This window comes from Nonomuraea bangladeshensis, assembly GCF_039529455.1.
Taxonomy (GTDB): domain Bacteria; phylum Actinomycetota; class Actinomycetes; order Streptosporangiales; family Streptosporangiaceae; genus Nonomuraea; species Nonomuraea bangladeshensis.
In genome coordinates this window covers 57,672-113,419 of sequence record NZ_BAAAMV010000015.1, presented here as the reverse complement: position 1 = coordinate 113,419, position 55,748 = coordinate 57,672, and the positions used below count along the sequence as shown (strand labels likewise).

The window sequence follows — 55,748 nt, the reverse complement described above, 5'->3', positions numbered from 1 at the left end:
CGTGGACGCCGCCGAGTACGTCACCGGCCAGCAGGTCGTCGGCGTCTCGGGCCTGACCGAGACCTTCGTCAAGCACCGGCCGCTCGCGGGCGAGTCGGCCGGGCTCGGCGCGTCGCGGGCCGAGTCCACCGGCGAGGTCACGGTCGACGACGCCGCGCTGTTCATCGGCCGGCTGTCGGGCGGCGCGCTCGCCTCCTTCGAGGCCACCAGGTTCGCCACCGGGCGCAAGAACGCCATGCGCCTGGAGATCAACGGCGGGCTCGGCAGCCTCGCCTTCGACTTCGAGTCGATGAACGAGCTGTGGGTCTCCGAGGGCGGCGGCGGGTTCGAGCGCATCCTGGTCACCGAGCCCGACCACCCGTACGCGGGAGCCTGGTGGCCGCCCGGCCACGGCCTCGGCTACGAGCACACCTTCACCCACGAGATCAAGGACTTCCTGGAGGCCGTCGCCACCGGCGCCGACCCGTCGCCCTCCTTCGCCGACGGGCTGCGGGTGCAGCGGGTGCTGGAGGCGGTCGAGCGCAGCGCGGCCGACGGCGGCCGTTACACGAACGTGGAGGATTGACGATGACCCGACCAATCACCCTGTTCACCGGACAGTGGGCGGACCTGCCGTTCGAGGAGGTGTGCCGGCTGGCGGCCGAGTGGGGCTACGACGGGCTGGAGATCGCCTGCTCGGGCGACCACTTCGAGGTGGACAAGGCGATCGCCGACCCGTCGTACGTCGAGCAGAAGCGGGCCCAGCTCGACAAGCACGGCCTGAAGGTGTGGACGATCTCCAACCACCTGGTGGGCCAGGCCGTCTGCGACCACCCGATCGACGAGCGGCACAAGGGCATCCTGCCGGCCCGCATCTGGGGCGAGGGCGACCCCGAGTCCGTCCGTCAGGCCGCGGCCGAGGAGATGAAGGACACGGCGCGGGCCGCCGCGCTGCTCGGCGTGGACACGGTCGTGGGCTTCACCGGCTCGTCCATCTGGCACACGGTCGCGATGTTCCCGCCCGTGCCCGCCTCGGTGATCGACGCCGGCTACCAGGACTTCGCCGACCGCTGGAACCCCATCCTCGACGTCTTCGACGAGGTCGGCGTGCGTTTCGCCCACGAGGTGCACCCGAGCGAGATCGCCTACGACTACTACACGACGGTCCGGGCGCTGGAGGCGGTCGGCAACCGGCCGGCGTTCGGGCTCAACTGGGACCCGTCGCACATGGTGTGGCAGGACATCGACCCGGTGAACTTCATCCTCGACTTCAAGGACCGCATCTACCACGTCGACTGCAAGGACACCCGGATGCGCGTCGGCGACGGCCGCCGCGGCCGGCTGTCGTCGCACCTGGCCTGGGCCGACATGCGGCGCGGCTGGGACTTCGTCTCGACCGGGCGCGGCGACGTGCCCTGGGAGGACTGCTTCCGGGCGCTCAACGCGATCGGCTACGACGGGCCGATCTCCATCGAGTGGGAGGACGCCGGCATGGACCGGCTGGACGGCGCGCGTGAGGCGGTGGGCTACATCCGTACGCTCAACGCCATCACGCCGCCGGCCACCGCCTTCGACGCGGCCTTCGCGACCGAGTGACACGCGCTGGTCCCGCCGGAGCGATCCGGCGGGACCAGGCGCTTGGTCCGTCAGTCGATCACGACGATCTGGCGCAGCACCTCGCCGCCGCGCAGGGCCGCCACGGCGTCGTTGAGGTCGGTGAGGCGGATCCTGGCGCTGATCATCGAGTCGAGGTCCAGCTTGCCGGCCTGGTGGAGCTTGGCGAAGTACGGGAAGTCGTGCCGCACGTCGGACTCGCCGTACAGGCTGGAGTGCAGGTGCTTGCCCTCGAAGAGCAGGCTGAAGGCCGAGACCGACCACATGTCGTCCATCGCGCCCGCGCCGACCACGATGACGTCGCCGCCGCGCCGGGTGATCTGCCAGGCGGTCTGGACGGTGGCGGCCTTGCCGACGACCTCGAAGCCGTAGTCGAAGCCGGCGCCGCCGGTCAGCTCGTTGATCGCGTCGGGGATCTGGTCGGGGGTCACGGCGTGGGTGGCGCCGACCTTCTTGGCCAGCTCGTGCTTGGACTCCAGCGGGTCCACGGCGAGGATCGTCCTCGCGCCGGAGACGCGGGCGCCCTGGATGACCGACAGGCCGACGCCGCCGCAGCCGATCACCGCGACCGTGGAGCCGGGGCGCACCTTGGCGGTGTTGATCGCCGCGCCCACGCCGGTCGTGATGCCGCAGCCGATGAGCGCCGCCGCCTCCCACGACACCTCCGGGTCGATCTTGATCGCGCCCTGCCAGGGCACGATGATCTCCTCGGCCCAGGTGCCGCAGCCCGCCATCCCGAACGCCGTCGTGTCGCCGCCCAGCCGGAACCGGCCGTTGCTGAACGACTCGATCATGAACTTGGTGCACAGGTAGGGCTGCCCGCCCAGGCACAGGTCGCAGGCGTGGCAGGCGGGCGACCAGTTGATGACGACGTGGTCGCCGGGCTGGAGGTTGTCGACGTGCTCGCCCACTTCGACCACCTCGCCCGCCCCTTCGTGGCCGGGGACGAGCGGCACGGGCTGCGGCAGCACCCCGGACATGGCGGACAGGTCCGAATGGCAGACGCCGGTGGCCCTGATCCGTACGCGCACGTCCGCCGGGCCCATGGGCGCCAGCGTCACGTCGTCGCGGATCTCCAGCTTGTCGTTGCCTACGGCGGTCAGGATTGCGGCACGCATGGGGCGTTCCTCCTCGGCGGTGGACCTATTCCTCGATGGAGAGGGCGGCTTTGGGGCAGGAGCGGACCGCGTGCCGGACGCGGTCGTGCAGCTCGGGGGGTGGCTCGGGCAGCAGGATGTGGAGCTGGTCGTCGTCGTCGACGTCGAAGACCTCCGGCGCGAGGCCCATGCACACGGCGTTGGCCTCGCAGACCAGCTCGTCCACCTTCACCTTCATGACAGCCTCCTGTGGTCCCATGAGACCACTTTGGTGCGTTCGACGACGTACGCGATCCGCTTGCGGCCGGTCTGCTCGACGTACGGGCGGAGCAGGTCGTCGGCCACCCCGGGGGTCATGCGGCGGGCGACGAGCATGCCGATGTCCATGATCCGGTCGGGGTCGTCGATCCGCTCGGCCTTGCCGTACAGCAGGACGCCGCGGAGCTCGGCGTAGTCGTCGCCGGCCTCGATGAGGCAGCTCACGCGGGGGTCGCGGGCCAGGTTGCGGGCCTTCTGGGCCTTGCCGTACGTCCAGAAGGCGATGCGGCCGTCGTCGAGGCCGTAGAACATCGTCACCAGGTGGGGCGTGCCGTCGGGGTTGATCGTCGCGAGCTGCAGCTTGCGCGAGCCCTCCAGGAGGGCGGCCACTTCCTCGTCCGACATCGCGATGCGAGCGCGCTGATTCACGTGGCCAGTAGAACAGGTTCCAGAAGTGGGCTGCAAGAGGCTCCTGGAATGTTGTTCGGTTCGGCTAGGGTGGCCTTCCATGTCGATGCCGCCGGAGCTGCTCCACGCAGCCAAGCACGCCAAGGGGTTCATGCCGCTCGCCGAAGGGCTGGCACTCTACGAAGCGGCCCGTCACTACGGCGCGCTCGGCCCGATCTGCGAGATCGGCACCTACTGCGGCAAGTCCGCCGTCTACCTCGGCGCCGCCGCCCGCGAGGCCGGCTCCGTCGTCGTCACGGTCGACCACCACCGAGGCTCGGAGGAGATCCAGCCCGGCTGGGCCCACCACGACCCCACCCTCGTGGACCCCCGCTTCGGCAAGATGGACTCCCTGCCGACCTTCCGCGCCACGATCGCCTCGGCGGGCCTGGAGGAGGAGGTCATCGCGGTCGTCGGACGCTCCGAGCGCGTGGCCGCCCTGTGGAACACGCCGCTCGGCTTGCTCTTCATCGACGGCGGCCACTCCGAGGAGCCGGTCACCCGCGACTACGAGGGCTGGGCGCCGCACGTCCGGGAGGGCGGGGCGCTGGTCTTCCACGACATCTATCCCGATCCGGCCGACGGCGGCCAGGCGCCCTACCGGGTCTATCTGCGGGCGCTGGAGTCCGGAGCGTTCCAGGAGAAGTCCGTGGAGGGCTCGCTGCGCGTGCTGGAGCGCGTCGCGCCGGGCATCTGACTCTCGGCACGGCGCCGGCTCGTCCGGGCCCGCTCAGGCGCTCTGGCGGCGCCGGGTGCGGGTCCACGACTGGCGGATCCGCGCCTGCCAGCCGCGGAAGTCGTCGTGCGTGCGGGCCTCGTGGCCGAGCTCGATGAGCGCCTGGTCGGTCCAGGACGCCGCCTCCTCGGCGTCGGCGCCCACCAGGACGGCCGCCGCCTGTCCCGTGTGCTCGGGCAGCGTCCCCGAGCACAGCCGGGCGGCCACCGCGAGGGCGCACCCCTGCGCCAGATGGGCGCGGAAGCCGTCGGCCGAGGCGTGCTCGGCCAGCCACCGCAGCTCCTCGGGCTCGGCACCGCCCGTGTACGCCGCCGCGAACCCCGCCCCGCTCCACAGGTCCGCCCGCCGCACGGCGGGGAAGCCGGCGATCCTGGCCGCCACGTCGTCGGGCGCGGCGCAGTCGTGATACCACAGCAGCCGCCCCAACCCCTGGTCGAAGGCCGCGCAGTGGGCCCGGGTCAGCAGGTCGGGCATGACCCGCTCGCCCACCAGCCGGTCGGTCCTGGAGAGTGAGCGCTGGAAGCCGAAGCCGTCCACCGCCAGCCAGCGCAGCAGCGGGTGGGCCAGGCGCGCGCCGCGTACCGGCCGCAGCCGCAGCAGCGCGTAGCCGCGCCCGGCCCCCAGGTAGGCGGCGTGGCGGTGGTGCCGGGCGGGGCCGGCGAGCAGCTCGTGAAGGCGCCGGCCCCGTGAGAGCGTGAGCAGGTCGAGTACGGTGCAGGCGGCCGCCGCCCCCTCGTAGCCGAAGGGCCGCCGGTCCGCGGGAACCTCCTCGACCTTCTCCACTTCTTTCGACATCACCGCATTGAAGCCGAAAATGTATGACTTCTCGGCTTCCGAGAAGACCGTTCGAGCCGGTCCGGGCCTGAGCCGGAATCTCCGCCGGCTCAGATCGGACTCCAGTGGATCCTTGGTCAAGAACCTTCGCAGTCTCTTCGCCGGCGTCAGTGTCGGCTCGATCCCGGCCTGGTCCAAGAACGAAGTTGTGCCCGTGTCGCCCACGCTTCCCCCGAAGACGCCTCGTACGGCCACTCACGAAGCTAGTGACCCCAATGCGGCCCTCACCGGCGGCACACCGGACGTCCGGGGCAAAGAAGCGGCAAAAGCGCTTGCCTAGGGGGTCTCCCGCTCGGCCGCCTGCGGGGGGACGCGGATGCCGGCCGCGCAGCCGCACACGTCGGGATCGAACGTCGCCGTACGCTCCACGTCGCGGAACAGCCCGGAGCCGGGGGAGAGCTCCATGAGCGCGTCGGCCGCGAGGACCACCGCCGCCGCCGTGTAGCCGGAGCGCTCGTGCGGGAAGTGCTTACGGTTCACGAACTGCCAGCCCGTCCAGTACGAGCCGTCCTCGTGCCGCAGGTGCTGCATGTCGGAGAAGAGCCGCGCGGCCCGCTCGCGGTCGCCGAGCGCGTCCAGCGCCAGCACCAGCTCGCACGTCTCGGCCCCGGTCACCCACGGCTGGTCGGAGACGCACCGGATGCCGAGCCCCGGCACCACGAACGTCGTCCACTCGCGGTCCAGCAGCTCGAACGCCTCCTGCCCGCGCACCGCGCCGCCGAGCACCGGGTAGTACCAGTCCATCGAGAAGCGGCTCTTGTCGGCGAACGCCTCCGGATGCGCGCCCAGCACGTGCGCGAGCCGGTCGGCGGCCAGCTCCCAGTGCGGCTGCGGATCGCCCAGCAGGTCGCCGAGCAGCACGCCGCAGCGCAGCCCCTGGTGGATGGAGGAGCAGCCGGTGAGCAGCGCGTACGACGAGGGCCTGCCCCGCGCGTCACGCTCCCAGACGATCTCGCCGCGCTCGGTCTGCAGCCCGGCCACGTAGTCGAGCGCGGCCTTGACCATGGGCCAGGACTCCTCGGTGCAGGCCCGGTCGCCGGTGACGAGGTGGTGGTGCCAGACGCCGACGGCGACGTAGGCCGCGTGGTTGGTCTCGCCGCCCAGCTCCACGCCGGCGCCGTCCACCAGCTTCATCGGCCAGGAGCCGTCGGCGCGCTGGTGGCGGGCCAGGTAGGCGTAGCCGCGCCGGACCGGCTCGGCGAGGCCCGCGACCGTCATGGCCATCAGGCACTCGACGTGGTTCCAGGCGTCCACGTGCCCTTCCGGCCACGGGACGCCGCCGTCCTCCTGCTGCAGCGCGGCGATGCTCTCGGCCGTGCGCACGACCTCCGCTCGGGAGATCATGGCTTCTTTACGTAGAGGACCACGCTCTTGCCGATGATCGGGTTGAGCACGGCCTCGGCGATCTGGGTGACGGCCGGGCGCTTCATGATGTCCCAGACCAGCAGCTCGTGGTACGCCTTCGCGAGCGGGTGGTCGTCGTTGTTGACGCCGACCGCGCACTTGATCCACCAGTAGGGGGAGTGCAGCCCGTGCGCGTGGTGGTGCGGGCCGATCTCGAAGCCGGTGGACTTGAGCTTGGCCGACAGCTCGGCGAGCGTGTAGATGCGCACGTGGCCACCCGGCGCCGTGTGGTACGCCTCGTCCAGCGCCCAGCAGATGCGCTCGGGCAGGAAGCTCGGCACGGTGATCGCGGCGGTGCCGCCCGGCCTCAGCACGCGGAAGATCTCGGCCATGGCCGCCATGTCGTCGGGGATGTGCTCCAGCACCTCGGCCGCGATCACCCGGTCGAAGCTGCCGTCCTCGAACGGCATGTCCAGCGCCGTGCCCTGGACGGTGCGGCCGCTCGCGTCCGGCGGCACCTCGCCCGCCTTGTCCATCGCCGCGAACATGTTCGCCACGTTGTCCAGCTCCGCCTGGTCCATGTCGAAGGCGATCACGTCCGCCCCGCGACGTAGCACCTCGAAGGCGTGCCGGCCGCCGCCGCAGCCCAGGTCGAGCACGCGCACGCCGGGGCCGACGGGCAGCCGGGCGAAGTCCACGGTCAGCACTGGTGGTCTCTCCTCGCGATCGGTGTCGGGGGTGGGGGTCAGGGGCGGTGTGCGGCGATGGCCTCGTGGTAGGCCTCGACCGTGCGCTTGGCCACGACGTGCCAGGTGTAGCGCTCCATGACGCGGTCGTAGCCCGCCCTGCCCACCCGCTCGCGCTCCTCGGGGGAGTCGTGCAGGCGGCGCAGCGCGGCGGCCAGCTCCTCGGCGTCGCCGGGCGGCACCTGTACGGCCGCGTCGCCGACGACCTCGGGCAGCGCACCGGTGCGGCTGGCGATCAGCGGCGTGCCGCAGGCCATGTGCTCGACGGCGGGCAGCGAGAAGCCCTCGTACAGCGACGGCACGACCGAGATCTCCGAGGTGGCGATCAGCTCGCCCAGCTCGTCGTCGGAGATGCCGTGCACGAAGCGGACCCGGTCCTGCAGCGACAGCTCCTGGACGAGCTGCTCGGTGGGGCCGCCGGGCGTGGGCTTGCTGACCACGGTGAGGTTGACGTCGCGCTCGGTGGACAGCTTGGCGACCGCCCGCAGCAGCGTGGCCACGCCCTTCATGGGGGAGTCGGCGCTCGCCACGGCCACGATCGAGCCCTTGCGCTTCGGCTTGTCCGGGCGGGGGTGGAAGTAGCGGGTGTCCACGCCGAGCGGGATCAGCCGCAGGTTGGCCTGGGGGACGTTGAAGTCGCGGTGGATGTCGGCGAGAGAGGACTCGCTGACGGTGAGGATCGGGCTGAGCCGGGGCGCGACGCGCGACTGCATCTTCACGAACCCGTACCAGCGGCGCATCGTGAGCTTCTTCACACCCTGGGCGGCCTCCAGCTCGATGCGGCGGTCCACGCTGATGGGGTGGTGGATGGTGCCGACCACCGGGAACAGCTTCTGGATGCCGAGCAGGCCGTAGCCGAGGGTCTGGTTGTCCTGGACCACGTCGAAGTCGCCGACCCGCTTCTTCAGCTCGCGCAGGGCGCGCAGCGTGAACGTCAGCGGCTCGGGGAACCCGGCGGTCCACATCGTGCCGACTTCCAGCAGGTCGATCCAGTCGCGGTACTCGTGCAGCTTGGGGGTGCGGAACGGGTCCTCGTCGCGGTAGAGGTCGAGGCTGGGCACCTCGCGCAGGATGACGCCCTCGTCCAGCTCGGGGTAGGGCGGGCCGGAGAACACCTCGACGTGGTGTCCGAGTGCGACCAGCTCGCGGCTCAGATGGCGGAGGTAGACACCCTGGCCGCCACAGGTGGGCTTGCTGCGGTAGGACAGCAGCGCGATCCGCAGCGTTCGCTCCCGCACGGACACCCCTTTCTCCGCCGGTAGGCGCCTGAGATCAGTTGAATGTGACCTTAGCCCGAGAAGGCTACCATTCGGTAGGTCACCGAGAATTGCTCACATTCGGCCCCGCAGGCCGTGCGACATGCGACGTTGCGGTAACCGAACGTGGTTCTGTGGAACACGTTCTAGGCCGGGCTGCTGCTCTTTCCTGGTGCATAGCGGTACATTCCGTCCCAACGGGATTGCGTGACGCGAAGTTGGAGGACCCTTGGCCAGGCGCGCTCTGATCACCGGAATCACCGGCCAGGACGGTTCCTATCTGGCGGAGCACCTGCTGGAGCAGGGGTACGAGGTCTGGGGCCTCGCCCGGGGCCAGGCCAACCCGCGCGTCTCCCGCGTGCGCAGGCTGCTGTCGGACGTCCAGGTCGTCCGCGGCGACCTCCTCGACCAGGGGTCGCTCATCTCCGCCGTCGAGCGGGTCCAGCCCGACGAGGTCTACAACCTGGGGGCGATCTCGTTCGTGCCCATGTCCTGGGAGCAGGCCGAGCTCACCGCCGAGGTCACCGGGATGGGCGTGCTGCGCATGCTGGAGGCGATCCGGGTGTGCTCGGGCGTCTCGCGCGGCGGCGCCTCGGCGGCCTCCGGGCAGATCCGCTTCTACCAGGCGTCGTCCTCGGAGATGTTCGGCCAGGTCAGCGAGACCCCGCAGAACGAGCGCACCTCCTTCCATCCGCGCTCGCCGTACGGCGTGGCCAAGGCGTACGGGCACTTCCTCACCCAGAACTACCGCGAGTCGTACGGGATGTTCGCCGTGTCCGGCATCCTGTTCAACCACGAGTCGCCGCGGCGCGGGGCGGAGTTCGTCACCAGGAAGGTCTCGCTCGGCGTGGCCAGGATCAAGCTCGGGCTCGCCGCCGAGCTGCGGCTCGGCAACCTGGAGGCCAGGCGCGACTGGGGGTACGCCGGCGACTACGTCCGGGCCATGCACCTCATGCTGCAGGCCGACAGGCCCGAGGACTACGTGATCGGCACCGGGCGGATGAAGTCGGTGCGCGAGCTGGCCGAGGCCGCCTTCACCGCCGCCGGGCTCGACTGGGAGCGGTACGTCGTCACCGACCAGACGCTGCACCGGCCCGCCGAGGTGGACCTGCTGTGCGCCGACCCGAAGAAGGCGCGCAACCAGCTCGGCTGGGAGCCGACGGTGTCGTTCGACGAGCTGGTGGCCATGATGGTCGAGGCCGACATGAAGCTGCTCACCGACGGTGGCGACCCCGACCAGGAAGGCTCCTGGCCCTAAGACTGCCCGGCCTTTCTGTAGGCGCCGGGGGTCAGCCCGAAACTGCGGACGAACCAGCGGGTCAGGTGGCTCTGGTCGGTGAAGCCCGTGGCCGCCGCCGCCTCGCCGATCGGCACGCCGTCCGCGATCAGCGTGCGGGCGCGGCGCAGCCGGAGCAGGCGCTGGTAGTCGCTGGGCGGCATGCCGTAGCGCGCCACGAACGCCCGGTACACCGCGAACCTGCTGCCGCCCGTCGCCCGCGCCAGCTCCTCGGCGGTCGGGTCGTCGAGCAGGTGGTCCTCCAGGAACCGGCGCGCCTGCGCGGCCATCGCCGCTGACGTCCCGGTTTTTGGCGGGTCCGGCGGGGCCTGCGTCGCCGCCGCCCTGACCAGGTGGGCGACCGTGGAGGCGAGCAGCTCGTCCCTGCGCAGCGCGGTCGCGGCCGGGTCCAGGAGCGCCCGGTGGAAGGCGCGCAGCGCGCCCGCCGCCGCCGCGTCCGCCACCAGCGGGGCGGCGAACAGGGGGAGTGGCGCCCTGCGGCCCGTCGCGTCCGCCAGCGCGTCGGCCACCAGTTCAGGCCCGATGTGCACGATCCGGTAGGTGAAGCCGAGCGTGTCGGCGGCGTGGCCGTCGTGCGGGTCGTCCGGGTTGAAGGCCATCACCATGCCGGCCGCGCTCGTGTGCGCCGCGCCTCGGCAGGTGAACGACTGGGCGCCGGTCTCCGTCACGCCGAAGGAGTAGGTGTCGTGGCTGTGGCGGTGGTAGACGTGCCGTTCGAAGTGGGCGTGCATGGCCTCCAGCGGTCGCCGCCCGGCCCGCCAGTACCGCGCCCAGTCCCTTCCCACGCCTCCAATCCTCCTCGCGTCCCCCATTGACAAAGAGAGTTTTTACGTAAAGGATGATTTTTGCGATGAGAGACATCCTGTACCTGGAAGCCATCGAGCAGGCCGAGGCGCTGCTCAAGCCGCAACGCGTCGAGGTGCTGCGGCAACTCGCCGAGCCTCGTACCTGCTCGGAGGTGGCCGCCGTCCTGGGCCAGACGCCGCAGCGCGTCTACTACCACGTGAAACGCCTGGTCGAGGCGGGCCTCGTGGATCAGGTCGCCGAGCGCAAGGTCCGGGGGATCTCCGAGGGGATCTACCAGGCCGGCGCGCGGTCGTACTGGCTGTCGCCCCGGCTGGTCGGCCGCATCGGCGGCCTGCGCCGGGCCCGCGACGAGCTCAGCCTCGGCTACCTCCTGGATCTCATGGAGGAGGTGCAGGAGGACATCGCGGCGCTCGACCGCACCGCGCCCGAGCTGCCCTCCGTCGGCCTGTCCGGCGAGATCCACCTACGGACCGAGCAGCGCCAGCAGTTCCTCACCGACCTGCAGACGATGCTCCAGGACCTGTTCACCCGCTACGGCGGCGCCGAGGGCGACGCCTTCAAACTCGCCGTGGCCTGCTACCCCAAGACCGACGACCGTCGAGGAGACGATGACGATGACCGACGACCTGCGGACGCCTGAGCCCGCCGCCCCCATGATGCTGCGCGCCCGCGTCCCGGCCCCGATCGCACGGGTCCGCGAGGCGCTGACCGACCCCGCCGAGCTGCGCGTCTGGCTCGCCGAGCAGGCCGAGGTGGACCTGCCCGCCGGACGCTACGCCTTCTGGGGGCCCACCACGCCCGAGGGCGACGCGCCGCACCAGCGGTTACTGCACGCCGACGACCGCACCGTGCGCTTCGCGTGGGTCCTCGACGGCGAGGAGACCACCGCCGAGTTCGCCCTTGAGCCCGACGGCCCGGTCGCCACGTTCGTCACGGTGTCCCAGAGCCACTTCGACTTCCAGGACGCCATGACGGGCAAGAGCATCCGGGGCGTGCTGCAGACGTACTGGTGCCTGGCCATCGCCAACCTGGCCGAGCACCTGGAGGGGCGGGAGCTGACGCCGCGGGTCGACTTCACCTCGTCCGAGCTGCGCGCCGAGGCCGTCGTGGACGCCTCGCCGGCGGACGTGTTCGCCTCGCTGATCGAGAGCGAGGCCGTGACGAAGTGGTTCGGGTACCCGATCGAGATCGAGCCGTACGTGGGCGGGCGCTTCGCGATGGGCGGCCTGGACAACGACCCGAGCCCGGCCAAGGTGCTGGAGCTGGTGCCCGAGCGTACGTTCTCGGTCGACTGGGGCGGCGGCAGGATCGGGACGTGGGAGCTGGAGGGCAGCGGCGGGCGTACCCGGCTGACGCTGGTGCAGAGCGGCTTCGACGCCGGGCAGCCGCCGTACTCGGCGTGGGGCGGCATCCTGGCGGGGCTGGCGGAGCTGCGGCGCTACCACGAGGTGCCGGACTGGCGCCCGATCCTGGAGCCGGCGTAGGCGCACGAGCGTACAAGACGGGTGGCCTGTGGACGGGGATGCTCATGGGCCATGCGTTTCGATACGAAGATCGCCATCGTGGTACGCGACGACCTGGCCGTCTGGCAGCGCCTCAACGTGACCGCCTTCCTGGCGAGCGCGGTCGCGGGCGGGGTGCCCGAGACCATGGGGGAGCCGTACGCGGACGGGTCGGGCGTCGCGTACCTGCCGATGTTCCGCCAGCCGGTGCTCGTGTACGAGGGCGGGCTGGCGCAACTGCGCGGGATCCGGGAGAAGGCGATCGGGCGGGGGATGGACGTGGCCGTCTACATCGAGGAGATGTTCAAGACGGGCCACGACGCGGACAACCGGGCGACGGTGCGGGCCGTGGCGAGCGACGAGCTGATGCTGGTCGGCCTGGCCGTCCACGGCCCCCGCAACGCCCTCGACAAGACCCTGAAGGGCCTGTCCCTGCACCCCTGACCCCGCCGGTTATCCACAGAACCCCGCTCGGCCGCTCGCCCGCACGCGCCGGCCACCATCCTGACCCCGTGAACCACCCAGCCGAGGCTCCACTCACCCCCTCACCCGCCGAAGCCCCTCTGATCGACCGGACCCGCCAGATCACCCGGGCCATCCCACAAGCCACCGCCTGCCGCCGGACCGCCGCCCACATCTGGGGCCTCGACGTCCTCCCGACCCGCACGGGCGACGACTGGCCGGTCGAGCTCATCGCCCGAGGCCATGTCACCCTCCCAGGCTGCGTGACCTACCTGGCGCCGCTGCCGGACGACGACATCACCCTGCACAAGGGCGTCCGCCTCACCACCATGGAACGTACGGCCCTCGACTGCGCCCGCCACTTCCCCCGCATGGAGGCGGTGGCGGTCCTCGACCAGTTCGCCCGCAAGGGGCTCGACCTGGAGGCGTTGTGGCACCGCCCGCTCAACTCCTGGCAGCTGCGCGACACGCTCAGCCTCGCCGACGGGGGAGCCGCCTCCCCGAGGGAGAGCTGGCTCCGCGTGATCCTCGTCGAGGGCGGCCTCCCCAGACCCTCCACCCAGATCAGGGTCGACCTGGGCGACGACCACTACGCCTACCTCGACCTGGGCTGGGAGGCGTTCAAGGTCGCCGTCGAGTACGACGGCCAGGAACACCACACCTCACCCGCCGACCGCCGACACGACACGGACCGCCGCGAGGAGCTCCGCCGCCGCGGCTGGCGCGTGATCGCCGTACGCCGTGACGTCATCCCCGGCCAGATCGCCGACCTCCTCCACCACGTGGCGGACGCCCTGATCGAGCGCGGCTGGCGCCCCGCTCCGGAAACCACGACCCGCATCCTCCGCAACATCCGCGCCGCCCGCCACCGCTCCTACCAAGGCGGCAGACGCCGCCGCCGAAACCCCGGCAACGACTGGACGTCTTGGTGACCGCACACCTAGGCGAAGATCATCCCAGCTCAGAAACGGTCCGCGTGCTCGTCAACCCACTGCGTGAACGTACGTGCCGGACGGCCGATCACCCGCGAGACCGTGTCGTCCACGGTCGTAGAGGAAGCGCTGGGCTCGGCATACCAGCCGATGACATACTCGGCGTCCGCCCGGGACACGCCCGTGCCCATCAGCCTCTCGACCGCCTGCTCGTGCGTGATCCGCTCGAAGGCGATGGGGTGGCCGAGCCTCCGGGCCAGGATCGCGATCCGCTCACTCGTCGTCAGCGACTCAGGCCCGGTCAGGTTGTAGGCGTGCCCGGAGTGGCCGTCGTCGAGCAGCGCGACGGCTGCCACAGCCGCGATGTCGGCCTCGTGCACCAGCGCGCTGGGAAAGTCGTACGGCTCCCGGACCATTCCCTCGGCCCGGATCGATTCGGCCCAGGTCAAGGTGTTGGACATGAACTCCTGTGCCTCCAGGCGCGTCCATTCCACGCCGGAGTCCGCCACCGCCTGCTCGACCGGGCCCACCCAGCCGCCCCACAACACGGTGATGCGCCGAACGCCCGCGGCGACCGCCCGCTTGACCAGCTCGGGCCCGACCTCGGCCAGTCCGGCCGTCACCGTGATGTGCAGCCGGCTGACGCCGTGGAGCGCGGCGTCCAGCTTCTCCGGCGCGGTGTGCGTTCCGGCCACCAGCTCCACCTCGGCCGGAAATCTTCCCGCGTTCGCCGCCGGGTCCCGGGTCAGGGCCCGGACCCGCTCTCCTCGGCGGACCAGCTCCGCCACAACGTGCCGGCCCGTGTTCCCGGTGGCGCCCGTCACCAAAGTCGTCACAGTGGAGTTCCTTCGTCATCTCGTCCTGGGGAGTCGCTGACGAGCCTAGAAACTCAACCGCGCTTGAGGTCAACGAGCCCGCCAGGCCACCGGCGTGCCCGTCGGTCGTCCCGCGAGGCGTTCGACGGAGGGCGTCCCGGCGGCACGCCGGGACGCCGCGCCCGCTACTCGTTGACGCGGTCGAAGTGGAACGGGCAGTGGGTGCCGCCCAGGCCGATCGTGGTGCGGCGCTCGAACCGGAAGCCGTGCCTGCGCGGCTCGATGGCCTCGATCCAGTTGGCGTCGAACGCGCACATGGCCGGGGTCAGTTCCGGCGCCCCGTTGGCGACCAGGACGTCGTGGTAGAAGCACTGGCGCACGTCGAGGTGATAGCGCTCGTCGTCGTCCACGGGCCGCTCGAAGACGAACCCCTTGCCGAACGCGTGCTCCTCCCGCGACTTGCTCGTCTCCACCATGGCGCGGAAGGCGTCCGGCGCATGGTCCAGCATGGCCCGGGTGCCCTCCTTCATGGCGTCCCCGAAGGGCTCGACGAACGCCGCCCGGACGGCGTCGATGGCCTGTTGCCTGCCGAGCCTGGGCCGGAGGGCTTCATAGGCGGCGACCAGCGCCAGGGTCAGGCGCAGGTTGTGCCGGGCGGGCTCGTCGACGATCCGCGACCGGTCGGCCGTTTCGAGCTCGTCCTGACGGGCCCGCATGGCGGCCGTGAGGTCGGCGTCCGTCGTGGCCAGGCGCTCGTAGAACGCGTCCAGCAGCAGCGTGGTGTCGCGGTCGGGATCGGGGACGTAGTCGCCGCCGGCGAGCCCGAACTGGTCGGTGGACATGATGGTCGGTCCTTTCGGTGTACGGCTCGGCGCGTACACGTCCAGGACCCCGCGCGGAGGCGTGACCGGACGTGCCCGCGACCGAGCGAGCACGCCAGCGCACTCCACCGACCGACCGGCGCTGACTAGCTACGTGTGTTGATATTTCGTACGAAGTCTGGCACGGCCGCGACGATCACGTCCACCTGCCCGCCTAGCTGATGGTGACGGGGAGTTCCTTGATGCCGTTGATGAAGTTGGAGCGGAGGCGGCTGGCCGGGCCGGACTGGGTGAGGCGGGGGCGGCGGCGGGCGAGTTGTTCGAACAGGACCCGGAGTTCGAGCTTGGCCAGGTGGTTGCCCAGGCAGAAGTGGGCGCCGCCGCCGCCGAAGCCGATGTGCGGGTTGGGGCTGCGGCCGATGTCGAAGACCTCGGCGTCAGGGAAGACGGAGGCGTCGCGGTTGGCGGAGCCGTAGAAGACGACGACCTTGTCGTCGGCCTTGATGGGCTGGCCGCCGAGCACCTGGTCGCGGGTCGAGGTGCGGCGGAAGAGGTTGACGGGGGAGACCCAGCGGACGATCTCGTCGGCGGCGGTCTTGGCCATCGTGGGGTCGGCGACGAGGCGGTCCCACTGGTCCGGGTGGTCGAAGAAGGCGAGCATGCCGCCCGAGGCCGCGTTACGGGTGGTCTCGTTGCCGGCGACGATCAGCAGGAGGACGAACAGGTCGAACTCGCTCTCGTCGAGCGTCTCGCCGTGCTCGTCGGGCTGCAGGAGCTTGGTGACGATGTCGTTCCTGGGGTTGGCCTTGCGCTGCGCCGCGAGCTGGTTGGCGTAGGCGTAGACCTCCATGGCGGCGTCGGGGCCCTCGCCCGGCACGTCGGCGTAGTCGGGGTCCTGGGCGCCGATCATGCGGTTGGACCAGGCGAAGAGCTTGTCGCGGTCGGAGACGGGCGCGCCGAGCAGCTCGCAGATGACGTAGAGGGGCAGCGGCGCGGCGACCTCGGTGACGAAGTCGATCTCGCCCGAGCACTTGTCGAGGAGGTCGTCGCAGATGTCGCGGATGTGCTCTTCGAGGGCGTTGATGGTGCGCGGGGTGAAGCCCCGGTTGACCAGCGAACGGCGCCGGGTGTGCTCCGGCGGGTCCTGGTTGAGCATCATGAGCCGCTGAAGGGCGATCTGCTCCTCCTCCAGCTCGTCGAAGAGCGCGAGCCTGCGGTGGGAGGAGAAGAGTTCGGAGTGGCGCGAGATGTGGACCACGTCGTCGTAGCGCGTGACGGCCCAGAATCCGGGCTCGCCGTCGTGCCAGTGGACGGGGGAGTTGGCGCGCAGCCAGGCGAACTGCTCGTGCGGTGGTCCAGCGGTCGCGTAACGGTCCCTGTCGACGAGGTCGATGTGCACCCGGCTCACCCTCTTGATCAAGCGCTTGGTTAAATGGTACTGGAACGTGTTCTATTACGTGACTGTACGACCGTCAAGGAGCCACGGCGAGCCGGTAGGAGCGACGTCCGATGTCTGTGTGACGGCCACGTATCCTGTGCGTGAACCGGGTCATCGGGGCGGTATAGCCAGGTCATGTCACCGGTGATGATGTTTGACCAATATGTCCAGGTCACAGATCGGATGTTTCCGGAGCCTCACCCTTGACACATCCTGGGTAGGCGCTTCAGCATCGGGAGACGAGACATCCGATGTATAGATGAAGGATGCGGTGTGAAGCTGCTGCGAGTAGGACCTGTCGGACAGGAACGGCCGGTGGTATTGGACGAGGCCGGTAACCTGCGCGACATCGGAGAGCCCGACATCGACGGTGCTTTCCTCGCCTCCGGAGGAGTGGCGCGGGTCCGTGCCGCGCTCGACCGCGGTGACCTGCCGATCGTGGCCGAGGAGGGCCTGCGGGTGGGCGCCCCCGTCGCGCGGCCCGGCAAGATCGTCTGCATCGGCCTGAACTACCGCGACCACGCCGCCGAGTCGGGCGCGGAGCCGCCGGCCGAGCCCGTGGTCTTCATGAAGGCCGCCGACACCATGGTCGGCCCGTACGACGAGGTGCTCGTCCCCCGCAACAGCGTCAAGACCGACTACGAGGTCGAGCTGGCCATCGTCATCGGGAAGCGGGCCCGCTACCTGGAGAGCAGGGAGGAGGCGCTGGAGGCCGTCGCGGGTTACGCCGTGGCGAACGACGTCTCCGAGCGCGAGTTCCAGCTCGAACGCGGCGGCCAGTGGGACAAGGGCAAGTCGTGCGAGACGTTCAACCCGCTCGGGCCCTGGCTGGTCACCGCGGACGAGGTGGGCGACCCGCAGAGCCTGTCGCTGCGCCTCTGGGTCAACGGCGAGCTGCGCCAGGACGGCGACACCAAGAACATGATCTTCGACGTCGCCGAGATCGTGCGCTACCTCAGCCAGTTCATGGTGCTGGAGCCGGGTGACGTCATCAACACCGGCACCCCCGCCGGTGTGGCGATGGGCATGCCGGGGCAGCCGTACCTCAGGGCCGGGGACGTCGTGGAGCTGGAGATCGAGGGTCTCGGGCGGCAGCGGCAGACGGTGGGCCAGGCATGAGGAACAACTATCGAATCGTCGGGATGGAGACGCACGACGTGCGTTTCCCGACCTCGCGCGAGCTCGACGGCTCCGACGCGATGAACCCCGACCCCGACTACTCCGCCGCCTACGTGGTGCTGCGGACCGACGACGGCCACGAGGGCCACGGGTTCGCGTTCACGATCGGGCGCGGCAACGACGTGCAGACCGCCGCGATCAGCGCGCTGGAGCAGTACGTGCTCGGCAAGGACGTCGAGGACCTCGGCGCCCTCTACAAGGAGATGGTCAACGACTCGCAGCTGCGCTGGCTGGGGCCGGAGAAGGGCGTCATGCACATGGCGATCTCCGCCGTGGTCAACGCCCTGTGGGACCTGAAGGCCAGGCGGGCCGGCAAGCCGGTGTGGCGGCTGCTGTCCGAGATGTCCCCCGAGGAGATCGTCGGCCTGGTCGACTTCCGCTACCTCAGCGACGCGCTGACCCCCGAGGAGGCCCTGCAGATCCTGCGCAAGGCCGAGGGCGGCAAGGAGGAGCGGATCGCCGAGCTGGTCGAGACCGGCTACCCGGCCTACACGACCTCCCCCGGCTGGCTCGGCTACGACGACGAGAAGCTGCGGCGGCTCTGCGAGGAGGCCATCGCGCAGGGGTTCGGGCAGATCAAGCTCAAGGTCGGCGCCGACCTGGAGGACGACAAACGGCGCTTCAGGGTCGCCCGCGAGGTCTGCGGCCCCGACTTCCCGATCGCCATCGACGCCAACCAGCGCTGGGACGTCGGCTCGGGCATCGAGTGGGTCAACGCGCTGAGCGAGTTCGGCCCGCACTGGGTGGAGGAGCCGACCAGCCCGGACGACGTGCTCGGCCACGCCGCCATCGCCCGCGGCATTGCGCCGATCCCCGTCGCGACCGGCGAGCACGTGCAGAACCGCATCGTCTTCAAGCAGCTCCTGCAGGCCGGGGCCATCTCCTACCTGCAGATCGACGCCGCCCGCGTCGGCGGGGTCAACGAGAACATCGCGATCCTGCTGCTCGCGGCCAAGTTCGGCGTCCCGGTCTGCCCGCACGCCGGCGGCGTCGGCCTGTGCGAGCTGGTGCAGCACCTGTCGATGTTCGACTACGTGGCCGTCACCGGCACCACGGACGGCCGGGTCATCGAGTACGTCGACCACCTGCACGAGCACTTCGTCGACCCGGTGGTGATCCGCGACGGCCGCTACCTCGCGCCGTCGCGCCCCGGCTTCAGCGCGCAGATGCACGCGGAGTCGATCGCCGCCCACACCTTCCCCAACGGTTCGGTCTGGAGGGACGCGTGAGCCGGACTAACGCAGCAGGTCTGAAGGCCGTCGTGACCGGCGGCGGCTCCGGCATCGGCCTGGCGGCCGCCACCCTGCTCGCCGAGCGCGGCATGACGGTGGCCTGCCTCGACCTCAACCCGCCGGGCGAGCCCTTCGTGGGCATCAAGGCGGACGTGACGGACGACGCGAGCGTACGCGCCGCGGTGGCCGAGGCCGCCGAGCGGCTGGGCGGCATCGACGTGCTGGTCAACAACGCCGGCATCGGCGCCCAGGGGACGGTCGAGGACAACCCCGACTCCGAATGGCAGCGGGTCTTCGACGTCAACGTGTTCGGCATGGTCCGGGCCGCCCGCGCCGCGCTGCCTTACCTGCGCAGGTCGGAGCACGCCTCGATCGTCAACACCTGCTCGATCGCGGCCACCGCCGGGCTGCCCCAGCGCGCGCTCTACAGCGCGACGAAGGGCGCGGTCCTGTCGCTGACGCTGGCGATGGCCGCGGACCACATCCGCGAGGGCATCCGCGTCAACTGCGTCAACCCGGGCACCGCCGACACCCCGTGGGTCGGCCGGCTGCTCGACTCCGCCCCGGATCCGGAGGCGGAGCGGGCGGCGCTCAACGCCAGACAGCCCATGGGCCGCCTGGTCACGGCGGAGGAGGTCGCCGCGGCGATCGCCTACCTCGCCGGCCCCGAGTCGGGCGCGACCACCGGCACGTCGATCGCGGTCGACGGCGGCATGCAGGGCCTGCGGCTGCGGCCCACCAACTGAAGCGACCAGTCAAACGAAGGAAGGTACCCCCCTATGAAGTTCGGACGGGTGATCACGGGCGCCGCCCTCTTGGCGGTCGTCACGGCGTGCGGCTCAGGCACCACGACGGAAGGCGCGAGCGGCGGCGGCGGGAAGGTCGGCATCGACCACCCCCGGGCCGACTCCGACTTCTGGAACTCCTACATCAAGTACGTGCCGCAGATGGCGAGCGAGCTCAAGGTGGACCTCATGCCCGCCACGAACTCGCAGAACGACGTGTCCAAGCTGGTCAACAACGTGCAGGCGCTGGTCGGCCAGGGCGCCAAGGCCATCGTCATGGCGCCCCAGGACACCGGCGCGGTGGCCAACACGCTGCAGCAGCTGGAGAACAAGAAGATCCCCGTCGTCTCCGTCGACACCCGGCCGGACAAGGGCAAGGTCTACATGGTCGTCCGCGCCGACAACCGCGCGTACGGCACCAAGGCGTGCGAGTTCCTCGGCGAGAAGCTCGGCGGCAAGGGCAAGGTCGTCCAGCTCCAGGGCGCGCTCAGCTCGATCAACGGCCGTGACCGGTCGGAGGCCTTCCTGGAGTGCATGAAGACGAAGTTCCCCGACATCACCGTCTTCAGCGAGCCGACCGAGTGGGAGGGCAGCAAGGCGGCGTCCATGCTGCAGACCCGCCTGGAGCAGAACCCTGACATCAAGGGCATCTACATGCACGCGGGCGGCGTCCACCTGGCGCCGACGCTGCAGGTGCTCAAGCAGAAGGGCCTGCTCGTGCAGCCGGACGACCCCAAGCACATCTTCGTGGTCTCCAACGACGGCATCCCGCAGGAGTACGACGCCATCCGCAAGGGCGAGATCGACGCCACGATGTCGCAGCCGGCCGACCTCTACGCGAAGTACGCGCTCTTCTACGCGAAGGCCGCGCTGGAGGGCAAGACGTTCCAGCCGGGCCCGACCGACCACGACAGCACCATCATCCAGCTCCCCAACGGCCTTGAGGACCAGCTTCCCGCGCCTCTGGTCACCAAGGAGAACGTGGACGACAAGAACCTCTGGGGCAACCAGGTCGGCTGATGAGCATTCACGTCGAAGCCCGCAACGTCGTCAAGCGGTTCGGTCCGACCGTCGCGCTGAACGGCGCGAAGATCGCGATCGCCGAAGGCGAGACGCACGCGCTCCTCGGCAGGAACGGCGCGGGGAAGTCCACCCTCGTGTCGATCCTCACCGGGCTGCAGCGGCCGGACGAGGGCGAGGTGCTGTTCTCGGGAGAGGCGGCGCCCGCCCCCGGCGACCGGGACGCCTGGCGGCAGCGCGTCGCCTGCGTCTACCAGAAGTCCACGATCATCCCGGCGCTCACCGTCGCCGAGAACCTCTTCCTCAACCGGCAGAGCGACGGGCACGGACCCATCAACTGGCGGACGGTGCGAGGCCGCGCGCGCGAGCTGCTCGACACCTACGAGGTGGACGTCGACGTGCAGGCGCTGGCCGGCGATCTCAGCGTCGAGCAGCGCCAGCTCGTGGAGATCGCGCGGGCGCTGTCGTTCGGCGCGCGCTTCATCATCCTCGACGAGCCCACGGCGCGGCTCGACGGGCCGGCCATCGAGCGCTTGTTCGCCCGCATGCGCTCGCTGCGCGAGCAGGGCGTCACGATGATGTACATCTCGCACCACCTGGACGAGGTGTACGAGATCTGCCAGAGCGTCACGGTCTTCCGCGACGCCCGGCACATCATGACCCGGCCGGTGGCCGGGCTGCCGCAGGACGAGCTGGTGCACGCCATGACCGGTGAGGCGACGTCCGCGTACCACGCCAGGGAGCGCACGCCCGGCGAGCGGGTCGTGCTCGCCGGCGAAGGACTGTCGCTGGCCGGCCGCTACCGGAACGTGGACATCAGCGTCCGCGCCGGCGAGGTGGTCGGCCTCGCCGGGTCGGCGAGCAGCGGCAAGGTCGGCCTGGCCGAGACCCTGGTCGGGCTGCGCGGCGCGGACACCGGCACGGTCGTGGTCAACGGCACCACGGTGAAGCCCGGCGACGTGCCGGCCGCGATGAAGGCGGGGCTCGGGTTCGTGCCCGAGGACCGCCATCACGAGGGCTTCGTCCCGTTGCTGTCGGTGGGGGAGAACGCCACGTTCCCCATCGCCCGCAAGCTGGGCCGCTTCGGCGTCGTGTCCCCGGCCCGCCGCCGGGAGAAGGCCAAGGAGATGATCACCGCCCTGGACATCAAGACCGAGGGCCCCGACCAGCCCGTCGCCGACCTGTCCGGGGGCAACGCGCAGAAGGTCGTGTTCGCGCGGGCGCTCGTGGACGATCCCACGGTGCTGGTCGTCATCAACCCCACCGCCGGCGTCGACGTCAAGGCCAAGCAGGCCCTGCTCGGCGCCGTCGAGGACGCCGCCGAGCGCGGCGCGGGGGCCGTCGTGGTCTCCGACGAGCTCGACGACCTGCGCATCTGCGACCGGGTGCTGGTGATGTTCCACGGGGAGATCGTCAAGGACGTACCGCGTGGCTGGACGGACCACGAGCTCGTGGCCGTGATGGAAGGCGTACAAGAGTGACCACTTTGACCGCACCGGCTCCACGGCTACGGCTGGCCAGGTTCCGCGACCTGACGCTCGTGCCGGTGATCGTGCTCCTGCTCGTCGTGGGCGCGTTCCTGGACCCGACCTTCCTGACGGCGGGCAACCTCACGAACGTCCTCCAGCAGCAGGCGGCGATCTCGCTCCTCGTGCTGGCCGAGGCCATGATCCTGATCGCCGGGAAGTTCGACCTGTCGCTGGAGTCGACGGTGGGCACCGCGCCCGCCATCGCCGTGATGCTGGTGGTCCCGGCCGCGGCCGGCGGGTTCGGGCTCGGGCTGCCCGGGGCGCTGGTGATCCCGCTCGCGCTGCTCGTCGGGGCCGCCATCGGCGCCTTCAACGGATTCCTGATCATCAGGTTCCAGCTGTCCGCGTTCATCGTGACGCTGGCCATGCTGATCATCGTGCACGGCTTCCTCCAGGGGCCGACCGAGGGCAAGACGCTGTTCCAGCTCCCCGAGTCGATCCTCTACCTCGGCAGCGCCCTGTGGCTCGGGCTGCCCGCGGCCATCTGGATCGCCGGGCTGCTGTTCGCGGTCGGCATCTTCGGCCTCGGCTACCTGCGGATCGGCCGCTCGCTCTACGCGATCGGCGGCAACATCGACGCCGCCCGCGCCGCCGGCATCCGGGTGGACCGGGTGCTCTACGGCGTGTTCGTCCTCGGCGGCGTCCTCGCGGCGCTGGCCGGCATCCTGGAGACCGGCCGCCTCGGCGCGATCGGCAACGGCATGGGCGTCGGCTGGATCTTCATGGTGTTCGCCGCGGCCGTCATCGGCGGCGTCAGCATGGACGGCGGCAAGGGCACCATCCTCGGCGCGCTCACCGGCGTGCTGGTGATCGGCCTGGTGCAGAACATCCTCACGCTGATCGGCGTCTCCGGCTTCTGGCAGCCCGTCATCTACGGCAGCATCATCCTCATCGCCCTGATGATCAGCCGGATCGCGGGCGGGAAGGCACAGGATTGATGATGGGAGTCACCGCGTTGACGGGAGAGACCGCGTGATCGAGCTGCCGCGTCACGGCTTCGGCGGCGCGCCCATCGGCAACCTCTTCCAGGCGGTCACCGACGCCGAGGCCCGGGCCACGGTGGACGCCGCCTGGGAGAGCGGGGTCCGGCTGTACGACACCGCGCCGCACTACGGCCTCGGCCTGTCCGAGCGCCGGCTCGGCGCGGCGCTCGCCGGGCGTACGGACTATGTCCTGTCGACCAAGGTCGGGCGGCTGCTGGTGCCCGCGCCGGCGCCGTCGGGGCGCGACGACGACGTCTTCGACGTCCCTGGCGAGCTGACGCGGAAGTGGGACTTCTCGCGCGACGGCGTACGCCGCTCGCTGGAGGACTCACTCGAACGGCTGGGGCTGCCGGCCGTGCACGTCGCCCTCATCCACGACCCCGATGAGCACGTGGAGCAGGCGCTCGGCGAGGCGTACCCGGCGCTGGCCGAGCTGCGGGCCGAGGGCGTGGTGCGGGCGATCGGGCTCGGCATGAACCAGTGGCAGGTGCCGCTGCGCTTCGTCCAGGAGACCGACATCGACGTGGTCATGCTGGCCGGGCGCTACACGCTGCTCGACCAGTCCGGCCTGCCCCTGCTGGAGGCGTGCGCCGAGCGGGGGGTGCGGGTGCTGGCGGCCGGCGTCTTCAACAGCGGCATCCTGGCCACGTCACGGCCGGGCGGCACCTTCGACTACCAGCCGGCGCCCGCGCCGCTGGTGGAGCGGGCCTCCCGGATCGCCGAGGCGTGCGAGCGGCACGGCGTGAGCCTGCCGCAGGCGGCGATGGCGTTCCCGCTGCGGCATCCGGCGGTCGCCGGCGTCGTCCTGGGGGCGCGGACCCCGGAGGAGGTCACGGCCAACGCGGCCCTGTGGTCGCGGCCGGTGCCGGACGCGCTGTGGGAGGACCTGGAGTCCGCAGGACTCATCTGACGAGGGCGTAGCCGGCGATCCACAGCTTGGGGATGACCTCGGTCTCGTCGAGCAGGGTGAAGCCGAGCCCTTCGTAGAGCCGGCGGGCCGGCACGTTGTCGCGGCCGGTGGAGACGACGACGCGGCGTCCGCCGGCTCGGGCCAGCACCGCCTCGACCAGCGCCCGGCCGATGCCGCGCCGGGCCATGGCCGGGGCCACGACGAGCCGGTCGATGTCGAGCTCGTCCGCGCTCTCGGCCCAGGCCACGGCTCCCGACAGCGCGCCGCCGTCGAAGGCCGCCAGCCACAGCAGGTCACGCGCCCGCAGCTCGGCCAGGCTCTCGTGCAGCGGCGGGATCCGATCGTCGCCGATGAGCTCCGCCTCGACCGCGTACGCCGCCTTCTGCATCGCCAGCAACTCGCTCCCGAGCGGGTCGTCGTGCGGCGAAACCGTCTTGATGATCACCACCCGAGTATCCCGCACCCCCCGCTCAGGACGGAATGAACAGCCAGGACGTCGAAGGACCCGGCTCGTACGGCGAGTCCAGCCGCTTGGCGACCACCCCCGGCAGCCCCTGCTCCCTGGCCGCCTGCCGCACCGGCCCCGCCTCGCCGGGCCACGAGGGCGCGACCTGCCAGCGGGTCCCCGACACCTCCAGCGCCTCCAGCGCGGCCCTGCGCTCGGTGTACGGGCGGTCGAGCAGGGCGTGGCCGTCGTCGTACAGCAGGTCGTAGAGGACCAGGAGCTCGGCCCCGCCGAGCGTGGCGACCTCGCCGTCCAGCACGGCGCTCCGGCTGCCGAACGACTCGGCGAGGGGCCGCAGCCAGGGATGCTCGCGGGCGGCGTCCGTCCGGCCGCCGTCGACGGGCACCAGGAGACGTCGGCCGCCCCAGGCGAACTCGAAGGCGTAGGAGTCGGCGTCCCTGGGCGGGCGGGCGCGTTCGGCGGGGAGCATCGGGTCGAGCGCGGGGAACGGGTCGCGCACCGCCTCGTCCATGCGGTGGATCATCCAGTTCTTGCCCCGCGTACGGAACAGCACGAACCGCCCGGAGGCGCGTGCCCCGCGCAGCACCACCTTGACCTCGCGGTCGGACCACTTCTCGGTCTCGTACGTGCCGGTGTCCCAGACGGTCATGGTGCCGCCGCCGTACTCGCCCTGGGGGATCTCGCCGTGGAAGGTGAGGTACTCCATGGGGTGGTCCTCGGTGTGGACGGCCAGGTGGTTCGTCTGAGGGTCGGCGGGCAGGCCCTTGGGGACGGCCCAGGAGACGAGGACGCCGTCGCGTTCCAGGCGCAGGTCCCAGTGCAGCGACCGGGCGTGGTGCTCCTGGATGACGAACGCGTGCCCGTCCCCGGCGGCCGGGGGCTCGGCCGGGACGGGCTCGGGGGTGCGGGCGGCGTCGCGCTTGCTGCGATATCGCTCAAGTTTGTCCGGCACGCCCCGGCTTCTACCCGCCGCTCCCTTCGTTCATCATCATCAATCCTCCGATGTGTCGGCGATCAGTCGAGTTCGAGCGCCCGGCGCAGCCACGACTCCACGCCGGCCACGTGCACCGTGGCCCAGGACCGGGCGATGTCGGCCTGGCGGGCGGCGATCGCCTCGTAGATCGCCATGTGCTGCTCGCGGGTCTTCTGCAGCGCGCCCTCCTGGGTGAGCCCGCGCCACACCCGCGCCCGGTTCGTCGGGCCCGACAGGCTCTCGATGAACGAGCACAGCACGCTGTTGCCCGACCCCTGGGCGATGCGCTGGTGGAAGCGCAGGTCGTTGGCCACCAGCTCCTCGATCGTGGGCCGCTCGGGCAGCGACTCCAGGATGACCCGCAGCTCCTCGATCTCGTCGTCCTTCATCAGCTCGGCCGCCATCGCGGTGGCGGCCGGCTCCAGGATGCGGCGGACCTCGAAGAACTGCAGCACCGTGTCGTCCTGGTGCAGGTCGAGCACGAACGACAGGGTGTCGAGGAGCAGGCCGGGCTCCAGGCTGGTGACGTAGGTGCCGTCACCCTGGCGTACGTCGAGGACGTTGATGAGGGACAGCGCGCGCACGGCCTCCCGCAGCGAGTTGCGCGAGAGGCCGAGCCGTTCGGCCAGGTCGGCCTCCTTCGGCAGCCGGTCGCCCGGGGCGAGCTCCCCCGAGACGATCATTTGCTTGATCTTGTCGATGGCCGCGTCGGTGACCGCCACGCTTCTCCCCCTAGACATCGGATGTCTAGGAGTCTAGGGCCTGGAAGCGGACGAGTTCGACTCCGGGCAGGCGGCGGATCCGGCCGCGGGCCTCAAGGGTGCGCAGATGGGCGGCCGCCTCCCCGGCGGCCATGCCCCGCAGCATGGGGGGCAGCGTGTCCCACGGTTTGTTCCACGTCATCATCGCGGCGACCTCCCAGATGGTCTGCGGCTCGGGCTGTCCGGCCAGGAGGGCGAGCAGCGAGTCGAGCTTCTCCTCGTGATGGTGACGGATCTCGGCGGCCCGTGCCGCCACATCCGGAAATATCCACTCATGGGCGGGGAGGGCGTCGAGCGTCCCCAACTCGCCCACCCGCTCCAGCGACTCCAGGAAGTCGCCCAGCGGATCGACGTCCTCCCGATCGTACGGATAAATCCCGATGTGTGGGGTGATGTCGGGCAGGACGTGGTCGCCGGTGAACAGCCGGTCGGCGTCCTCCAAGTGCAGGCAGATGTGCCCGGGGGTGTGGCCGGGCGTGTGGACGGCCCGCAGCTTGCGTCCCGGCAGGTCCACGAGGTCCCCGTCGCGCAGCTCGCGGTCGGGCACCGCGGGCGGGGCCGGCCGCTCGCCCGAGGCCGCCCTGGCCTCGCTGGGATCGGCCCCGGCCCGGAGCAGCATGTCGGACTGGAAGGCCGTGTGCTCGTCGCCGGCGAAGTCGTGCATGAGCCTGACCATCGCCGCGTCGTTCTCGTGCATCGCGATCCAGGCCCCGGAAGCCTCCCTGACCTGCCCGGCGAGCCCGGCGTGGTCGGGGTGGAAGTGGGTGACGACCACCCCGCGCACCGTGCTCACGTCGATCCCGAGCGTCGCGAGACCGCCGCTCAGCGCCTGCCACGCCTCCGGATGGTTCCAGCCGGCGTCGATCAGGACCGGGCCCTTCGGCGACTCGACGGCGTAGACGAGGGTGTAGCCGAGCGGGTTGCCGGGGATCGGCACAGGCACGCTCCACACCCCGCCGCCGAGATCCTGCGGGCGCTGCTCCGCGTACGGCCTGCGTCTGGTCTTCATCCGTCCCCGATTCCTTACTTACCTAGTGCTATGGGTGGTACGTGATACAGCTCAACTGATCCGTTCGAGGATCGTCGCGGTGGCGAGCGCGCCGCCCGCGCACATGGTGACGAGGGCGGTCGTCGCGTCGGCGCGTTCCAGCTCGTGCAGCGCCGTGGTGATGAGCCGCGCGCCGGTCGCGCCGACCGGATGGCCGAGGGCGATCGCGCCGCCGTTGACGTTGACCCGGTCCATGTCGGGCTCGTGCACGCTCGCCCACGACAGCACGACGGAGGCGAACGCCTCGTTCACCTCGAACCGGTCGATGTCGCCGATCGTCATCCCGGCATCGGCCAGCGCCTTGGCGGTCGCGTCCACGGGCCCGTCGAGGTGGTAGTAGGGCTCCGCGCCGACCAGCGCCTGCGCGCGGATGCGGGCCCGGGGGCGCAGGCCGTGCCGCCGCGCCGCCTCCTCGCTCATGACCAGCACGGCGGCCGCGCCGTCGGAGATCTGGGACGAGGTGCCCGCCGTGTGCAGCGCGCCCTCCATCACCGGCTTGAGCTTGGCCAGCCCGTCCACGGTGGTCTCGCGCAGGCCCTGGTCCCTGCGGACGTCGCCGACCGGCACGATCTCGCGCTCGAAGCGGCCGTCGGCCCACGCCTTGGCGGCCAGGTGCTGCGAGCGCGCCCCGAACCAGTCGAGCCGCTCGCGGGTGAGCCCGCGCCGCGCGGCGATGCGCTCGGCGGCGGTGAACTGGTCGGGCAGGTCGAGGTCCCAGTCGTCGGGACGCGGGTTGGCGGGCAGCACGTTGCTGCCGAGCGGCGCGCGGCTCATCACCTCGACGCCGCAGCCGATGCCCACCTCGATCACGCCCGCGCCGATCAGGGCGGCGGCGAGGTGGACGGCCTGCTGCGACGAGCCGCACTGCGCGTCGACGGTGGTGACGCCGGCCTGGTGCGGCAGCCCGGCGTAGAGCCAGGAGCCCCGGCCGACGTGCCCGCCCTGCTCGCCCGCCTGCGTCACGCAGCCGGCGAACACCTGCTCGACGGCCGAGGGGTCGAGGCCTGACCGCTCGATCAGCCCGTTGAGCGCGCTGGCGAGAACCTGTTGCGGTTTGAGCGCGGCGAGCCAGCCGGCCCGCTTGCCGATGGGGGTGCGGACGGCTTCGACGATCACAGGTGTGCTCACAGTCGCCTCCAGAACGATGCTCTGGAGAGACAGTAACGCGTTCTACTTAGCCGCGGAAGCCTGGGGGGTCAGAGCGGTGGGCAGCCCGAAGGTCTCGAAGAGCCCCTCCTCGAAGAACATGCCCACGTGCCGGACCGCGCCGCCGGACAGCGTCAGCACCATGATCGCGAACTGCCGGTAGCCGCCGTCCTCGCGGAAGTAGACCGCGAACGCCGGCTGCCCGTTGGCCGCGACCGGCACCAGCTTGAGATCGCCGGCGCGCTCCGCGGGGCACTGCGTCCTGGTGAGCTCGGCGATGGTCCGCGGGCCTTGGTACCAGCCCGTGAAGGGCGGCATCTCCCAGATCGCGTCCTCGGTGAACAGGTGCACGAGGTCGTCCACGTCGTAGTTCTCGAACGCGGCGACGTAGCGGTCGAGCAGGGCCCGCTGCTCGTCGGTGAGCGGCTCCACCGGGTCGTCGAGGCTCGGCGAGCGCTCGCTGAGCTGGGCCCGCGCCCGCTGCAGGATGCTGTTGACGGCGGCGGTGGACAGGCCGACGGCCTCGGCCACCTCCGCGGCCTTCCACCTGAGCACGTCGCGCAGGATGAGCACCGCGCGCTGCCGGGGCGGCAGGTGCTGCAACGCGGCGACCAGCGCGAGCCGGATGCTCTCGCGCGCCGTCACGATCGTGGCCGGGTCGTCGCCCGCCACGCCCGCGAGCGCGTCGGGCACCGGCTCCAGCCACGGAACCTCGTTGTCCTGGGCCAGGGGAGCGGTCGCCTCGGAACTGGGCGCGCCGAGGCCGCTCGGCAGCGGACGCCGGCCGCGGCTCTCCAGCGCCGTCAGGCAGGTGGTGGTCGCGATGCGATACATCCACGTGCGCAGCGAGGAGCGGCCCTCGAAGCCGTCGTAGGCCCGCCACGCCTTCAGATAGGTCTCCTGCACGAGGTCCTCGGCGTCGTGCACCGACCCCGTCATGCGGTAGCAGTGCGCCAGCAGCTCGCGTCGCATGGGATCCGCCTGCTGGAGGAAGTCCTCATTCGTCGGCTTGTCGCTCATGCCCTATGTATAGTCGCCGCCACCGACAATTCGCGGCCTCAGCATCAGATGTCGGCGAGCAGGCGCGAGGCGGCGGTCTCGATGCGGCGCTGGATCTGGTCGTAGGTGCGCCGGCCGCGCAGCATCTCCAGCAGCTCGTGCACCCAGATGCCGGCCAGCGACCCGGCGAGGTCGCGCTGCTCCTCGCTCGCCTGCTCGAAGCTCAGCCCCTCGGCGGAGACCCGCAGCAGCAGCCCGGCCATCCGGTCGCCGAACGGCGTCTGCACCTCGGCCATGATCAGGGAGCGGATGAGCGCGTCGGCCAGCTCGGGCTCGCGCATGAGCCCGCGGGTGGCGCGCATCAGCACGTCGACGGCCCGGCCCTCGGGCGTGGCCGCGCCCGGCGGGCGGCGCTCGATGCTGCTCTCCAGCAGGTCGATCTCCTCGCCGACCACCGCCACCACGAGGTCCATCTTGGACGGGAAGTAGCGGTAGAGGGTGCCGAGGGCGACGCCGGCCCGCTCGGCCACCGTGCGCATCTGCATGGCCTCGACCCCGCCGCGCGAGGCGAGGGCGGCGGCGGCCTGGACGATGCGCTTACGGCGCTGGGTCTGGCTGCGGGTGCGGACGCTCCCCTCGCCGTCGGAGGAGGTGGCGACCGTCGCGGACGGGGTGCGCATAAGAACACGTTATCTGATGCACCGGTGCCGCGGCTTGTTACTCGGCGGTCACAAAGAACCCCTATCAGCGCATGTCCCTCGCGTTACGGGGATATAACGCGACTTTTCGGGATGATTGGCCACTGGACATTAACTAGAATCTGTTCTAGTTTGCGGTTTGCTGACCGAGCGCTTGGTGTGGAGGCGGCATGACCGCGAACACCCTCGCGGCCCTGCTGACCGCACGGGCCGAGGACGGACGACCTGGCCTGCTGTTCGAGGACACGGCCTGGACCTGGCGCGAGCACGTCGCGGCCTGCCGCGCGGCGGGCTCCTGGCTGGCCGGCCGCGACATCGGATCGCATGTCGGGGTGCTCAGCGACAACGTGCCCGGCCTGCTCTTCCTGGTCGGCGGCGCGGCGCTGACCGGGCGTCCGGTCGTCGCGCTGAACCCCACCCGGTCGGCGGCCGAGCTGGGCCGCGACGCCCGCGCGACCGACGTCGGCCTCGTCCTGTTCGACGCGCCGTACGAGGAACTGGCGGGTTCCCTGGGCCTGCCCGCCCGGCCGCTCTGCGAAGCCACCGCCAAGGACCCGCTCCCCGAGCGGACGCCCGACCCCGGCGAGCTGGTGCTGCTGATCTTCACCTCGGGCACCTCGGGCCGCCCCCGCGCCGTCCGGATCACCCAGCGCAAGCTGGCCGTCCCCGGCACCAGCCTCGGCGCGCTGCTCACCCCTGACGACGTCGTCTACTGCTCGATGCCGCTGTTCCACTCCGGGGCCCTCATGGCCGCCTACGCGCCCGCCGTCGCCTCCGGGGCCGCCCTGGTGCTGCGCCGCCGCTTCTCCGCCTCGGGCCTGCTGCCCGACCTCCGCCGGTACGGCTGCACGTACCTCCACTACGTCGGCAAGGCGCTCTCCTACGCCCTGGCCACCCCGGAACGCCCGGACGACGCCGACAACCCGCTCAGACTGGCCTTCGGCAACGAGGGCAGCGCGGTCGCGATCAGGCGCTTCGGCGAGCGGTACGGCTGCCACGTCATCGACGCCTTCGGCTCCACCGAGACCGCCGTCTCGATCAGCCCCGACCCGGCGGGCCCGCCCGGCAGCCTCGGCCGCCTGCCCGAGGGCGTGGCGATACTGAACCCGTACACCGGCGAGCCCTGCCCGCCGGGACGGGTCGAGGACGGCCGGCTGCTCAACCCGGACGAGGCCGTCGGCGAGCTGGTCAACACCGCCGGGCCCGGCCTGTTCGAGGGCTACTACAACGATCCCGAGGCCGACGCCGAGCGGCTGCGCGACGGCGCGTTCTGGTCCGGCGACCTCGCCTGGCGGGACGCGGACGGCCACGTGTTCTTCGCCGGGCGCGGCACCGAGCGGCTGCGCGTGGACGGCGAGAACCTGTCGGCCGCCCCCGTCGAGGCCGCGCTGCGCGAGTTCCCCGGCGTGGTGGAGGCGGCGGTCTACCCGGTGCCCGACGCGGCCGCGGGCGACCAGGTGATGGCGGCGCTGGTGCTGGCGGGCGGGTTCGACCCGGAGGCGTTCACGGCCTTCCTGGCCGCCCGGCCCGACCTCGGCGCCAAGTCCCTGCCCCGGTACGTGCGCGTGGCCGACCGGCTGCCCCAGACGCCCTCGCACAAGGTCGTCAAACGGGTCCTCGCCCGCGAGGGCTGGCGTACCGGTGACCCGGTGTGGTGGCGCACCCCGTCCGGGCTGCGCCCGCTCACCGGCGCGGACGTGAAGGCCATCGAGGAGGAGTTCGTACGGCACGGCAGGCAGCACCTCTTGGAGACGTAGGGGAACACACGTGGACTTCAACCTGGACGAGACCCAGCAGGACGTGCGGAGACTGGCCGCCGACGTGCTGGCCAAGGAGGCGGACGAGGAGCGGCTGCGGCAGGCCGGGCTGCTCGGCCTGTGCGTGCCCGAGGAGGCGGGCGGCGCCGGGCTCGGGCCGGTGGAGATGGCCGTGGTGCTGCGGGAGGTGGGCGTGAAGGCGGCGGCGCTCCCCGGGCTGCCCGCGCTCGCGGGGACCCTGGCCCTGGCCCGCCACGGCACGCCCGAGCAGCAGCGGCGGCACGCGGACGGCATCGCGCTCGCGGTGCGGGAGCCCGGCCGCGCCCTGGCCGCCCCGCCGGAGACCATCGCCCACGACGACGGCGGCTGGACGCTCACCGGGCGCAAGGTCACCGTCATGTACCCAGGCGCGGCGGCGCTGGTGACCGCCGGCGAGGGCCTGTTCCTGGCCGAGCTCCCCGGCACGACCCCGGAGCGCACCTCGACCGGCGAGCCCGCCGCCACCGTCGTGCTCGACGGCGCCCCCGCCGAGCGGGTGGCGGGGCCGGAGGCCGCGGCCGACGTCCGCCGCCTCTACACCGCCGCGATCGTCGCGCAGGCGAGCGGCGTGCTCGCCGGGGCGCTGGAGCTGACCACCGCCCACATCAGGACGCGGCGGCAGTTCGGCCGCGCGCTGGCCGAGTTCCAGGCCGTGACCATGCAGATCGCCGACGTCTACATCGCGGGCCGGGCGCTCGACGTGGCCATGTGGTCGGCGCTCTGGCGGCTCGGCGAGGGCCTGCCGGCCGAGGAGGACCTGGCGCTGGCCGCCTATCACGCGGCCGAGGCGGTCAAGGCCCTGCACACCTGCCAGCACCTGCACGGCGGCCTCGGACTCGACGTCACCTATCCGCTGCACCGCTACTTCGCCCAGGCCAAGCACCTGTCGTACCTGCTCGGCGGCGCCGACGCCCAGCTCGACCTGATCGGAGCGCTCGTCTGATGCTCATCGACCTCACCCCGGAGCAGCGCAGGCTCCGCGACGAGCTGCGCGCGTACTTCCAGGGCTGCCTGACCGAGGAGGACCGGCGCGCGATCGCCGAGGACCCGTTCGGCGAGACGTACATGGAGCACTGCCGCCGTCTCGGCCGCGACGGCAAGCTCGGCCTCGGCTGGCCCAAGGAGTACGGCGGCGCCGGCTACGGCCCCCTGGAGCAGCAGATCTTCGCCAACGAGATCGCCCGCGCGGGCGTGCCGTACCCGATCATCACGGTGCAGACGGTGGGCCCGACGCTCATGCAGTACGGCACCCCCGAGCAGAAGGACTTCTTCCTGCCGCGCATCCTCGCCGGGGAGTGCCACTTCGCGATCGGCTACAGCGAGCCCGAGGCCGGCACCGACCTGGCGTCCCTGCGGACGACGGCGGTGCTCGACGGCGACCACTACGTCGTCAACGGCCAGAAGATCTTCACCAGCGGCGCGCACTACGCGCAGTACATCTGGCTCGCCGCCCGGACGAACCCCGAGGCCAAGAAGCACAAGGGCATCACCATGATGATCGTCTCCACGGACGATCCCGGCTACTCCTGGACCCCGATCGTCACCATGGACGGCCGGCACCACACCAACTCGACCTACTACTCCGACGTCCGCGTCCCGGTGAACATGGTGGTCGGCGAGGTGGACAAGGGTTGGGACCTGATCGTCAACCAGCTCAACCACGAGCGGGTGACGCTCGGCCCCGCCGGCAACCTCGGCCAGACCTACGACCGGTTCCGCGACTGGGCCCGCCGTACGGGCCTGGACGGCGAGCCCGACGTGCGCCGCGCGCTCGCCCGGCTGTGGGCGGCCCTGCGCACGAACGAGCTGCTCAACTGGCAGGTCGCGGCCAACATGGACCTCGGCTGGCTGGGCGCGCCCGACGCCTCGGCCACCAAGATCTACGGCTCCGAGCGGATGCAGGAGGCCGGGCGGATCGTCGGCGACGTGCTGGCCCGCCACGGCGACCCGGCCGACCCCGGGACGGCCGAGCTCATCGAGCGGACCGACCTCGGGGCGAAGGGCGCGGTGGTGCTGACCTTCGGCGGCGGCGTCAACGAGGTGCAGCGGGAGCTGATCGCGATGCTCGGCCTGAGCCTGCCGAGGCCGCCCCGATGACGGACGCGCTGACCGACGAGGAGCTGCACGAGCTCGCCGCCAAGCAGACGGCGCTGGGCGAGCTGCGCGGCACGCCCGCCGCCGACCCCGTGAACGTCCCGATGATCCGCCACTGGCTCGCCGCCATGGGCGACGAGAACCCCGTCTACCTGGAGCGCGGCCTCGCCCCGCCCGCGATGGCGCAGGTGTGGACCATGCCGGGCCTGCGCCGCGCCGTCAAGGACCGCTCCCCGGTGGACGAGCTCATGGCCGCGCTCAACGCCTCCGGCTACACGGGCGTCGTCGCCACGAACTGCGAGCAGGTCCACCACCGCTACGCCCGCGTGGGCGAGGTCCTGACCCCCGCCACCCGCTTCACCGGCCTGGCCGGCCCGAAACGGACCGCGCTCGGGGTCGGCTTCTTCGCCACCTGGAACATCACCTGGTACGCCGGCGACGACGAGCCGGTGGCCGAGATGCTGTTCCGCGTGCTGAAGTTCCGCCCACGGGAGAAGCGACCGAAGCGCGAGCCCTATCCGCTGCGGCCCGCCGTCAACCAGGACACCGCCTTCTTCTGGGAGGGCGTACGCCAGGGCGAGCTGCGCGTCCAGAGCTGCGCCGACTGCGGCCTGCTGCGCCACCCGCCGGGCCCGCTGTGCCCCCAGTGCCGCTCGGCCAACCGCTCGTACGCCGTCGCGTCCGGCCACGGCACCCTCTACAGCTACGTCGTGCACCACCGGCCGCCGGTGCCGGGGCGGGAGACGCCGTTCGTGGTGGGCGTGGTGGAGCTGCCGGAGGGCGTCAGGGTCGTGGGCAACGTCGTGGACTGCCCGATCGAGGAGGTGGCGGTGGGGATGCCGCTGCGGGTGACGTACCGGTCGATGGACGACGAGCTCGTCCTGCCGATGTGGACGCCGGGGGAGCCGTGAGCGAGGAGCTGGACGTGCTGCCGGAGCTGTCGATCGACTTGACGCCCACCCTGGTCATCGCCACGGCCCTCGCCACGATGGACCCCACGCCGGTGCACCACGATCCGGCGCTGGCCCGCGCGCAGGGCTCGAAGGACATCTTCCTCAACATCCTGACCACGATGGGGCTGGTCGAGCGGTACGTCACCGACTGGGCGGGCCCGGCGGCGGTCATCCGGCGCATCGACGTCAAGCTGGGCGTCCCCGCGTACGCGGGGGACCGGCTGAGCTTCACCGGCGCCGTCGTCTCGCGCGCGGACGGCGAGCTGACCGTCGAGGTGCGCGGCGCGGTCAGCCTGGGCGACCACGCGGTCGGCACCGTCACCCTGACCCTGCCCGAGGGGGAGGACCCGTGTTGAGCGGACGCGCGGCGGTCGCCGGGATCGGCGCCACCGAGTTCAGCAAGGAGTCCGGGCGTTCGGAGCTGCGGCTGGCCGCCGAGGCCGTGCTCGCGGCGCTGGACGACGCCGGGCTGTCGCCGGCCGACGTGGACGGCATGGTCACCTTCAGCCAGGACGCCAACCAGGAGATCGCGGTCGCCCGCGAGGTCGGCGTCGGCGACCTCACGTACTTCTCCCGCGTCGAGTACGGCGGCGGCGCGGCCTGCGCGACGGTCGCGCACGCGGCCATGGCCGTGGCCACCGGCACGGCCCGCACGGTCGTCTGCTACCGCGCCTTCAACGAGCGCTCGGGACGCCGCTTCGGCCAGCCGGACGCCCGCCTCGGCGGCCAGCCGACCTCGCAGGGGCTGGAGATGAGCTGGCACGTGCCGTTCGGGCTGATGACGCCGGCGGCCTGGGTCGCCATGTTCGCGCGCCGCTACATGCACACCTTCGGCGCGACGTCGGAGGACTTCGGCCGGGTCGCGGTGGCCATGCGCAGGCACGCCGCCACCAACCCCGCCGCCTGGTTCCACGGCCGGCCCATCACGCTGGAGGAGCACCAGGCGTCGCGCTGGATCGTGGAGCCGCTGCGCCTGCTCGACTGCTGCCAGGAGAGCGACGGCGCGGTGGCCCTGGTGGTGACCTCGGCCGAGCGCGCCCGCGACCTGCGCAGGTCGCCCGCCGTCATCAAGGCCGCGGCCCAGGGCTCGGCGGCCGGGCAGCAGATGATGACGAGCTACTACCGGGACGACATGAGCGGCCTGCCGGAGATGGGGGTCGTCGGACGGCGGCTCTGGGAGATGTCCGGCCTGTCCCCGTCCGACATCAGGATCGCCATCCTGTACGACCACTTCACCCCGTTCGTCCTGGCCCAGTTGGAGGAGCTGGGCTTCTGCGGCCGGGGCGAGGCGCCCGCCTTCATCGCCGACGGCGGCATCGAGCTGGACGGCCGCCTCCCCGTCAACCCGCACGGCGGGCAGCTCGGCGAGGCGTACATCCACGGCATGAACGGCATCGCCGAGGCGGTACGCCAGATCCGCGGCACCGCCGCCAACCAGCTCGGCGGCGTCGCGAACGTCCTGGTCACGGCGGGCACCGGCGTGCCGACCAGCGGCCTGATCCTGTCTGCGGGCTAGGGGGTCCAGGCGCCCGCGACCTGCCGGGTGGAGGCGTTGAGCCGGTTCCACACGTTGATCGAGGCGATCGCCAGGACGAGGCCGCCGAGCTGCCGCTCGTCGAAGTGGTCGGCGGCCTCGTTCCAGATCTCGTCGGACACCGCCTCCGGCCGGTCGGCGAGGCGGGTGACGGCCTCGGTGAGCGCCAGGGCGGCCCGCTCCTCGTCGGTGAAGTACGGCGCGTCGCGCCAGCCGGCCAGCGTCCACATCCGCTCGTCGCTCTCGCCGTTCTTCTTCAGGTCGCGCCCGTGCAGCTCCAGGCAGACGCCGCAGCCGTTGATCTGGCTGGCGCGCATGTAGACGAGGTCGAGCAGTCCCTTCGGCAGGCCCGTGTCCGCCACGCTCTTGCCGAGCGCCTGGAGCGCCTGCATCGCGCCGGGGACGACGAAGGCGGGGTTGCCCATACGTGCTTCCATTGGTGGTCTCCACGTTCTCCGGTTGAAGAGGTCTCTCACTCGCTCTGAACCGGCGGCGAAGGAGAATGTGACCGATGAACGAAGAAAAAGAACTTATTGCCATGTTCGAGGCGCACCGGGATCATCTGCGCGCGGTGGCCTACCGGATGCTGGGCTCGCTCAGCGAGGCGGACGACGCGGTGCAGGAGACGTGGCTGCGGCTGGAGCGAACCGACGTCCGCGACGTGGTGAACCTGGGCGGCTGGCTCACCACGGTCGTGGGCCGGGTCTGCCTCAACCTGCTGCGCTCCCGCCGTACACGGGGTGAGGAGCCCCTGGAGCCCACCATGCCGGACCCCGTGGTGACCTCGCCCGAGGGCGTGGACCCCGAGCACGAGGCGCTGCTGTCGGACTCGGTGGGGCTGGCGCTGCTCGTGGTGCTCCAGACGCTGGAGCCGGCCGAGCGGCTGGCGTTCGTGCTGCACGACATGTTCGCGGTGCCCTTCGACGAGATCGCGCCGATCGTGGACCGCACCCCCGCCGCGACCCGGCAGCTCGCCAGCCGCGCCCGCCGCCGGGTGCGGGACGGCGCCGTCACGCCGGACCCCGACCTGGCCAGGCAGCGCGAGGTCGTGGACGCCTTCATGGCCGCCTCGCGGGCCGGCGACTTCGACGCCCTGGTCGCGGTGCTCGACCCGGACGTGGTGCTGCGGGCCGACGCGGGCGGCGCGCCGCGGACCTGGCTGGAGGTGCGCGGGGCGCTGGAGGTGGCCGGGCGGGCGTTCATGTTCCGGCGCTTCGCCGCGTACGTGCGGCCGGTGCTGGTCAACGGCGTGGCCGGGGTGGTCACCGCGCCGGAGGGCCGGCCGCTGTCGGTCATGGCGTTCACCGTGGCCGGCGGCAGGGTGGTCGCGCTCGACATCCTCCAGGACGAGGACCGGCTGGCCGCGCTGCTGGGCGGGTAGCCGGCCCTCGGGGAGGGGCTACGGGTTGAAGATGGTGGGCACGGAGAAGAAGACGATCATCGCGATCGCCACGCAGACCAGGAAGCCGACCAGCTCCCAGACCCAGTCGTAGTGGCGCTCCTTGCGGCGGCGCTTCTTCTCCGGACGCGGCTTCAGCTCGGGGCGGCGCTTGGGGACGGGCCGGGCACGGACCGGACGCGGCTCCAACGCGTCCCGCGCCGGGGCAGGGGCCGGGGCGTCCTTGCCCGCGGGCTCATCCCTTTTCGCGGGCTCGTCCCGTCTTGCGGGCTCGTCCTCCCACGGCAGGCGGTAGACCGGCTCGGCCGCGGGCTTGGCGCGCGGCTGGAACAGCGGCGCGGTCTCCCGGGCGGGTCCGTCCTCCTCCTGCCGCGGGTCGCCGGGCTGGAGCGGGCGGGCCGGGCCCTTGTGCACCAGCACGTCGTCGGCGGGGGTCGGCTGGGAGCGGCGCACCGGCTCCGGCCGGCGCAGCCCGCCCCGTCCAGCGGGCGGTGCCGGCGGGGTGAACGGCGGCTCGCCCGGCAGCAGCACGTCGCCCGTCGCGTACGGCTCGGGGGAGTCCTTGGGCAGCAGCACGTCGCCGGTGGCGAAGGGCTGCAGCCCGTCCTCGGCCGGCGCGGCCATGAAGAACGGCCGCTCCTCGCTCGGCGGCAGCGGCGGGACCGGCGTGCGCTTGGCGCGCCGGCCGTCGTCGAAGGCCCCGAGCGGGTCCCTGAGCGGCCGGGTGAGGCCGGGAGGGGGCCCGAGCGGGGGCCCGACCGGGCCGCGCAGCCGGGGCATCGGGGCCGTGGTGGCCTCGTGCTCGGACACCCGTGAGGCCGCCGGCGGCGACAGCAGCTCCGCCGGGAAGATCACGGTGCTGGTCGCGGGGTCGGCGTCGGCCAGCGGCTGCGGCCAGACCGGCGGGCTCGGCCAGCGCGGCTTGACGAACAGCGGCGCGGGCTGGGCCGTACGCGAGCCGGCGAAGTGGATGCGCAGCGCGCCGGGCGGCTGCGGCCACGGCAGACGGCCGAGCACGTCCTTGAGCGGCGCGACGGCGAGCGCGCCGTAGATGTCGGCGACGGGCTTGGGCACGCGGGCGCCGATCGAGGCCAGCGCCGTGCCGAGGGCTTGGCGGAACCGGTGCCCGGCTCCCACGGCCAGCTCCTCGGCGGTGTCGGGGGCGACGTCGAGCACCCAGGCCAGCTCGGCCTTGCTGAGGCCGCAGACCGCGCACAGCACCAGCACCTCGCGCTGGTGGAGGCGCAGCTCGCGCAGGGTGCGCTCGACGAGAGCGGTCGCGGGGTCGATGAGGGGGTCGACGGCGGGCGGGGCGTAGACGACGTCGCGGCGGTGGATCTCGCGGCGGGCGAAGGCGTAGAGAGCGGCGCGGGGCGGCTCCGCGGCCGGGACGGCGTTGAGCACCGCCAGCAGGACGTCGGAGGCGGAACCGAGGTCGCCCAGCTGGTCGGCGCAGTACGCGAACAGCCCGGCGGCATGGCGGTCGTAGAGCTCTGCGATCAGTTCGGCGCGTGGGCGCTGATCGGTGAGCGGCTGGGACACGGGGCCGGATCCTCTGGGTGCGGACGCTGCGGGTGTGAGGGGTGCGCGTCAGGGAGATTGTGGAGGTAATCATGCCAACACCGACAGGTTCGGCGCACTACCAGATCCAGATTTAAGTAAATAAGGCTGGTCAGTGAAGCGCTTAAGCGCAGCCCGGCACGACACGCCCGTAGTCCTCGCCGTAGTCTGTCGTGCACGAGAGATCATGCGGCGGTCGTGGCACGGGGGTCGCGGCCCTGCCACGAGCGAGAGGTCACGCGTGATCACATTCGACGCTGTCACCAAACGCTATCCGGACGGCACGGTGGCGGTTGACTCCCTCAGCCTGGAGGCGCCCACAGGGGAGATCACCGTCCTGGTCGGCCCCTCCGGATGCGGGAAGACGACGTCCCTGCGGATGATCAACCGCATGATCGAGGCCAGCGAGGGCCGCATCCTCCTCGACGGGAAACCGGTCCAGGGCATCGATCCGCCGACGCTGCGGCGCGGCATCGGCTACGTCATCCAGCAGGCCGGCCTGTTCCCCCACCGCAAGATCGTGGACAACGTGGCCACCGTCCCCTACCTGCTCGGCTGGGACCGCAAGAAGGCCCGCTCCCGTGCCATGGAGCTGCTGGAGCGCGTCGGGCTGGACCCGTCGCTGGCGGGGCGCTACCCGTTCCAGCTCTCGGGCGGGCAGCAGCAGCGCGTGGGCGTGGCGCGGGCGCTGGCCGCCGACCCGCCGGTGCTGCTCATGGACGAGCCGTTCAGCGCCGTGGACCCGATCGTGCGGACGAGCCTCCAGGAGGAGCTGCTGCGGCTGCAGTCGGAGCTGCAGAAGACCATCGTCTTCGTCACCCACGACATCGACGAGGCCATCAAGCTCGGCGACCGAGTGGCGGTGCTGCGCGTGGGCGGGCGGCTGGCGCAGGTCGCCGATCCCAAGACGCTGCTCACGGAGCCGGCCGACGACTTCGTCCGGGAGTTCCTGGGGCACGACCGGGGCATCCGGCGGCTGGGGTTCGTCCCGACCGACGGGCTGCGGCTGCGTACGGACCTGACCGTGACGGAGGGCGCCGAGCGCGGCGCCGCCGAGCCGTGGCTGCTGGTCGTGGACGGCGAGGGCCGGCCGCTCGGCTGGGCCTCCGGGGCGCGTCCCGGCGAGCTGGAGCGCCACGGCACGTACGTCCACGGGCGTGACTCGATGCGCGCGGCCCTCGACGCGGCGCTGCTGTCGCCGTCCGGCTGCGCGGTGGCCGTGGACGAAGGGGGCAGGGTGGTCGGCGTGGCCACCAGGGAGAGCCTGGACCAGGCGCTCGCGGAGGCCGCCGATGTCTGACGGCCCACCCTCCATCTGGGAGTGGATCGGCCGCAACTGGGACACCGGCCGGGCCGACAGCATCCGCAACCTGCTGACCGACCACCTCACGATGTCCCTGGTGCCGATCGTGCTCTCGCTGGTGCTGGCGCTGCCGCTCGGCCTCGCCTGCGCGCGCTGGCGCTGGCTCTACCAGCCCACGTCGGGCCTGATGAACGTGATCTACGCGCTGCCGTCGCTGCCGGTCTTCATGCTGCTGATCTCGGTGACCGGGCTGTCGCAGACCACGGTGATCATCCCGCTCACCTTCTACGGCATGGCCGTGCTCATCCCGGCCGTCGTGGACGGGCTGCGCTCGGTGCCGGACCACGTACGGCAGTCGGCGGTCGCGATGGGCTTCACGCCGCTGCGCCGGCTGCTGCGGGTCGAGCTGCCGATCGCGGTGCCCGTGGTGCTGGCCGGGCTGCGGGTGGTCGCGGTCTCCAGCATCAGCCTGGTCAGCGTGGGCGCGCTGATCGGGCAGGGCGGGCTCGGCGGGCTGTTCACGCGGGCCTACCAGAACCCGTTCATGCCGCCGGTGATCGTGGGCATCGTGCTCATCGTGGCGCTGGCGCTGGTCGCCGACGCGCTGATCGTGCTGGCGCAGCGGCTGCTGACCCCCTGGGTGCGCGCGCGGAAGGGGATGGCGTCGTGAGCTGGCTGACGAGCTTCTTCTCCTGGCTGGGCGAGTTCTTCGGCACGGCCGCCAACTGGTCGGGCCCTGGCGGCATCCCCATGCGGCTGCTGGAGCACCTGGAGTTCTCGGCGCTGGCGCTGGCGCTGGCCGTGGTGATCGCGGTGCCGGTCGGGCTGCTCATCGGGCACACCGGGCGCGGCGAGGTGATCGTGGTCGTCTCGGCGAACCTGGCCAGGGCGCTGCCGACGCTGGGCCTGCTGGTGATGTTCGTGCTGCTGCTGGGCACGGCGTCGATCTGGCCGGTGATCATCCCGCTGGTGCTGCTGTCGGTGCCTCCGATCCTGGTCAACACCTACGAGGGCATCAGAGGCGTCGATCCGGAGCTGCGCGACGCGGCGTACGGGATGGGGCTGCGCGGCGGGCAGGTGCTCACGCGGGCCCTGGTGCCGGTGGCGCTGCCGCTGATCCTGCTCGGGTGCCGGCTCTCGGCGATCCAGGTCGTCGCGACGACGACGGTGGCGGCGTACACGGGGCTGGGCGGGCTCGGGCGGTACGTGATCGACGGTTTCGCGACGAAGGATTACGCGAGCGTCGTCGGGGGTTCCGTACTGATTGTGCTGTTCGCACTGGTTGTGCAGATCTTGTTCGCGCTCGCGCAGAGGGTGGCGGTCTCGCCGGGGGTGAGCCGGCGACAGAAAATCCGATAGTCTCCTGTATTACCGCCCGCTTTAGAAGGGAATAGCAAGATGAGACGCACGTACGGCATCGCGGGGGTGCTGATCTCGGCGGTGCTCGCGCTGTCCGCCTGTGGCGGCGGCGGGTCCGGCAACGCGGGCAACCCGCTCGACACCTCCAGCGCGGCCCCCACCGGCTCGGCCTCGGGCGGGGCTGCCGACGCGGGCAAGGCCGTCATCGGCTCCTTCGACTTCGACGAGAGCGTGCTGCTCGCCTCGATCTACGCCCAGGCCCTGGAGTCCAAGGGCGTGCAGGTGGAGGAGAAGCCGCGCATCGGCAGCCGCGAGGCGGTCTACGACCAGGTCAAGAGCGGTGGCCTGACCATCGTCCCCGAGTACAACGGCAACCTGCTCGCCTTCATCGACCTCAAGGCCACGGCCGCCACGACCGACGAGGTCAACGCGGCGCTGAAGGAGAAGCTGCCCGCCGAGCTGGAGGTGCTCGACTCCTCCCCGGCCGAGGACAAGGACAGCCTCTCGGTCACCAAGGACTTCCAGGCCAAGCAGTCCGTGACCACGATGGAGGACCTCGGCAAGGTCTCCAAGACCCTGGTCGTGGGCGGGCCGCCGGAGTTCAAGAAGCGCTGGGAGGCCCGGTTCAAGGAGGTCTACGGGATCGAGTTCAAGGAGTGGAAGCCGACCGGCCCCACCACCGCGGACGCGCTGAAGGACGGCACCATCCAGGTCGGCAACGTCTTCACCACGGACCCCAAGATGACCGCCAACAACCTGGTGCCGCTCCAGGACACCAAGAACGTCTTCCCGGCCCAGAACGTGACGCCGCTGCTGTTCAAGGCGGGCGCGAGCGACACGATCCGCACCACGCTCAACTCCGTCTCGGCCAAGCTGACGACCGACTCGCTGCTCCAGATGATGCAGCAGATCTCCGTCAACAAGGACGAGCCCGCCACGGTGGCCAAGGAATGGCTGACCACCAACGGCCTGGGCTGATCGGCGTGCGCGCGCGGTGAGCGAGTTCACGGGCGAGTTCACGGAGGCGATGGCGCAGCTCGCCGGCGGGGTCGCCGTGGTGACCGTACGCGACGGGCGCGACGACCTCGGCACCACCGTGTCGGGGCTGATGTCGGTGTCGCTGGAGCCCCCGCTCGTGCTCGTCAGCCTGGCCGGCGGCGGCTATCTGCACGAGGTCCTGCTCCGGCGGGACCGCTGGGCCGCCTCCCTGCTGTCGGCGGGGCAGGCGGCCGTCGCCAGCCGCTTCGCCACCCCGGGCAGGCCCAGCGCCCGCCTGCTGGTGGCGGGGCTGCCGCACCATCGGGGGGCGCACACGGAGGCGCTGGTGGTGGAGGGCGGGGTGGCCGCGCTGGAGGCCGAGACCACGAAGGTGGTCCCGGCCGGCGACCACACGCTCTTCATCGCCGCCGTGCTCGGCGTGACCTACGTCGACCCGTCGCTCCAGCCGCTGGTCCGCCTGCGGGGCCGCTACCGCCCCGTGTGAGGGCCGGCGGCGGCTCCGGCGGCGGCCCGTCAGCGGCTCCGGCGGCGGCTCCGTCAGCGGCCCGACGCCGGCCCGTGCCGGTCAGCGGATCGTGTACCACTCGGGCAGGATCAGCGGGCCGGCGGCGGGCAGGCCCAGCTCGGCCGACAGGCGGGCCAGCGGCCCCCAGGCGTCGAGCCGCATCCTGGCCAGGGCGGCGGACTTGTCCTCGCTGGAGTCCGGGCCGCGCAGCCGCTCCAGCGGGTTGAGCCGCGGGTACATCCGCACCGGCGCGCTCTCGCTCAGCCCGGCCCGCTTCCTGGCGAGGGCCAGGGCGTCCTCCAGGCCGCCGAGCTCGTCCACCAGGCCGTTGGCCCGCGCGTCCGCGCCGGTCCACACCCGGCCGCGGGCCAGCTCGTGCGTACGCTCCCTGCTGAGGTCCCGGCTGCTCGCCACCTTGCCCACGAAGTCGTCGTAGATGCGGTCGAGCCAGGCGTTGACGCGCTCCCACTGCTCGGGGGAGAAGGCGCGCGAGGGGGAGAACATGCCGGCGTTGGCCCCCTCGGCCACCATTTCCGTACTTATCCCCATCCGCTGGAGAAGGTCGGCGAAGACGGGCTTGCCGCCGTACACGCCGATCGACCCGGTCAGCGTCCCCGGCTGGGCCACGATCACGTCGGCGGCCATCGACACGAAGTAGCCGCCGGAGGCCGCCAGGTCGCCCATCGAGACGATGACCGGCTTGACCTTCCGCGTCAGCACCACCTCGCGCCAGACCGTGTCGGAGGCCACGTACGAGCCGCCGGGGCTGTCCACCCGGAACACCACGGCCTTGACGTGCTCGTCGCGGCGGGCGGCCCGCAGCGCGGCGCTGATCGTGTCGGAGCCCATGGCCCCGCCGCCGCCGAGCGGGCTCCGGCCGCTGCGGCCCGACTTGATCATGCCGATGCCGTGGACCAGCGCGATCCCGTCGGCCCCGGGGTGCGGCAGCTTCCTGACGGCGGCGGCGCGGGCGTAGCGGGAGACGTACAGCAGGTTCGCCTCCGCGCCCGCGGCCCGCTTGAGCTCGTCGTACACCTCGTCCCGGTACGCCAGCCCGTCCACCAGCCCGGCCTCCTGCGCCTCGCCGGCCGTGAACGGGCCCCGGTCGATCAGCTCGCGCACCTTCTCCGGGTCCAGCCGCCGCCCGTCCGCGATCCCGTCGATCATCGTCTCGGTGATCGACTCCACGATCCGGCCGATCGACTCGCGGTGCGGCTCGGTCATGTGGTCCTGGGTGAAGGTGTTGGCGGCGGTCTTGTACTCGTGCCGCTGGCCGACCTCGTAGCCGACGCCCAGCTTGCCCAGCGCGCCCTTGAGGAAGCGCTGCTCCACGGCGACGCCGGTGAGCCCGACGTCCCCGCTCGGCTGCAGGTAGACCCGCTCGAAGGCGCTGGCCAGGTAGTAGGGCACGGTGCCGCCCGCGAACTCGCCGAACGTCTCGGCGAACGCGACGGTCAGCTTCCCGCTGGCCCGGAAGTGGAGGACGGCCTCGCGCAGCTCCTGCACCATGGCGAGCCCCAGCGGCGGCCCGCCGATCTTGACGACCAGCCCCTTGACCCGGGAGTCCTGCCGCGCCCGCCGCAGCCCGCCGATGACGTCCGCGAGGCGCGTCTTGCGCATGGACAACACGGCGGCCAGCGGATCCGTCGGCGGCCCTTCCGTGACGCCCTCGGTGAGATCGAGCTCCAGGATCAGCGGGCCGGTGCGCCGCTGGCGGAGCCTGTCGACGGTTTCGAAGATCGCCTTGCCTGCGTCCATACAACTCACCCTAAGCGACACATTTCCGTTCGTGTCTGGGCAGTTCATACGAAGTCCACACCCGGCCGCCGGGAACAATGGATCCGTGCGACCGAACACCGACGACGCCGGCCCCACGCCCGCCGATGCCCTGGTCGAGCGCGTCCACGACCTGGCCGCCGGCGGCCGGCGGGTCGTGCTCGGCATCGCGGGCTGCCCGGGAGCGGGCAAGTCCACCCTGGCCCACTGGCTGGCCGACCGGCTCACCGCGACCGGCCTGCCCGCCGTGTGGGTGCCGATGGACGGCTTCCACCTCGCCGACGTCGAGCTGGAACGCCTCGGCCGGCGGCATCGCAAGGGCGCGCCCGACACCTTCGACGCCCGCGGCTACCTGGCCCTGCTGCGCCGCCTCCACACCGAGACCGGCACGGTCGTCTACGCCCCGTCCTTCGACCGCGACCTCGAACAGCCCCTCGCCGGCGCCGTCCCCGTCCCGCCCGAGGCCCGCGTGGTCGTCAGCGAGGGCAACTACCTGCTCCTCCCGCAGGACCCGTGGCCGCTGGTGCGCGCCGCCATGACCGAGGTCTGGTACGCCGACCTCGACGACCGCGTCCGCCTCGACCGCCTCGTCCGCCGCCACATCCGCTTCGGCAAGGCCCCGGAGGCGGCCGAGCGCTGGGTGGCGGAGGTGGACGAGCCCAACGCCGCCGCCATCCGCGCCACCCGCCACACCGCCGACCTCGTCCTCGACACCGCCGCCTTCCCCCTTACCGCCCGACCGATGTAGAAGTATGCAGCTAAGGTCCATACACCTTAGCTGTACGGTTCTCCTACGGAGCCTGTTCCGAAGCCGAGTCATGTGTTGACCGCGACGAGGAGTGGGCCGGTTTCGTCCGGTTCGCCACCTCGCCGAGCCCAGACGTAAGGCTGGGCATCGTCAGCGGCCGGCGCCGGCAGGGCAAGACGTTCCTGCTGGACGCCCTGGTGGGGGCGATGGACGGGTTCATGTTCACGGCAGCAGAGGAGACCGAGCACCAGGCTCTGGCACGCTTCGGCCGCGAACTGGCCGTCCGGACCGGCGGTGGCCGATACGCCTTCGCCGACTGGGACGAGGCGCTGGAGCGGCTCTTCGCCGTCATCCCCCGGGGTCTCATCGTGATCGACGAGTTTCCCTACCTGACCAAGGCGTCCCCGTCACTGCCCTCCCTGATCCAGCGCGCTCTGGACCCGAGGGGACATGCGCGGAAGAGCGACGCCCGCCTGCTGCTGTGCGGGTCGGCCATGCAGGTGATGGGCCGGCTCCTGTCGGGCAACGCGCCTCTGCGCGGACGCGCGAGCCTGGAGCTGATCGTCAGGCCCCTCGACTACCGGGCGTCCGCCGACTTCTGGGGCATCTCCGACCCCCGTCTCGCCGTGCTGGTGCACTCTGTCGTGGGAGGCACGCCGGCCTACAGACGTGAGTTCGTGGCTGGTGACGCCCCCACCTCCCTCGTCGACTTCGACGGGTGGGTGCTGCGGACCGTGCTCAACCGGCAGATGCCGCTGTTCCGCGAGGCCAGGTACCTCCTGGCCGAGGAGACCGACATCCGCGACATGGTCACCTATCACGCGGTTCTGGGCGCCATCGCCGCCGGAAACGCCACCCGCGGCGGCATCGCCAATCACATGGGGCGTAAGTCGCCGGACATCGGTCACCCGCTGTCGGTCCTGGAGGACTCCCACATGGTCGCCCGCGAGGCCGACGCGTTCAGGAAGGGCAGGACGCACTACCGCATTTGCGAACCATTGATCGTCTTCTACGAGGCTGTGATGCGGAGCGAGTGGCCGCGACTGGAGCGAGGGAGAGCGGAGGCCGCCTGGCGCGACTCCCGGTCCCGCTTCCTGTCCCAGGTGGTGGGGCCGCACTTCGAGAGTCTGTGCCGCGAGTGGGCGATGCTGGCCGGACCCGAGGTCTTCGGTGACCTGCCGGGAGCCGTGGCCGCCGGCACCGTGGCAGATCCTGGCAACCGTACCCAGATCGAGGTGGACGTCGCGGTCCTCGCTCCTGAGGAGCACGGCCGGCCGCGCCGGGTGCTGTCCCTGGGGGAGGTCAAATGGGACAAGGTGCTGACGGTGGGACACGCGGACCGGCTGAGGAGGGCGCGCGACCTGCTGGCGGTCAAAGGGTACGACACCCGGGACACCGTGCTGGCCTGCTACGGCGGCGCGGGCTTCCAGCAGGACATGCCCGGCGACGTGCGGTTGATCGGCCTGCCGGAGCTCTACGGGTGAGGGGCGGGGCGCCCCTTGCCCCCGAGGTCAGGCGGCGGTGCGGGCGGTGGCGGCGGCGGTGGCGCGGTCGGCGGCGACGCGGGCGGTGGTGATCGACGTCCCGCCCGCGCTGTACCGCAGGCGCCGGCCCGTGGCCTGCAGGCGCTGCAGGGTCTGCGCCACCGAGAAGCGCGGGTATGCCTGCCGCATCAGCGCGAACACGCCGGCGACGTGCGGCGCGGCCATGGAGGTGCCGGTCATGGCCACGTACGAGCCTCCGGGCACCGCCGAGCGGATCGCCACCCCCGGCGCGAACAGGTCCACCAGCGGGCCCCGGTTCGTGAACGAGGTCAGCGCGTCGGCGGCGTCGCTGGCCCCCACGGCGACGGCCGTGGAGATGCAGGCCGGGGCGGTGACGCCGGAGGTGAAGCCCTCGTTGCCCGCCGCCACCACGGTGGCCACCCCGAGCCTCTCCAGCGCGTCGAACTGGGGCTTGAGCGCCGACGCGGCCGGGTCGGCGTCGCAGGCCCGGCTGAACGGCTCGCCGCCGCCGAGGCTCAGGTTGGCCGCGGCGACCCGGTAGGCCCTCGCCACCCGCGCCACGTACTCCAGGGCCAGCTTCTGGTCGGAGGTGTAGCTGAGCAGGCAGGGCGAGCTGGCCCCCAGGGAGGCGCAGGACAGCGGATTCTCCAGCCGGCTGAACACCTGGACGGCGAGGATGCCCGCCTCGGGGGCCACTCCGTTCGACGGCGCGCCGGGGACCAGGCGGCCGGCCGCGATCCCGGCCACGTGGGAGCCGTGGTAGCAGGCGTTGGCGCCGTCCAGGACGCACCGGGCCGTGGTCGCGTCGGCCGCTCCGGCGCCGGTCTGGTTCGGCCGGTTGTTCGGGCAGAGAGAGACGGTGCCGCTGCGGGCGTCGGAGGAGGAGAAGCAGGCCTCGCCCACGACGCGGCCGGCGAAGAAGGGGTGGCGGCGGTCGATCCCCGTGTCGAGCACGGCGACCGTCGTGCCGCGGCCGGTCCAGCCGGCGGCGTTGGCCCGGTTCGAGCCGATCAGGTCGGTGCTGACGTCGAGGCCCCGCGGCATGGCGGGCGCGCCGATCGGGGCCGCGGCGCTCAGCTCGTCCTTGTAGACGGCCCGGACGCGGGGGTCCTTGCGCAGCTCGTCGAGCGTGCGCTGGTCGACCTCGGCGACGAAGAAGGTGGAGGAGCCGTTGGCCTTGAGCACCCGGCCGCTCTCGGACGCCTTCTCGATGTCGTTCGCGACCACCCCGACGTTCTGGTCCGGCTTGAGCTCGATGATGCAGCGGACCCGGCTTCTCGTCTGGATCTCCTCCACCAGCTCGTCGCTGACGACGGGTCCGCTGGCGCCCCTGGAGTGCGCGTTCAGCGCCACGGCGCCGTCACGCGGGACGGGCGCCTCCCGGACGGGGCGAGTGTCGGCGCGCAGGGCGGGCGGCGCGCAGAGCGCCGCCGACGTGGCGGCCAGGGCGGCGACGCAGGCGAGCAGGGACCGTAGCCTCACGGGTTCCTCCGGGAATCGGCGTTCGGCCCGGTTCCTCCCCGCCTGCGTCTTGTGCGATGTGAGTGACGAATGTTATTTGACGGTGTTCAGAACGTTTTTTGTCGCCTTCTTCAGCGCGGACGCCGATGGCTTGCTCACCATCCGCACCTTCTCGGCGGCGGTGAGGGCCGTGGTGCCGTTCGTGCCGTGCGCCCAGTTCAGCCAGGCGGTCAGCAGGGCGCTGTCCAGCTTGGCCTTGTTGGTCGTGCCGTTCTTCAGCACCCGGTACGCCTTGCCCAGCGACGAGGCCTTCGTCAGCTCGGGGAACACCTTGCTCGACTTCGCGATCAGCTTCAGATAGCAGGTGAGCGTGGCGTCGGACAGCTTGCCGCTGCTGCGGTGGACCTCGACGGCCCACTTCTTGGCCGACAGCTTCTTGGCCGCAGTGCCACGCGTGCAGACCGCGGCCGTGGCGGCCGGGGTGGGCGTCACCGTCACGGTGACCGTCACGGTGGGCAGCGGCACAGGGGAGGTCGTCGGCTGCGGGGCCGGCGACTCCGGCGGGTCGTCGGACGGCGGGTCGTCGGCCGGCGGGTCCGTGGGGGCCGGAGCGGTCCCGTCCGACGGGTCCGGGTCGGGCGCGACGGGCGACTGCGAGATCGGCGGCTGCGGCGCCGCCCCTGCCAGGGCCGCCGCCAGGTCCAGGCGCGGCGTGGTGACCTGCGCGCCGTTCGACTCGTACGTGTACGGCCGCCCCGTCCTCTTCAACTTCTCGACCAGATCGCCGATCGGCGTCTCCGGCTCGGACTGCTTCATCAGCGCGAGCGCGCCCGCCACGTGCGGCGTCGCCATCGAGGTGCCGCTGTAGACCACGGTCTGGTTGTCCGGCACCGCCGACTCGACGTCCACGCCCGGCGCGAACAGGTCCAGCGCCGCCCCCCGGTTCGAGAAGTCCGCGATGGCGTCGGCGTTGTCGCTCGCCCCGACCGCCACCGCCGAGGAGACGCACGCCGGGTACGACGTCCCGTCGAAGGACTCGTTGCCCGCGGCCACCACGGTCGCGACGCCCTTGGCCAGCAGCGCGTCGATCTTCGGCTTGAAGATCGCGCCCTCCTCGCTCGCGTCGCAGTCGGTCTCCGACAGCGCGCCGCCGAGGCTCAGGTTGACCGCCGCCAGCGGCTGGTCCAGCCCGGCCACGTAGTCCATCGCGAGGCGCAGCGACGACTCGAACGCCAGCACGCACGACGGCTCGCCGCACACCCCTTCGTCGTTGACCCGGCTGAACACCTGCACCGCGACGATGCTCGCGCCGGGCGCGACGCCGCCGGAGCCGGCCGCGATGCCCGCGACGTGGCTGCCGTGGTCGCACAGGTTCGTGCCGCCGGCGAGGCACTTGGCGGTCATGGCGTCGGCCGCGCCCTCGCCGATCTGCTCGCTCTGCCCGTTGGGGCACAAGGACTCGACGCCGGCCTCCACGGCGGAGAAGCACGCCTCGGCCACGATCCGGCCGCTGAACCACGGGTGGTCGCGGTCGATGCCGGTGTCCAGCACCGCCACCGCCTGGCCGGTCCCCGTGAGGCCCTTGGCGTGCGCCTGGTCGGCGCCGATGAGCTTGAGGTTGGGGCCCACGTCGGCCGGCGTGTACGTCCGGTCCCGATGGATCGAGGCGACCCTCGGATCGGCGGCCAGCGCGGCCAGCTCCTCCGCGGTGCCCTGCACGACCATGAACGACCCGTTCTGGGGCTTGAGCACCACGTCCACGCTCTGGGCCGCCGCCTGGCTCGCCACGGGCTCGTTCTGCGCCGGGTCGGTCAGCTCGACGATGGCCCGTTCGGCGCCGCCGCCGGCGCCCAGACCGTCCTCGACCTTCTCCTTAGGGGTGGCGGGAACAGGTGAGGGGGCGCCCGTGGGGACCGCGGTGGGGGCGGGGGTCGGCGTCGGGGTGGGGTCGTCCGCGTAGGCCGGCCCCGATAACGGGATCAGCGCCAGAACGGCCGAACAGACCATCAGGTGGCGAAATCGCACGCGTCTTCCTCCGAAGGGGATGATCTCGGAGTTTAGGGCGATTTCCCCACCAGGCACAGGCCCCCCGTCCGGTTCTCACCGAACTTTCAGTGACCTCACCCCCGGCGTTCAGCCGTTCGCGGACGTCCCTTCGTGCGTGAACCACACCGCGCCGAGCGGCGGCACCCGCAGCGTCGTCGAGTACGGCAGCCCGTGACACGGCTCCTCCACCGCCTCGATCCCGCCCATGTTGCCGACGCCGCTGCCCCAGTAGTCGTAGGCGTCGGTGTTGAGCACCTCGCGCCACTGCCCCGCGTACGGCAGCCCCAGCCGGTAGCCGTCGTGCGGCGCGCCGCTGAAGTTGACCACGCACGCCACCGCCGAGCCGTCCTTGGCGTAGCGGACGAAGGAGAAGGTGTTGCCCGAGGCGTCGTCGGCGTCGAGCCAGCGGAAGCCCTCGGGGGTGGTGTCCTGCTCCCACAGCGCCGGGGTGTCCTTGTAGATCCGGTTGAGCTCGCGGACCAGCCGCTGCACGCCCTGGTGCCCGTCGAACTCCAGCACCCACCAGTCGAGCCCGCGCTCCTCCGACCACTCCGAGCCCTGGCCGAACTCGCCGCCCATGAACAGCAGCTGCTTGCCCGGATGCGCCCACATGAACGCCAGCAGCGCCCGGAGCTGCGCGAAGCGCTGCCACTCGTCGCCGGGCATCTTGCCGAGCAGTGACCCCTTGCCGTGCACCACCTCGTCGTGCGAGAGCGGCAGCACGTAGTTCTCGGAGTAGGCGTAGAGCAGCGAGAACGTCATCTGGTGATGGTGGTACTGGCGGAAGACCGGCTCGTGGCGCAGGTATTCGAGCGTGTCGTGCATCCAGCCCATGTTCCACTTGAAGCCGAAGCCCAGCCCGCCGAGGTGCACCGGGCGCGACACGCCCGGCCAGGCCGTCGACTCCTCCGCCACGGTCGAGATGCCGGGCGCCTCCCGGTAGCTGACCGCGTTCATCTCCTTGAGGAACTCGACGGCGTCGAGGTTCTCCCGGCCGCCGTAGACGTTCGGCGTCCACTCGCCCTCGCGCCGCGAGTAGTCGAGGTAGAGCATCGAGGCCACGGCGTCCACGCGCAGGCCGTCGATGTGGAACTCCTTCAGCCAGAACAGCGCGTTCGCGACCAGGAAGTTGCGCACCTCGCGGCGGCCGTAGTCGAAGACGTAGGTGCCCCAGTCGGGGTGCTCGCCGCGCGCCGGGTCGGCGTGCTCGTAGAGCGGGGTGCCGTCGAAGCGGGCCAGTGCCCACTCGTCCATGGGGAAGTGCGCGGGCACCCAGTCGAGGATCACGCCGATGCCGCGCTGGTGCATGCGGTCCACGAAGTGGCGGAACTCGTCGGGGGTGCCGAATCGGGCCGTCGGCGCGTAGTAGGAGGTCACCTGATAGCCCCACGACCCGCCGAACGGGTGCTCGGCCACCGGCAGCAGCTCCACGTGGGTGAAGCCCATGTCGTCGGCGTACGCGGACAGCTCCTCGGCCAGCTCCACGTACGACAGGCCGGGCCGCCACGACCCCAGGTGCACCTCGTAGATGCTCATGGGCCTGGCCTGCGCGTGCGCTTCGCGCCGTTCGACGAGCCAGGCGTCGTCCTGCCAGCTGTAGTCGGACTTGTCCACCACGGAGGCCGTCATCGGCGGCACCTCGGTGCGCCGCGCCATGGGGTCGGCCTTCTCCCGCCAGGTGCCGTCCGCGCCCAGGACCTGGTACTTGTACCGCTCGCCGGCCCCCAGGCCCGGCACGAACAGCTCCCACACGCCCGAGCGGCCGAGCGACCGCATGGGGTAGGCGGTGCCGTCCCAGTGGTTGAAGTCGCCGATGACGCGGATGCCGCGCGCGTTCGGCGCCCAGACGGAGAACGCCACCCCCTCGGTGTCCTCGTGCTCCATCACGCGGGCGCCCAGCGCCTCCCACAGCCGCTCGTGCCGTCCCTCGCCGATGAGATGCAGGTCCACCTCGCCCAGGGTGGGCCAATGCCGGTAGGGGTCGCGCACGGTGAACGGCTCGCCGCCCGCGTACTTCACCCGCAACGCGTAGCCGGGCACCTTGTCGAGCCCGGGAACCAGCACCTCGAAGACCCCGTGTGCCTGGTGTTTCATGTCAAAGGTGGCGCCGTCGTCGTCCAGCACCACCGTGACCCGCTCGGCCAGCGGGCGCAGCGCGCGGAAGACCACCCCGCCGGCAGTGGGGTGCGCTCCGAGCACGGAGTGCGGATCGTGGTGCGCCCCACCCGCGAGGCGGTCGAGCTCGTTCCTCATCGGCATGCTCCCAACACTGCCTTAAGACGACCGTCCATCCCAGGCTCTGCCCGCATACCCGACACAATCACAGAAAGTGCAAAATCCCGGGTTCATCACAAGACCGTGCCGGGATGGGATAACCCATCCTTTACCGCTATCTGGCTCGACATACTGGTGCGCCGCTCGTCAACCTAGCCAGAAAGGTTGCAGCAATGTACCCGCCACCTGCTTCCCCCACACATCCGTCATATCCTCCGCCTCCTCCGCTCTTACGCCCGGTCCGCGGACCGGCGATCCTCGCGGTCGTGGCGCTCGTCGCCGACTCGCTGGTCGGCGTCGTCGCGGCGGTCATCGACCTCTGGTACGCCGACGTCGTGGACCGGATCATCGCCGACGTGATCTCCGTGACCGACGCGGAGATCGACACCGCGGACCTCGTCTACGCCTTCTCGGGCGTCGTGGAGGCCGTCGCCTACCTCGCCGCGATCGTGGCGTTCCTGGTCTGGCTGTTCCGGGTGCGGGCCAACGCCGAGATCCTCGCCCCGCACGGGCACCGGCGCTCGCGCCCCTGGCTGATCCTCGGCTGGATCGTCCCGATCGTCTCGCTCTGGTTCCCCAAGCAGATCGTGGACGACATCTGGGACGCCTCCGCCCGCTCGTGGTCGTCCCGCAAGGGGCTGCTCCACGCCTGGTGGGCGGCCTGGCTCGTGGGCGCCTGGGTGTCGAACGTCGCCGCGCGCCTGCTGTTCAACGCCGAGGAGGCGGACGCGCTCGCCACGGCGGCCCGCTTCGACGTGGTGAGCATCGCGCTGATGCTGGTGGCCGCGGTGTTCGCGATCCTCGTGGTGCTGCGGATCACCGGCGAGCAGGAGGCACGGCGGATGGAGGCCGCTCCCGTCCTCCATCCTGGCGCCTCCCGCTGGGCGTGACCGCTCAGCGGGGCCTGAAGGCGGCCAGCGGGATGGGGAGCCAGGTCGGGCGGTTCCTGGCCTCGTAGCCGACCTCGTACACGGCCTTGGACAGCTCGAACGCCCGCAGCAGCACCGCGTCGGCCCGGCCGATCACGCCGCCGCCCTCGCGGTAGCCCTCCAGGAAGGCGGCGCGGTTGCGGTCGGCCCACTCCTGCGCCCGCTCCTCCAGGTCGGCCGCCTCGGCGCGGCCGGCCAGCAGGTGGCGGGCCGCGTAGTCGAACGAGCGCAGCATGCCCGCCACGTCCCGCAGCGGCGACGACAGCGCCCGCCGCTCGGCCAGCGGCTGTCCTGGCTCGCCCTCGAAGTCGAGGACGACCCAGTCCGTGGGCGTGCGCATGACCTGGCCCAGGTGGTAGTCGCCGTGAACCCGCTGCACGGGCACCGCGCCGGTGAGCAGCTCCACCTCGTGGTAAGCCTCTTCTAGCGCGCCCACGTGCGGCCGCAGCTCGGGCACCTCCACCACGGCCCGGACGAGCCGGCGGCGGAACGCCTCCGCCATGCGCTTGATCTCGTACGTCTCGATCGTCGCCGTGGGGAAGGCCGCGGCCAGCTCCTCGTGCACGCGGGCGGTGGCGACGCCGAGCCGCCGGGCCTCGCCCGCGAAGTCGCCGCCCGCCTCGGCGGCGGAGGTCTCCGGCGGGCTGGCGTAGAGGTCGCGGACGCTGGTCAGCGCGAGGTCCCAGCCGTCGTTGGCGTTCGACAGGTACTCCTGCATGATCGCCAGCGTGGTCCCGGTGCCGTCCAGGTCGGCCTCGATCCACCCGTACGGCTGCGCGATGTGCGGCGCCTTCCGCTCCGCGAGGGCCGTGACGATCTCCAGCTCCGGGTTCACGCCGGGGATGAGACGGCGGAAGAGCTTGCAGATGTAGGCGTCGCCGTAGACCAGCGAGGTGTTGGACTGCTCGGCCCCGAGCACCATGCTGCGCGGCGAGGAGTCGATCTCGGCCCCTTCGACGTGCCGCATGCGCAGGCCGCTGCGGGTCTCGTCGCGCGCCATGCCGTCGAGCAGCCACGCGGTGCGCTCGGGGTCGTGGGTGGCGTCGTAGAGGCACACGCCGTCGATGGAGCCGATCAGGGCGTGGGCGAGCCGGTCGGGCAGGTCGTGGCGTTCGCCCAGCAGGAGCTGGTAGCGGTCGCGGCAGCCGTCCTGCCACACGGCGACGATCAGATGTCGGAGTCCGGGCGTCAGCACGACGTCCGCGTCGATCGACAGCTCGTCGATCGGGCGCCCCTTGCCGCCGAACCAACGTTGGCGGCTGATCCATGCGGCAAGGAGCTCATTCAGCACGTCCTACTCCTCCTGGATGACGGCCGGCGGGAGTGTGAACCAGTAGAACCCATGCCCAGGAAGCGTCAAAAGATACGGTAGTTCGCCAATTGCCGGAAATGG

Annotated in this window: 56 protein-coding genes (2 of these 56 cut by a window edge); 30 read left to right on the top strand and 26 right to left on the bottom strand. The window is 71.6% G+C overall.

The annotated features are described in order from the left end of the window. Positions 1-565 carry the end of a Gfo/Idh/MocA family protein gene (locus tag ABD292_RS41680; protein ID WP_344217616.1) on the top strand. The gene continues 593 nt to the left of window position 1, outside the view, so only the last 565 of its 1,158 coding nucleotides appear in the window; its start codon lies beyond the left edge, outside the window; it ends in the stop codon at positions 563-565. A 2-nt stretch (positions 566-567) separates the two neighbouring features. Beyond that, the gene (locus ABD292_RS41675) at positions 568-1,575 is read left to right on the top strand and encodes a sugar phosphate isomerase/epimerase family protein (protein WP_344217614.1); all 1,008 of its coding nucleotides are present in this window, start codon (positions 568-570) and stop codon (positions 1,573-1,575) included. Between the two features lie 50 nt (positions 1,576-1,625). On the opposite strand, the gene ABD292_RS41670 is transcribed toward ABD292_RS41675, so the two are convergent. The 3 genes from ABD292_RS41670 to ABD292_RS41660 are packed head-to-tail and all read right to left on the bottom strand — an operon-like array spanning position 1,626 to position 3,377. Then, positions 1,626-2,711, bottom strand: coding sequence for a zinc-binding dehydrogenase (locus tag ABD292_RS41670; protein ID WP_344217612.1), 1,086 nt, complete (start codon positions 2,709-2,711; stop codon positions 1,626-1,628). Positions 2,712-2,736: 25 nt separating this feature from the next. Then, entirely contained in the window at positions 2,737-2,928 is a 192-nt protein-coding gene (locus tag ABD292_RS41665) for a ferredoxin (protein ID WP_020544112.1), read from the bottom strand. Then, positions 2,925-3,377 carry a pyridoxamine 5'-phosphate oxidase family protein gene (locus ABD292_RS41660; protein ID WP_344217609.1) on the bottom strand — a complete coding sequence of 151 codons (453 nt, stop codon included), beginning with the start codon at positions 3,375-3,377 and terminating at the stop codon, positions 2,925-2,927. Before ABD292_RS41660 ends, ABD292_RS41665 begins: the two co-directional genes overlap by 4 nt. A gap of 85 nt (positions 3,378-3,462) precedes the next feature. On the opposite strand from ABD292_RS41660, the gene ABD292_RS41655 reads away from it, so the two are divergent. Continuing rightward, positions 3,463-4,092, top strand: a complete 630-nt coding sequence (locus tag ABD292_RS41655) for a class I SAM-dependent methyltransferase (RefSeq protein WP_344217748.1) — start codon at positions 3,463-3,465, stop codon at positions 4,090-4,092. A 33-nt stretch (positions 4,093-4,125) separates the two neighbouring features. Here ABD292_RS41655 and ABD292_RS41650 read toward each other — a convergent pair whose 3' ends face one another. The 4 genes from ABD292_RS41650 to ABD292_RS41635 form a co-directional block, all read right to left on the bottom strand. Then, positions 4,126-5,130 (bottom strand): DUF1702 family protein, encoded by a 1,005-nt coding sequence (locus tag ABD292_RS41650; RefSeq protein WP_344217607.1) that lies wholly within the window; start codon positions 5,128-5,130, stop codon positions 4,126-4,128. A 111-nt stretch (positions 5,131-5,241) separates the two neighbouring features. Continuing rightward, positions 5,242-6,309 carry a prenyltransferase gene (locus tag ABD292_RS41645; RefSeq protein ID WP_344217605.1) on the bottom strand — a complete coding sequence of 356 codons (1,068 nt, stop codon included), beginning with the start codon at positions 6,307-6,309 and terminating at the stop codon, positions 5,242-5,244. Beyond that, positions 6,306-7,016, bottom strand: a complete 711-nt coding sequence (locus ABD292_RS41640) for a class I SAM-dependent methyltransferase (RefSeq protein ID WP_344217603.1) — start codon at positions 7,014-7,016, stop codon at positions 6,306-6,308. Before ABD292_RS41640 ends, ABD292_RS41645 begins: the two co-directional genes overlap by 4 nt. A 38-nt stretch (positions 7,017-7,054) precedes the next feature. Continuing rightward, positions 7,055-8,299, bottom strand: a complete 1,245-nt coding sequence (locus ABD292_RS41635) for a glycosyltransferase family 4 protein (protein WP_344217601.1) — start codon at positions 8,297-8,299, stop codon at positions 7,055-7,057. A 241-nt stretch (positions 8,300-8,540) separates the two neighbouring features. Here ABD292_RS41635 and ABD292_RS41630 point away from each other — a divergent pair, with 241 nt between their 5' ends. After that, positions 8,541-9,569 carry a GDP-mannose 4,6-dehydratase gene (locus ABD292_RS41630; protein ID WP_344217599.1) on the top strand — a complete coding sequence of 343 codons (1,029 nt, stop codon included), beginning with the start codon at positions 8,541-8,543 and terminating at the stop codon, positions 9,567-9,569. Here the strand turns inward: ABD292_RS41630 and ABD292_RS41625 are convergent. Next, on the bottom strand, positions 9,566-10,393 hold the full coding sequence (locus ABD292_RS41625; protein ID WP_344217597.1) for an AraC family transcriptional regulator: 828 nt from the start codon (positions 10,391-10,393) through the stop codon (positions 9,566-9,568). The two genes, ABD292_RS41630 and ABD292_RS41625, sit on opposite strands and share 4 nt — an antisense overlap. 65 nt (positions 10,394-10,458) lie before the next feature. Here ABD292_RS41625 and ABD292_RS41620 point away from each other — a divergent pair, with 65 nt between their 5' ends. From ABD292_RS41620 to ABD292_RS41605, 4 genes are all read left to right on the top strand, one after another. Then, entirely contained in the window at positions 10,459-11,055 is a 597-nt protein-coding gene (locus ABD292_RS41620; protein ID WP_344217595.1) for a helix-turn-helix domain-containing protein, read from the top strand. After that, positions 11,030-11,899 (top strand): SRPBCC domain-containing protein, encoded by an 870-nt coding sequence (locus ABD292_RS41615; RefSeq protein WP_344217593.1) that lies wholly within the window; start codon positions 11,030-11,032, stop codon positions 11,897-11,899. The genes ABD292_RS41620 and ABD292_RS41615 overlap by 26 nt, the downstream gene beginning before the upstream one ends. A gap of 51 nt (positions 11,900-11,950) precedes the next feature. After that, the gene (locus tag ABD292_RS41610) at positions 11,951-12,361 is read left to right on the top strand and encodes a DUF2000 family protein (RefSeq protein WP_344217591.1); all 411 of its coding nucleotides are present in this window, start codon (positions 11,951-11,953) and stop codon (positions 12,359-12,361) included. A gap of 68 nt (positions 12,362-12,429) precedes the next feature. Continuing rightward, positions 12,430-13,311 (top strand): DUF559 domain-containing protein, encoded by an 882-nt coding sequence (locus ABD292_RS41605; protein WP_344217590.1) that lies wholly within the window; start codon positions 12,430-12,432, stop codon positions 13,309-13,311. 29 nt (positions 13,312-13,340) lie between these two features. Here ABD292_RS41605 and ABD292_RS41600 read toward each other — a convergent pair whose 3' ends face one another. The 3 genes from ABD292_RS41600 to ABD292_RS41590 all read right to left on the bottom strand — a co-directional run bounded on the left by ABD292_RS41600 (position 13,341) and on the right by ABD292_RS41590 (position 16,367). Continuing rightward, a complete protein-coding gene (locus ABD292_RS41600) occupies positions 13,341-14,147 on the bottom strand; it encodes an NmrA family NAD(P)-binding protein (protein ID WP_344217588.1) in 807 nt (268 codons plus the stop codon). 164 nt (positions 14,148-14,311) lie between these two features. Next, positions 14,312-14,968, bottom strand: coding sequence for an L-2-amino-thiazoline-4-carboxylic acid hydrolase (locus ABD292_RS41595; RefSeq protein ID WP_344217586.1), 657 nt, complete (start codon positions 14,966-14,968; stop codon positions 14,312-14,314). 193 nt (positions 14,969-15,161) lie between these two features. Next, positions 15,162-16,367, bottom strand: coding sequence for a cytochrome P450 (locus ABD292_RS41590; RefSeq protein WP_344217584.1), 1,206 nt, complete (start codon positions 16,365-16,367; stop codon positions 15,162-15,164). Between the two features lie 333 nt (positions 16,368-16,700). Here ABD292_RS41590 and ABD292_RS41585 point away from each other — a divergent pair, with 333 nt between their 5' ends. Genes ABD292_RS41585 through ABD292_RS41555 form a run of 7 tightly spaced genes read left to right on the top strand, consistent with a single transcriptional unit; the run spans position 16,701 to position 24,023 of the window. After that, positions 16,701-17,504: a fumarylacetoacetate hydrolase family protein gene (locus ABD292_RS41585; protein WP_344217582.1), complete on the top strand. Its 804-nt coding sequence runs from the start codon at positions 16,701-16,703 to the stop codon at positions 17,502-17,504. Beyond that, the gene (locus ABD292_RS41580; protein WP_344217580.1) at positions 17,501-18,793 is read left to right on the top strand and encodes an L-fuconate dehydratase; all 1,293 of its coding nucleotides are present in this window, start codon (positions 17,501-17,503) and stop codon (positions 18,791-18,793) included. The genes ABD292_RS41585 and ABD292_RS41580 overlap by 4 nt, the downstream gene beginning before the upstream one ends. Continuing rightward, positions 18,790-19,542, top strand: a complete 753-nt coding sequence (locus ABD292_RS41575) for an SDR family NAD(P)-dependent oxidoreductase (RefSeq protein ID WP_344217578.1) — start codon at positions 18,790-18,792, stop codon at positions 19,540-19,542. The genes ABD292_RS41580 and ABD292_RS41575 overlap by 4 nt, the downstream gene beginning before the upstream one ends. A 33-nt stretch (positions 19,543-19,575) precedes the next feature. After that, complete coding sequence (locus tag ABD292_RS41570; RefSeq protein WP_344217576.1) at positions 19,576-20,601, top strand: sugar ABC transporter substrate-binding protein; 1,026 nt, start codon at positions 19,576-19,578, stop codon at positions 20,599-20,601. Next, complete coding sequence (locus ABD292_RS41565) at positions 20,601-22,082, top strand: sugar ABC transporter ATP-binding protein (RefSeq protein WP_344217574.1); 1,482 nt, start codon at positions 20,601-20,603, stop codon at positions 22,080-22,082. The genes ABD292_RS41570 and ABD292_RS41565 overlap by 1 nt, the downstream gene beginning before the upstream one ends. Beyond that, on the top strand, positions 22,079-23,068 hold the full coding sequence (locus tag ABD292_RS41560) for an ABC transporter permease (protein ID WP_344217572.1): 990 nt from the start codon (positions 22,079-22,081) through the stop codon (positions 23,066-23,068). Before ABD292_RS41565 ends, ABD292_RS41560 begins: the two co-directional genes overlap by 4 nt. 34 nt (positions 23,069-23,102) lie before the next feature. Further along, the gene (locus tag ABD292_RS41555) at positions 23,103-24,023 is read left to right on the top strand and encodes an aldo/keto reductase (protein WP_344217570.1); all 921 of its coding nucleotides are present in this window, start codon (positions 23,103-23,105) and stop codon (positions 24,021-24,023) included. Here ABD292_RS41555 and ABD292_RS41550 read toward each other — a convergent pair. The 7 genes from ABD292_RS41550 to ABD292_RS41520 all read right to left on the bottom strand — a co-directional run bounded on the left by ABD292_RS41550 (position 24,016) and on the right by ABD292_RS41520 (position 30,096). After that, on the bottom strand, positions 24,016-24,468 hold the full coding sequence (locus ABD292_RS41550; protein WP_344217568.1) for a GNAT family N-acetyltransferase: 453 nt from the start codon (positions 24,466-24,468) through the stop codon (positions 24,016-24,018). The two genes, ABD292_RS41555 and ABD292_RS41550, sit on opposite strands and share 8 nt — an antisense overlap. Positions 24,469-24,493: 25 nt before the next feature. Beyond that, entirely contained in the window at positions 24,494-25,441 is a 948-nt protein-coding gene (locus ABD292_RS41545; protein ID WP_344217566.1) for a DNA polymerase ligase N-terminal domain-containing protein, read from the bottom strand. Positions 25,442-25,503: 62 nt separating this feature from the next. Further along, a complete protein-coding gene (locus ABD292_RS41540; protein WP_344217564.1) occupies positions 25,504-26,184 on the bottom strand; it encodes a FadR/GntR family transcriptional regulator in 681 nt (226 codons plus the stop codon). 25 nt (positions 26,185-26,209) lie between these two features. Then, a complete protein-coding gene (locus tag ABD292_RS41535) occupies positions 26,210-27,232 on the bottom strand; it encodes an MBL fold metallo-hydrolase (protein ID WP_344217561.1) in 1,023 nt (340 codons plus the stop codon). A gap of 51 nt (positions 27,233-27,283) precedes the next feature. Further along, positions 27,284-28,399 carry a steroid 3-ketoacyl-CoA thiolase gene (locus ABD292_RS41530; protein ID WP_344217559.1) on the bottom strand — a complete coding sequence of 372 codons (1,116 nt, stop codon included), beginning with the start codon at positions 28,397-28,399 and terminating at the stop codon, positions 27,284-27,286. Positions 28,400-28,441: 42 nt separating this feature from the next. After that, positions 28,442-29,437, bottom strand: a complete 996-nt coding sequence (locus ABD292_RS41525; RefSeq protein ID WP_344217557.1) for a sigma-70 family RNA polymerase sigma factor — start codon at positions 29,435-29,437, stop codon at positions 28,442-28,444. A gap of 44 nt (positions 29,438-29,481) precedes the next feature. Beyond that, positions 29,482-30,096 (bottom strand): TetR family transcriptional regulator, encoded by a 615-nt coding sequence (locus ABD292_RS41520; RefSeq protein WP_329590376.1) that lies wholly within the window; start codon positions 30,094-30,096, stop codon positions 29,482-29,484. Between the two features lie 188 nt (positions 30,097-30,284). On the opposite strand from ABD292_RS41520, the gene ABD292_RS41515 reads away from it, so the two are divergent. Genes ABD292_RS41515 through ABD292_RS41490 form a run of 6 tightly spaced genes read left to right on the top strand, consistent with a single transcriptional unit; the run spans position 30,285 to position 36,473 of the window. Then, on the top strand, positions 30,285-31,871 hold the full coding sequence (locus ABD292_RS41515; protein ID WP_344217554.1) for an AMP-binding protein: 1,587 nt from the start codon (positions 30,285-30,287) through the stop codon (positions 31,869-31,871). A gap of 10 nt (positions 31,872-31,881) precedes the next feature. Beyond that, positions 31,882-32,853 carry an acyl-CoA dehydrogenase family protein gene (locus tag ABD292_RS41510; protein ID WP_344217551.1) on the top strand — a complete coding sequence of 324 codons (972 nt, stop codon included), beginning with the start codon at positions 31,882-31,884 and terminating at the stop codon, positions 32,851-32,853. After that, a complete protein-coding gene (locus ABD292_RS41505; RefSeq protein ID WP_344217548.1) occupies positions 32,853-34,007 on the top strand; it encodes an acyl-CoA dehydrogenase family protein in 1,155 nt (384 codons plus the stop codon). The genes ABD292_RS41510 and ABD292_RS41505 overlap by 1 nt, the downstream gene beginning before the upstream one ends. Next, positions 34,004-34,915 carry a Zn-ribbon domain-containing OB-fold protein gene (locus ABD292_RS41500; protein WP_344217546.1) on the top strand — a complete coding sequence of 304 codons (912 nt, stop codon included), beginning with the start codon at positions 34,004-34,006 and terminating at the stop codon, positions 34,913-34,915. Before ABD292_RS41505 ends, ABD292_RS41500 begins: the two co-directional genes overlap by 4 nt. Then, complete coding sequence (locus tag ABD292_RS41495; protein WP_344217544.1) at positions 34,912-35,313, top strand: MaoC family dehydratase; 402 nt, start codon at positions 34,912-34,914, stop codon at positions 35,311-35,313. The genes ABD292_RS41500 and ABD292_RS41495 overlap by 4 nt, the downstream gene beginning before the upstream one ends. Further along, on the top strand, positions 35,310-36,473 hold the full coding sequence (locus tag ABD292_RS41490) for a lipid-transfer protein (protein ID WP_344217746.1): 1,164 nt from the start codon (positions 35,310-35,312) through the stop codon (positions 36,471-36,473). The genes ABD292_RS41495 and ABD292_RS41490 overlap by 4 nt, the downstream gene beginning before the upstream one ends. Here the strand turns inward: ABD292_RS41490 and ABD292_RS41485 are convergent. Next, positions 36,470-36,928 carry a carboxymuconolactone decarboxylase family protein gene (locus tag ABD292_RS41485; RefSeq protein WP_344217542.1) on the bottom strand — a complete coding sequence of 153 codons (459 nt, stop codon included), beginning with the start codon at positions 36,926-36,928 and terminating at the stop codon, positions 36,470-36,472. The two genes, ABD292_RS41490 and ABD292_RS41485, sit on opposite strands and share 4 nt — an antisense overlap. A 74-nt stretch (positions 36,929-37,002) precedes the next feature. Between ABD292_RS41485 and ABD292_RS41480 the strand changes: the two genes are divergently transcribed. Continuing rightward, positions 37,003-37,872: a sigma-70 family RNA polymerase sigma factor gene (locus ABD292_RS41480; RefSeq protein ID WP_344217540.1), complete on the top strand. Its 870-nt coding sequence runs from the start codon at positions 37,003-37,005 to the stop codon at positions 37,870-37,872. Between the two features lie 18 nt (positions 37,873-37,890). On the opposite strand, the gene ABD292_RS41475 is transcribed toward ABD292_RS41480, so the two are convergent. Then, on the bottom strand, positions 37,891-39,432 hold the full coding sequence (locus tag ABD292_RS41475; protein ID WP_344217537.1) for a hypothetical protein: 1,542 nt from the start codon (positions 39,430-39,432) through the stop codon (positions 37,891-37,893). Positions 39,433-39,691: 259 nt separating this feature from the next. Between ABD292_RS41475 and ABD292_RS41470 the strand changes: the two genes are divergently transcribed. The 5 genes from ABD292_RS41470 to ABD292_RS41450 are packed head-to-tail and all read left to right on the top strand — an operon-like array spanning position 39,692 to position 43,595. Beyond that, a complete protein-coding gene (locus tag ABD292_RS41470; RefSeq protein WP_344217535.1) occupies positions 39,692-40,750 on the top strand; it encodes an ABC transporter ATP-binding protein in 1,059 nt (352 codons plus the stop codon). Then, positions 40,743-41,423 (top strand): ABC transporter permease, encoded by a 681-nt coding sequence (locus ABD292_RS41465; protein ID WP_091078598.1) that lies wholly within the window; start codon positions 40,743-40,745, stop codon positions 41,421-41,423. Before ABD292_RS41470 ends, ABD292_RS41465 begins: the two co-directional genes overlap by 8 nt. Further along, positions 41,420-42,112, top strand: a complete 693-nt coding sequence (locus ABD292_RS41460; RefSeq protein WP_344217531.1) for an ABC transporter permease — start codon at positions 41,420-41,422, stop codon at positions 42,110-42,112. Before ABD292_RS41465 ends, ABD292_RS41460 begins: the two co-directional genes overlap by 4 nt. 39 nt (positions 42,113-42,151) lie before the next feature. Then, entirely contained in the window at positions 42,152-43,090 is a 939-nt protein-coding gene (locus tag ABD292_RS41455) for an ABC transporter substrate-binding protein (protein ID WP_344217529.1), read from the top strand. Positions 43,091-43,139: 49 nt separating this feature from the next. Beyond that, positions 43,140-43,595 carry a flavin reductase family protein gene (locus ABD292_RS41450; protein WP_371251673.1) on the top strand — a complete coding sequence of 152 codons (456 nt, stop codon included), beginning with the start codon at positions 43,140-43,142 and terminating at the stop codon, positions 43,593-43,595. Between the two features lie 81 nt (positions 43,596-43,676). On the opposite strand, the gene sppA is transcribed toward ABD292_RS41450, so the two are convergent. Next, positions 43,677-45,374 (bottom strand): signal peptide peptidase SppA, encoded by a 1,698-nt coding sequence (sppA, locus tag ABD292_RS41445; protein ID WP_344217525.1) that lies wholly within the window; start codon positions 45,372-45,374, stop codon positions 43,677-43,679. Positions 45,375-45,459: 85 nt separating this feature from the next. On the opposite strand from sppA, the gene ABD292_RS41440 reads away from it, so the two are divergent. Both ABD292_RS41440 and ABD292_RS41435 read left to right on the top strand, forming a co-directional pair. Next, positions 45,460-46,140 carry a nucleoside/nucleotide kinase family protein gene (locus ABD292_RS41440; protein ID WP_344217523.1) on the top strand — a complete coding sequence of 227 codons (681 nt, stop codon included), beginning with the start codon at positions 45,460-45,462 and terminating at the stop codon, positions 46,138-46,140. Between the two features lie 218 nt (positions 46,141-46,358). Then, positions 46,359-47,624, top strand: coding sequence for an ATP-binding protein (locus ABD292_RS41435; RefSeq protein ID WP_344217521.1), 1,266 nt, complete (start codon positions 46,359-46,361; stop codon positions 47,622-47,624). Between the two features lie 27 nt (positions 47,625-47,651). Here the strand turns inward: ABD292_RS41435 and ABD292_RS41430 are convergent, their stop codons facing one another. The 3 genes from ABD292_RS41430 to glgB form a co-directional block, all read right to left on the bottom strand. Continuing rightward, the gene (locus tag ABD292_RS41430; protein WP_344217519.1) at positions 47,652-49,127 is read right to left on the bottom strand and encodes a S8 family peptidase; all 1,476 of its coding nucleotides are present in this window, start codon (positions 49,125-49,127) and stop codon (positions 47,652-47,654) included. A gap of 72 nt (positions 49,128-49,199) precedes the next feature. After that, a complete protein-coding gene (locus ABD292_RS41425) occupies positions 49,200-51,131 on the bottom strand; it encodes a S8 family peptidase (RefSeq protein ID WP_344217517.1) in 1,932 nt (643 codons plus the stop codon). A 108-nt stretch (positions 51,132-51,239) separates the two neighbouring features. Next, on the bottom strand, positions 51,240-53,405 hold the full coding sequence (gene glgB, locus ABD292_RS41420) for a 1,4-alpha-glucan branching protein GlgB (protein ID WP_344217515.1): 2,166 nt from the start codon (positions 53,403-53,405) through the stop codon (positions 51,240-51,242). 287 nt (positions 53,406-53,692) lie between these two features. On the opposite strand from glgB, the gene ABD292_RS41415 reads away from it, so the two are divergent. Then, positions 53,693-54,316, top strand: coding sequence for a DUF4328 domain-containing protein (locus tag ABD292_RS41415; protein ID WP_344217513.1), 624 nt, complete (start codon positions 53,693-53,695; stop codon positions 54,314-54,316). A 4-nt stretch (positions 54,317-54,320) separates the two neighbouring features. Here the strand turns inward: ABD292_RS41415 and ABD292_RS41410 are convergent, their stop codons facing one another. Beyond that, on the bottom strand, positions 54,321-55,646 hold the full coding sequence (locus ABD292_RS41410; protein WP_344217511.1) for a maltokinase N-terminal cap-like domain-containing protein: 1,326 nt from the start codon (positions 55,644-55,646) through the stop codon (positions 54,321-54,323). Positions 55,647-55,649: 3 nt separating this feature from the next. Beyond that, positions 55,650-55,748 carry the end of a maltose alpha-D-glucosyltransferase gene (gene treS, locus ABD292_RS41405; RefSeq protein ID WP_344217509.1) on the bottom strand. It continues 1,602 nt past the right edge of the window, so the window shows 99 of its 1,701 coding nt (coding positions 1,603-1,701); its start codon lies off the right edge, out of view; its stop codon occupies positions 55,650-55,652.

Excerpts from the sequence above, each read along its gene's own strand:
- ABD292_RS41675 (WP_344217614.1), top strand. The coding sequence starts at position 568 with ATGACCCGACCAATCACCCTGTTCACCGGACAGTGGGCGGACCTGCCG.
- ABD292_RS41670 (WP_344217612.1), bottom strand. The coding sequence starts at position 2,711 with ATGCGTGCCGCAATCCTGACCGCCGTAGGCAACGACAAGCTGGAGATC.
- ABD292_RS41665 (WP_020544112.1), bottom strand. The coding sequence starts at position 2,928 with ATGAAGGTGAAGGTGGACGAGCTGGTCTGCGAGGCCAACGCCGTGTGC.
- ABD292_RS41655 (WP_344217748.1), top strand. The coding sequence starts at position 3,463 with ATGCCGCCGGAGCTGCTCCACGCAGCCAAGCACGCCAAGGGGTTCATG.
- ABD292_RS41645 (WP_344217605.1), bottom strand. The coding sequence starts at position 6,309 with ATGATCTCCCGAGCGGAGGTCGTGCGCACGGCCGAGAGCATCGCCGCG.
- ABD292_RS41620 (WP_344217595.1), top strand. The coding sequence starts at position 10,459 with ATGAGAGACATCCTGTACCTGGAAGCCATCGAGCAGGCCGAGGCGCTG.
- ABD292_RS41615 (WP_344217593.1), top strand. The coding sequence starts at position 11,030 with ATGACCGACGACCTGCGGACGCCTGAGCCCGCCGCCCCCATGATGCTG.
- ABD292_RS41610 (WP_344217591.1), top strand. The coding sequence starts at position 11,951 with ATGCGTTTCGATACGAAGATCGCCATCGTGGTACGCGACGACCTGGCC.
- ABD292_RS41595 (WP_344217586.1), bottom strand. The coding sequence starts at position 14,968 with ATGTCCACCGACCAGTTCGGGCTCGCCGGCGGCGACTACGTCCCCGAT.
- ABD292_RS41580 (WP_344217580.1), top strand. The coding sequence starts at position 17,501 with ATGAGGAACAACTATCGAATCGTCGGGATGGAGACGCACGACGTGCGT.
- ABD292_RS41570 (WP_344217576.1), top strand. The coding sequence starts at position 19,576 with ATGAAGTTCGGACGGGTGATCACGGGCGCCGCCCTCTTGGCGGTCGTC.
- ABD292_RS41565 (WP_344217574.1), top strand. The coding sequence starts at position 20,601 with ATGAGCATTCACGTCGAAGCCCGCAACGTCGTCAAGCGGTTCGGTCCG.
- ABD292_RS41535 (WP_344217561.1), bottom strand. The coding sequence starts at position 27,232 with ATGAAGACCAGACGCAGGCCGTACGCGGAGCAGCGCCCGCAGGATCTC.
- ABD292_RS41525 (WP_344217557.1), bottom strand. The coding sequence starts at position 29,437 with ATGAGCGACAAGCCGACGAATGAGGACTTCCTCCAGCAGGCGGATCCC.
- ABD292_RS41520 (WP_329590376.1), bottom strand. The coding sequence starts at position 30,096 with ATGCGCACCCCGTCCGCGACGGTCGCCACCTCCTCCGACGGCGAGGGG.
- ABD292_RS41515 (WP_344217554.1), top strand. The coding sequence starts at position 30,285 with ATGACCGCGAACACCCTCGCGGCCCTGCTGACCGCACGGGCCGAGGAC.
- ABD292_RS41505 (WP_344217548.1), top strand. The coding sequence starts at position 32,853 with ATGCTCATCGACCTCACCCCGGAGCAGCGCAGGCTCCGCGACGAGCTG.
- ABD292_RS41500 (WP_344217546.1), top strand. The coding sequence starts at position 34,004 with ATGACGGACGCGCTGACCGACGAGGAGCTGCACGAGCTCGCCGCCAAG.
- ABD292_RS41485 (WP_344217542.1), bottom strand. The coding sequence starts at position 36,928 with ATGGAAGCACGTATGGGCAACCCCGCCTTCGTCGTCCCCGGCGCGATG.
- ABD292_RS41480 (WP_344217540.1), top strand. The coding sequence starts at position 37,003 with ATGAACGAAGAAAAAGAACTTATTGCCATGTTCGAGGCGCACCGGGAT.
- ABD292_RS41465 (WP_091078598.1), top strand. The coding sequence starts at position 40,743 with ATGTCTGACGGCCCACCCTCCATCTGGGAGTGGATCGGCCGCAACTGG.
- ABD292_RS41455 (WP_344217529.1), top strand. The coding sequence starts at position 42,152 with ATGAGACGCACGTACGGCATCGCGGGGGTGCTGATCTCGGCGGTGCTC.
- ABD292_RS41450 (WP_371251673.1), top strand. The coding sequence starts at position 43,140 with ATGGCGCAGCTCGCCGGCGGGGTCGCCGTGGTGACCGTACGCGACGGG.
- sppA (WP_344217525.1), bottom strand. The coding sequence starts at position 45,374 with ATGGACGCAGGCAAGGCGATCTTCGAAACCGTCGACAGGCTCCGCCAG.
- ABD292_RS41435 (WP_344217521.1), top strand. The coding sequence starts at position 46,359 with ATGTTCACGGCAGCAGAGGAGACCGAGCACCAGGCTCTGGCACGCTTC.
- glgB (WP_344217515.1), bottom strand. The coding sequence starts at position 53,405 with ATGAGGAACGAGCTCGACCGCCTCGCGGGTGGGGCGCACCACGATCCG.